The sequence below is a fragment of the Luxibacter massiliensis genome, from assembly GCF_900604355.1.
Classification (GTDB): Bacteria; Bacillota; Clostridia; order Lachnospirales; family Lachnospiraceae; genus Luxibacter; species Luxibacter massiliensis.
Genome location: NZ_UWOE01000001.1, coordinates 1,495,518 through 1,553,188, shown reverse-complemented (window position 1 = coordinate 1,553,188; position 57,671 = coordinate 1,495,518). Strand labels below are relative to the sequence as shown.

Sequence of the window (57,671 nt, the reverse complement as noted above, 5' to 3'; positions counted from 1 at the left end):
TCAAATACTCACACACCTTCTGTATGCCCAGGGTGAAATCTGCATGGACAATTTTTTCTGAATCATACTCACTGTAATACCGGCTTGAATTGCTCATAATGACCATAGGCACCTTCTCATGCCTGCGGGCAAAATCTATGGATTGCTCCATATCATGAAAATAGCACAAAATAACTCCACTGAAATAATGAATAGGAAGGGACTCAAACAATGCATCCATGTTGCCGTTTACGTCATTGATAGAATACAGAACCACTGTATAATTATATTTCATCGCTTCCTTCCGAATCGTATTAAACAGCGCTGCATGGAACGGGTTACTTATCTCCTGTGCTATGACCGCAATTGTCTTTGAGTCCTGTACCCTTAAATTCCTGGCAAAGAGATTCGGTTTATAATTTAATTTCTGAATGGCATCCTCCACTGCCCTCCGCTTGTCTTCACGCAAAAGCTGGGGGGTATTCAAGTATTTAGAAACCGTCCCCACTGAAACCCCAGCCAGCTTTGCAACATCTTTGATAACTGCCACAAGTATTCCCCTTCCTATCAGCACACGGCCTTGGCCGCTAATGTCCATGTATCTCTCGGTATGGAACCCTTCCCCGCAAGTACTCATATCCTTTCCAGAAAAAGGTAGCTTGTGCCATTATAACAGAAATCTATCATTTTTTCAGCAGAGGCAGAGCTTTTTTTGCCTTTATTAAGGCCTCAGCATGATTTTCATTGCCTGAGGTTCTTTTATGGATGCCTCAAAAGCCTCCTGCCATTTCTCTAAGGGGAAGGAATGTGAAATCAGTCCCTCTGTCCGAACCAACCCTTTCTGGATACCTCCAATGACCGACTCAAATGTAAGGGCTGACAAATGGGAACCTCTGATACTGAGCTCTTTCCCATCACCTATCATATTCCAGTCCGCCTTTACCTCATCTGCAAATACTCCCATCTGTACGTATCTCCCATGATTTTTCAGGGAATCCAGTCCCTGGCCCACACTTGCCGGACTGCCTGAAGCTTCTATATAAACATCACATCCATACCCTCCAGTCAGTCTCTTTATCTCCTCGGGCACATTACACCCGGCAGGATCCAGCACATAATCAGCACCATATTTTTTTCCCATCTCAAGGCGGTGCTTTTTCACATCAATTCCAATCACCATTTTGGGCATATACAGACCAGCCAGGTTTACCATGGAAGTTCCGATGGCGCCCAGGCCTGCAATAACGACCACATCTTCATGCCTGATCCCTGCCTGTTCTACTGCATGCATTCCACAGGCAATAGGTTCAATAAGCACGGCCTCCTCTGTAGTAAAAGTAGGGGGAACCTTATGTATAATACTATTTTTGTGGAGCTTGATATACTCCGCAAACCCACCTTGTATATGCTGCTTAAACCCATACACAGCCGACTGGGCGCACATCCAGTATTTCCCCTGCCGGCAGAACCCGCATTCACCGCAGGGGACAATCTGCTCTGCCACAACCCTGTCCCCCGCTGTAAATGCTGCCATCTCTTCCCCTGCCTTAACAACTTCCCCGCAAAATTCATGTCCCCCAATGACAGGAGGTTCAATATAGCGGTTTTCAATATGAGTCCCCCATATACGGATGCCTCCATGGTAGGATTTCACATCTCCGGCACAGATGCCGCACCCCTCCACCTTGACTAGCAGTTCATCCGGCCCAATTGATGGGATGTCTACCTCCTCAAGCCTGTTGTCATAGGGCGCATAGGATACCAGGGCCTTCATTTTTTTATCCATCATTGCAGTCCTCCCTTATTCTTTGCATGTTCATATGCAAGGTATGTATTCTGGACTTTGAACATGCCTCCATCAATGCCGATAATTTCCCCTGTCACATACCCACCCTCTGCAGAAGTCAGAAAGCCTACAAGCGCTGCCACGTCCTCCCCCGTCCCAAAACGGTTCAGGCACAGAGCCCTGACCTGCTCTGCCCCCCGCGCCTGAATCATTGTATCTGTCATATCCGTATGGATAATTCCCGGGGCATAAGCATTTACAGTAATATTATAGGGGCCCAGCTCCGCCGCACTGATTTTAGTCAGCATATCCACACCTGCCTTACTGGCAGCGTATGCCACAAGTCCACAGTCTGCAAAATGCCCTGAGATGGAGGAGGCATTGGCTATTCTTCCATAGTGGCTTTTTTTCATATACTCGGCAGTATATTTCAGCATATAAAATTGGCTTTTAAAATTCGTGCCAATGACTTTGTCCAAATATGCCGCGTCCATTTCATCGATAAACTTGAAGTCAAATATACCGGCGTTATTAACGAGGATATCAATCCTCCCAAAATGTCCGCCTATCTTGGCCACAGCCTGCCTTACTTCCTCCTCCTCTGAGACATCTGCTTTATAAATCTGGCTCTCCGGGACGAATCCCTGCAGTTTTTCAAGTGTCTCCTGGGCGCACTTCTCATGGGAGCGGTATATTGCACAAACAATGTTCCCCCTTCTGGCAAGCTCAATACTGATTGCCTGTCCCATCCCCCGGGTTCCCCCTGTCACGATCGCCACTTTTCTTTGTTCCATAATTATCCTCTCCTTTTCTGCTGTTTTAACAGTCAGTCCTCAAAATATGGTATGACTGCAAAAGACTGGGCCGCACCATCAATCCAATTGAACCTGGCATACTCTACCACCACATTTTTACTGCTCTCTAATATCGCCGAATAGCATGTGGCTACAGGTATTTTCATATTCCACGCCTCCAAATTATCCATACGTATTTGTCTCGCCTGCATCGGTTTTACCTGAATCCCCTCTATTCTGCCGGTGTTTTCCCTACTGTCAAAGACCAGCGTAAGTCCTACCTCTGCCGTTTCCTCCCCAGTATTAAAAATAGTAATACTCTCATGGGAGGGAGTAGGCCTATTTCCCGGTTCTTTCATATATAAATCTGGGATACACCATTTTTTATGCCCCATACCTTTTCCCATCTGCCTCACCTTCCGTCTTACTTACTTTCTTCACCATGCCTGAATGTCTATACTCTCTGGCCCTTCTTTCTGCGGAGTACATCTACTATCACTGCCAGTACGATAATACCTCCTTTTACCATCCTCTGTGCTCCCTGCGGGACATTTAAGAGATTTAACCCATTGGCAACAATCCCTATAATCAGCGTCCCTATGATTGTTCCCGTCAGTGTCCCTTCTCCTCCATTCATGGATGTGCCGCCGATGACAACTGCTGCAATGGCATCTAACTCTGCCCCGTCGGCATTGGTAGGAACAGCCGAATCCAGCCTGGAGGTAAGGACAATGGCAGCCACCCCGCAGCAGAAAGCACTGATTACATAGGCAGTACATTCCACTCTTTTTACATGGATCCCCGAAAGTACCGCACAGTTTTTATTGCCCCCGATGGCGTATATATACCGCCCATACTTTGTATATTTCAGGACATATGCGGCAACCGCAAACATAATAACCATAATAAATATGGTGAATATCGGAACTCCCCCATACCTCCCTGTAATAGCCAGAAATTCTTTAGGAAATGTATAGATAGGCTGTCCTTCTGTGACCGTATAAGCCGCCCCTCTGGCTATGGACATCATTCCCAAGGTGGCAATAAAAGGCGGCAGGTCAAATCCAGTGATCAGAAGGCCTGTCACGAATCCAATCAGGCAGGCGAATAGAAGTCCTAAAACCAGGCTTAGAAATACAGGGAACTCCCAGTTTTTCATCATCAACCCCATCATCAGTCCTGTCACAGCAATAATGGAACCCACAGAAAGATCAATTCCCCCTAACAGGATAATAAATGTCATGCCTATGGCGATTAGAAAATTTGTAGATATCTGTTGTGACACATTCAGCAGATTGGCTGCAGTCAGGAAACTGCTGCTGGACAATGTTAATACAATACACAGGGCCATCAGGGCCACCAGTATCCCAATGTAACTTGTCCCTTTTCTTTCTTTTGCTTTAATCTTCATGGTATTTTCCCCTTTCTTCCGCTCCAATGGCCAATGTCATCACTGACTCCTGGCTGGCCTCTTCTCTTCCAAGGGTTCCACTCAACCGACCCCTGGCCATCACCATGACACGGTCACAGATCCCAAGCAGCTCTGGTATTTCAGATGTAATAACCAAAACCGCCTTCCCCTCTTTTGCAAGGGCATTAATCAGGTTGTATACTTCTATTTTCGCCCCCACGTCGATTCCTCTGGTAGGTTCATCCAGTATTAGAACCTTGCAGTCGGAAAGCAGCCATTTGGCCAGTACTACCTTCTGCTGATTACCCCCTGAAAGATTCTCCGCCCTCTGCCAGAGGGAGGGGGTTTTTATGTTCAATTTATTGATATACTTTTTTACCGTCTCTCTTTCTTTCCCCAGGTTCAGATGTAACCCTCTCCTAAACTTATCCAGCGCTGCCAACGTCACATTTTCCCCTACTCCCAGCTTCAGTACCAGGCCCTCTTCTTTTCTGTCCTCCGTCACATAGCCAATCCCTGCCCTGATAGCCTCTTTTGGGTTTCTGATGATACATTCTTTCTGTCCAATATAAATCTTGCCGTCTGTTCTTGCATCTAAGCCAAATATGGCGCGTACCATTTCCGTCCTGCCTGCTCCTACCAGTCCTCCCACACATAATACCTCTCCCTCTTTGATAGAAAAACTGATATTCTGTACACGAGAACCTGCACATAAATTTTCCACCCTGAACAATTCTTCTCCGATTTTCTTTTGAATTCTAGGATATTTATCCTTCAGCTCCCTCCCCACCATAAGGCGTATAATTTCATCCATTGTTGTCTGTGCAACATCCAGCTCCTGGATCGTGCAGCCATCCCGCATCACCGTGGCCCGGTCGCAGATTGCCATGACTTCCTCCAGCCTGTGGGATATATAAATAATTGCCACCCCGCCTGCCTTTAATTTTTCTACTGTCCGAAAAAGTTTCCTGGTCTCCCGCTCTGTGAGGGGCGCTGTAGGCTCATCCATAATAATAATTTTTGCATGCATAGAAAGAGCCTTAGCCACCTCCACCATTTGCTGCTGTGCAATCCCCAAATCCCGTATAAAATCGGTGCTCCTGATGTCCACCCCTAGCTCTTTTAGAAGTGCGTCTGCCTCTCTATAGACCTTTTTCCAGTCTATTTTTATAGGGTTATCCATATGATAACGTCCTAAAAAAATATTTTCTGCCACAGTTAAAGTAGGTATCAGGTTAAGTTCCTGGTAAATAATACTGATCCCCAAATTTTCCGCTGCCTTTGGGTTCCCCAGTTCTGTCCTGTTTGAAAAGATCTCTATATCCCCCTCATCTTTCACGTAGGCACCTGCCAGTATTTTCATTAATGTTGATTTTCCAGCCCCATTTTCGCCCAGCAGAGCGTGTACTTCCCCCTGTTTTACACGGAGGCTGACATGGTCGAGTGCCAATACTCCTGGGAAACGTTTTGTTATGCCTGACATCTGTAAAATATACTCTTCTGCCATTTGCTTCCTCCTGACATATTTGGAAGGGACTGCCTCCAAATATGATTTCCCTTTCGGGCAGTCCCTCAAGGTTTGTCTGACTTTCCCTTAGTCCGCTTCTGATGGGAACTGATCCGCATTATCCTCCCAGATAATTTCTGTGTCTACATTCTCAATTTTCTCTACTGTCCCCCCATTGAAAATCTTATCCAATGCCTCCACACATGTCACGCCTGTTCCAGGCCCTCCGATGGATACTGTGGAAACCAGCTCGCCTGCCTGGATGCTTGCAACTGCATTTGGATTGCCGTCAAAACTTACAACTTTTGCATCTGATCCTGCTTCTTTTACAGCCTGCACCGCTCCCAATCCCATCTCATCACACAGCGCGAATATTACGTCAAGATCTGGGTTTGCCTGGATCATATTAGCAGCTGCATTCATACCTTTCTCTCTTTCCCAGTCTCCGGCCTGGCTTGCAACTACCTGGATTCCAGGATATTTTTCTTCTGCCTTATCTACAAATCCCCCCATTCTTTCCGTGGTATGGTCAGAAGGAAGTCCTTCTACAATTGCAACCTGTAAATCTTCCCCAAATTGTTCAGCCACAAAGTCACATACCTTCCCTCCTGCCTCATACTGGTCATATCTCACGTAACATGCCACCTCCCCGCCGGCCAGCTCATTCTGGGTATTGAACATGACCACCGGGATCTCGGCCTCGTTGGCTTTTTTTACAGCCGCTACAATGGCGTCACTGTTAATCGCACAGAGGATAATCCCATCTACCTGCTGGGTAATCATGTCCTCCACTATCTGCACCTGTGAGGCGTAATCTGATTCAGACTCTGGAGCCAAAGTCTTCAGCTCATAGCCAAGATCATCACAGGCTTCCTGTGCGCCTGAAATAACAGATTTGTAATATGGTGATATCATAGCCGGAGGAACTAAGGCTAAGGTCTTTTTATTCTCTTTGTCCTCTGCCGCTGTGTTCCCCCCTTCATTTGCGCTGCCGCCAGAACCACAGGCTGAAAGTACCACGGTCATGCAAACCATCAAAACAAACACCACAAATTTCTTCATTTTTCTTCCTCCTTCTCCTGAATACAGAAAAATCAATTCATTATTTTTTCATATTATGCTGATTTCTCTTATTTTTTTATTTTTGAATCGATTCATTTTATACCTAAATAATAGCACCCTTTTTTTAAGTATGCAAGTTGATTTTACTATTTCAACAATAATAACAAACATACTCCAATTTTTTTATATAATATAACTAAAACATTTCAAACATTCAATTTCACTAAACATCTCTGCTCTAGGAGCCTTCTAATCAAACGCCCACATTACACTCTCTCCAAGGCAATCCTGCAAATAAAAAGAACCACAAAAAAACTCTATGCGAAAGATTGCTCAATCACATAGAGTTTTTATGTTCCATTCACTGGCTCGTCCCTATTAGTCAACAGAGATAATTTCTTTTTTGTTGTAAGATCCACATGCCTTGCATACTCTGTGCGGCATCATAAGCTCTCCACATTTGCTGCATTTCACAAGATTTGGAGCACTCATCTTCCAATTTGCCCTTCTCTTATCCCTTCTGGACTTAGAAGATTTATTCTTTGGACAGATAGACATAGGTTACACCTCCTTAAAATTCTTAAACAAATCACGGACAACTGACATTCTTGGGTCAACCCCTGTGTCTTCGCAGTCACAAGTTCCCCTGTTTAGGTTCTGACCACAAACGCTGCAAATGCCCTCACAGCTTTCGCTGCAAAGAACTTTCGTCGGCCACCCTATAGATATCTCGTTAAAGAGCAATTTGTCCACGTCAAGATGGTATCCGTCAATGAAATTTGATTCATCTAACCCTTCTCTCAAATCAGCATCTGAAACATTCAAATCAACATATTTCTCCACATCCAGCAAAAACTCATGTTCTACCTCTTCAAGGCAACGGTCACATGGAATTATAACCTTTACTTTGGTCTCTGCCTGAATCTGCAGTTCCTTATCCTTTATATGTGTAACCACAACATGTACAGGATCACTGCTGATCACTGGAAATCCCCCAATCTTCAGTCTAATCACATCCAATTCAAAGGGAACTGTCTCCTCTACTGCCCTATGCTGCTCTGACAGAACGTCTGATAGGTTAATTAACATCTTCATTACTCCTATTCATACCTAAATTATTATATCATGTAAAATAACTTTGTCAATATGAAAAATACAGAATCTGACAGGAAAATGTGAAAAAGACAAAGGGGACTGTCCCTTTTGCAAAGGGGACTGTCCCCTTTGCCCTCCATTTTCAGAATATTCAGAAAAAGCCGGCAGACCAAACCTGCCAGCTTTCTTTTTTTCAGTAATTATTTTACAAGTGCAACTGTCTCCCTTGCAATTGCAAGTTCTTCATTGGTCGGGATCACGAGTACTGTCACTTTAGAATCAGGGGTGGAGATCACCACTTCTTCCCCTCTCTTAGAATTAGCTTCCTTGTCGATTTCTATTCCAAGGAACTGCAGGTAACTGCAAACTTCTTCGCGGATGTCTTTATCGTTCTCGCCGATTCCAGCGGTAAATACAATATTATCTACGCCGTTCATGGCTGCCGCATAGCTACCTACATATTTTGCCACTCTGTATGCAAATACTTCAAGGGCAACCTGTGCCTGCTTATTGCCTTCTTCCGCTGCTGCGCATAAATCTCTGAAATCGCTGGAAAGTCCATTGGAAAGTCCAAACACTCCTGATTCTTTATTCAGAACTTTCATCAAGCCTTCAATATCAAGATTTTCCTTCTTTGAGATAAACTCCAGAATGGCCGGGTCGATATCCCCTGACCTGGTTCCCATCACTAATCCTTCAAGGGGTGTCAGTCCCATGGATGTATCTACAGATTTCCCGTTCATCACTGCACAGATGCTGGCGCCATTGCCGAGATGGCATACGATGGTCTTGACTGCGTCATATGGCTTCCCTGTAATTTCAGCTGCCCTTTTCGATACAAAGCTGTGGCTTGTGCCGTGGAAGCCATAGCGCCTTACTTTATATTTTTCGTAATAAGCATAGGGCAGTCCGTACATATAAGCCTTTTCAGGCATCGTCTGATGGAAGGCAGTATCGAATACACCTACCATAGGGGTATTTGGCATCAGCTTCTCACATGCGTCCACGCCGATCAGGTTGGCAGGATTATGTAGAGGGGCAAGGTCATTGCATTCTTCCACCGCCTTTTTCACATCATCTGTAATTACAACTGAAGATGCAAATTTCTCTCCTCCGTGTACCATACGGTGGCCCACCGCGCCGATCTCATCTAAACTCTTTACAACACCAGTCTGGGCATCTGTCAGTGCGTCAATCACATACTGGATGGCCTCTGTGTGGGTAGGCATATCCTTTGCCGTCTTCACCTTGTCGCCGCCAGCTGGCTGATAGGTAAGGCTCCCGTCAATTCCGATCCTCTCACAGAGTCCCTTTGCCAGAACTTCCTCTGAGTCAGAATTAATTAACTGAAACTTTAAAGAAGAACTTCCACAGTTGATTACTAATACATTCATCTTATTTTCCTCCTGTATTTACATATAGGAAGCCGTTAAAACACGGCCCCACTCAGATATATTCTCTGTTTATTGTGCCTGTGCCTGCACTGCTGTAATCGCTACCACGCCCTCGATATCTTCTGCGCTGCAGCCACGGGACAAATCATTGACAGGCGCCGCAATCCCCTGTGTCAATGGGCCGTATGCCTCTGCCTTAGCCAAACGCTGAACCAGTTTATAGCCGATATTTCCTGCGTCCAGATCTGGGAAAATTAATACATTAGCATGTCCGGCAACTGGACTGCCCGGTGCTTTGGACTCTCCCACAGAAGGCACAATAGCCGCATCCAGCTGCAATTCCCCGTCAAGTTTCAGGTCAGGCGCCAGTTCCTTTGCAAGCCTCGTGGCTTCTACAACTTTATCAACATCCCCATGCTTTGCACTTCCCTTTGTGGAGTGGGAAAGCATGGCAACAACCGGCTCTTTCCCTGTGAGCACACGGAAGGAGGCGGCTGAAGATACCGCAATATTCGCCAGCTTTTCCGGATCCGGGTTCTGTTCCAACCCAGCATCCCCAAAAATAAATGTGCCGTCAGCTCCCATATCACAATCTGGCACAACCATCACAAAAAATGCGGATACAAGTTTTGTCCCGGGTTTTGTTTTCAGAATCTGGAGGCATGGGCGAAGTGTATCTGCTGTAGAATGGCAGGCCCCTGATACCATGCCGTCAGCATCCCCCATCTTTACCATCATAACGCCGTAGTATAAATAATTCTTCAAAAGCAGTTCTTTTGCCTGTTCTTCTGTCATGCCCTTCTTCTGCCTGAGTTCCACCAGCTTGGCAATATACGCTTCTGTCTTTTCATCTGTTGCCGGGTCTACAATTTGGGCACCTGAAATATCATACCCCGCGCCGTTCTTCTCGATCTCTGCCCTGCTGCCAACAAGTATCAGATTTGCCGTCCCTTCCTTTAAGACTGCTTCTGCAGCCTGATAGGTCCTGGCATCCTCAGTCTCGGGAAGCACGATCGTCTTCTTATCGGCCTTTGCCCTCACCTTAATTTCGTCAATAAATCCCATGATTTAAAGCCACCTTTCCTTTTTTCTCAATTGTTTTTATTATACCCCAAAGAAATTTTGTATACAAGTAGATAACATGTGTATTTTTAAGAACAATCTCTGTTTTTATGCTTTATCTACACCCCTGCCGCAGAATGCTCCTACAGCGCCCCAGGATTTTATTTCTGCCTGGTTTCTGTAAGGATGGCCCCCTGCTGCCCTACAGATGGAAAATGGCTGTCACAATATTAAAGTAAACTAGAATTGTACATGTATCCAGTATTGTAGTAATTAAGGGCGCCGCCATGATTGCCGGATCCAATCCCATCTTTTTTGCTAAAAGAGGCAGGGTACACCCAATGCATTTTGCCATGACTACCACTGCAATCATTGTAATCCCCAGTGCCACTGCCAGTGTCACATTCTGCCCGTACATAATATAAATACGGATCCCATTGACCACTGCCAGCAGACAGCTGACTACAAGGGCAATCCGTATTTCCTTAAAAATCACCCGGAATATATCACGGAATTGAATCTCCCCCACCGCCAGGCCCCGGATAACCAGTGTGGAACTCTGAGAACCACAGTTTCCCCCTGTCCCCATAAGCATAGGGATAAAGGTAATGAGCACGGGCATCACAGCCATGGCCGACTCATAATATCCCAGGATCTCGCCTGTCACAGTGGCCGAAAGCATCAGGAGCATGAGCCACAGTGTACGGTTCCTGGCATGCATAAATACAGAAGTCCCGAAATAAGAGTCCTCATTCGGACTTACGCCGGCCATAATACTGATATCCTCTGTAGTCTCATCCTGGAGCACCAGCATAGCATCGTCAACTGTTACGATCCCCACAAGACAGTTCTCATGGTCAATAATTGGAATCGCCACCAACCCATACTTCTTAATTGTCTTTGCCACATCCTCCTGGTCATCCAGTGTTTTGGCGCAGAGCACATTTTCCTCCATAATCTCTTCGATAAGCCTGGATTCCCCGGCTGTCAGGAGGTCCTTTACATCCACTGCGCCTATAAGCCTCTTTTTCTCCGTAACATAACAAGTGTAAATCGTTTCTCTATTGATTCCCACCTGGCGGATCTTTAAAATTGCATCCGCCACAGTCATCTCCCTGCGCAGGCTGATGTACTCCACATTCATGATACTTCCTGCACTGTCCTCTGGATACTGCAGCAGCACATTAATCTTCTGCCTTGTCTCCTCGTCTGTTGCCAGCAGAAGCCTGTCCACTACATTAGCCGGCATCTCCTCCAGGACATCCACCGTATCATCTACATACATCTCGTCCATGACTTCTTCCAGCTCTGAATCAGTCAAGGCATTAATCAGGTCCTCACGCATATCACTGTTCATATCCGTAAAAACCTCTGCCGCCTCCTCCTTGGCCAGCAGGCGGAAGATTAAAATAGCCTGCCTGGTATCAAAATCCTCCAGCATTTCTACAATATCAACCGGATGTATGGCTTCCAGCTCTTCCTTTAATTCTTTAAATTTTCGCTCCCCGAGCAATTCAAGCACTAATTCCTTTTCCATGCCACACACCCTCCTTTGTCCAAATTTTTACAGCCTATAAGCCTTCTTGCCCTAAAACTCACCTTATTTCTGTTATTCTACACAAATTATCAATAATAATCCAAATATACTGTATAACGCCTTATCATTTTATAGTATAATGGGTAACAAATTGATATACAAGGAGATTCTTATGAAAATTGTCGGTTTAATTGCAGAATATAATCCCTTCCACAACGGACATCAATATCATATAGAAAAAGCAAAGGAAGCCGCCGGGGCGGACACTGCCATTGTCATCATGAGCGGAGACTATGTACAGCGGGGCGCCCCTGCTATCATGCCCAAATATATACGCGCGGAAATGGCCTTAAAATGTGGAGCCGCCGCAGTCTTTGAACTCCCAGTCTGCTATGCCACAGGCAGTGCGGAACTTTTTGCAATGGGCGCCGTCTCTTTTTTGGAGAGCCTTGGCGTGGTAGATTCTATTTGTTTTGGCAGTGAATGTGATGACCTGCCCTCCCTCATGCAGATTGCTGATATCCTCACTGAGGAGCCTGAAGAATACCGCGCCCTCCTGCAGTCTTATTTGAGGTCCGGCATGTCTTTCCCTGCGGCGCGACAGGATGCCCTGCAGGCTTATATGGGCCAGGGGGACTTATCTTTCCTGCTCAACAGTCCTAACAACATCCTGGGCGTAGAATACATAAAGGCCCTCCGGAAGCTTAACAGCTCCATCACTCCCTGTACTGTCAAGCGCAGGGAATCACACTACCATGATACACAGCTTCGCACAAATTACAGTTCCGCCTCCTCCATACGCTCCCTTTTGTCCTATTCCAGTTCTGCGCTGAGTGTAAGCACGGGAGGAGATACCTTTGAGAATACACACTTCTCCGGTATTTTGGGAGAACTGGAGGATCAAGTGCCTGGCTGCTGCCTGGAGCTGCTCAAAGATCACCACCATGTAAATTATCCCATCTATCAGAATGACTTTTCACTTTTGCTAAAATACAAGCTCCTAAACAAATCCGCTGAAAACCTGACACGCTATATGGATGTATCCGAAGACCTGGCCAACCGCATCATAAACCAGCTCAACAATTTCTTTAACTACAAACAATTCTGTGAACTCCTAAAGACAAAGGAGGTCACTCACACCCGCATCAACCGGGCACTTTTGCACATTATGCTGGGAATAAAAAAACAAAATGTAGAAAAATACACTGCTGAAGGCTTTCATTACTATGCCCGGCTGCTTGGATGCCGTAAGGACAGGGAAAAAGTGCTGGGGAAAATCTCCAGGAAATCCTTGCTCCCGCTGCTGACAAATCTCTGGGACACAAAGGGCATTCCCGAGGCCGGACAGAAAATGCTCCTTCATGACATCCTGGCTTCCAACCTTTACACCTCTGTCATAACTGACAAGTACAAGACAGCCTTTGAAAACGAATATAAACGCCCTATTATAAAGGTTTAAGAAGATGCATGGGCGGTGCTCCCCAAGACAAATTTTCTTTGCCATGCCCTGCACAAAAATCCCCGTAACCCCAGGTTGTTTCTGACCTGGGGTTACGGGGATTTTTTGTACCTTTATCTTCTGTTTCTTCACTGCCAGCAGGCCTAGGGCCTGGAGTCTGGGACTGCCTTGCCTGTGCTGACAATTCCCTATTTCATCTCATTGCAGTTGGTAATAATTTCCTGCAATTTCTCATCCATATAATCTACTGCCTGCTCCGTACTCCACCCATTGAGCACCACATTCTGAATCGCATCTCCCATCAGGTTGGAGGACTCAATCTGCCCGGCAGAGTTAGTCAGCCCTGCTTCAAATCCACTTCTCTCCTCATAGGGAATAATATTCTCAAAAATATCTTCCATTTCTGAACTGAACTTCTGCACCATCTCGTCATTCTGGTAAGTATCGCTTTCAAAAGCCTCATTCATTGCCGGCAGCGCATATATAGGCCTGCTGTTGGCCCTCTCTGCCACATTGTCAGTCTCAAAAAGGAATTCCACAAATCTTTTAGACGCCTCTATTTTCTCATCTGTAGATTTTCCAATGGCCATATAATATGCGCCCCCAAAACTTGCATTTTGGTTATATGTGGAAGCATCTGTGCCTGGGAAAGGAAATACAGAGAGATTTTCCAGCATTTCCGGGTTCTGTTCCTCTGCTATGGCAACAACCGCGCCCCACTCGCTTGTCATGGCGATTTCCCCTTTTGCAAGCGCTGTCCTAAAGTCTGTCCATGTCCAGTTGATGGCCCCTTCCGGTGAAGATTCATGGTATATATCCAGCATAGCATTTAATGCCTCCACGGCCTGCTCCTTCTTATCCCCAAATTCATATTCTCCTGTCTCCGGGTTAAAAATATTTACCCCATTACTATATAAGAACTGGGAATACGTCTGCTGTGCCACCATGTTTCTATCCATAGGTATACACATTCCATATATATCTGTCTTGCCGTCCCCGTCTGTATCCTGTGTCAGCTTGGCTGCGGCGGCCTTCAGCTCATCCCAGGTCTTTGGAATCTCGATCCCATTTTCCTCGAACAAGTCTTTCCTGTACCACACGCCCTGATAGAGCGCCCAGTCCGGAACCGCATATACAACGTCATCTTTGGTCACCCAATCCAGATATTTCTCAACAAAGGCTTCCCTGCCGCCTTTAGATTCTATGATATCTGAAACGTCAACCAGCGCGTCTTTGGACTGCATAAAAGCGATATGTCCCTCAATACCATTGAAAATATTCGGCATTGTATCCGAATTCATACCTGCCATCATCCTCTGGTAAACTACGTCATAAGTAAGCGTCTCAACATTAATTTTAATATCTGGATTCTGTTCTTCAAAAGCTGCCACCTGGGCATCCAATGTCTCAATCATCGCCTCCGTTGTGTGCATTGTCCACATTGTCAGTTCTGTCACCTCTTCAGAGGACTTGGAGCCTGCATCCTCCCCCTTAGATGTATCACTTCCTTTTGAGCATCCCGCCATTGTCAATAACATTGCTAAAACCAATACAAAAGAACATAACTTTTTCAAAATAATCCGACCTCCTGTCTGACTTGCATTTTTATTATACCCTGTCCTCACTCAACCACTGCATCCTGGGCAAGCAGGTTCTTTTTTAATTCTTCATAGTTTACGGAAATACATGCCCTCTTATCACGGGACGCCAGTGCGGCGCATACCCCCGCCCCATGGCCCGTGGCCATAGCCGTAGCCGTAATGCGCAGGGACCCCTGTGCCTCATGGGTACAGCAGATACACCGCCCTGCAGCCAGAAGATTATCAAGATTCCTGGCTGCCAGGCTTTCCAGCGGAATCTGGTACCCCCTGTTTACAGTATAATATTCCATAGACTCCCCTCCCGGACTGTGTATATCCATGGGGAAAGCGCCCATAGCCACACTATGTTCTTTTACACCTCCCTCCTCCAGCTCTGCTCTTGTAATACAGTGGTGTCCATCCACACGCCGGCCCTCGCGTATGCCTATCCTTCCTGTTTTCACCAGATAGGAGTCTTTAAATGCCGGGTGTCGCTTTTTCAGCCATTTCCACAGCTCAAATCCCTGTATTACTGTCTTTAGCTGGGCCCTGCTTCTGTCCGCCATATGAAGCGGATTCCCATCTGCCCGGGTAAAATTCAGAATGACTTCCCCTGGCTGGTACCCAGTGATAACATGCATTTCCTGCCTCTTTAAAGAAAGGGCGCCTGTCTTATACCCTTCTTCCAGAAGAGATCCAAATCCCCACAAGTGAAGTGTCTGGCTTTCATTTTCTGCGGTTCGTTTCTTCATATTTTCATAGGCTGTTTCTGAAAAAAAGCTAAATTCCTCTGGATGGCCCACAGCCTCTTCTGCCAACAATGCTGTATCCACCCCTCCTAACTGTACCAGGCTGGTCATAGGCTGCACGGCCCCCTTGGCGTCCCCCATATGAAACCCGGCCCCGGCCATTGCCGCCAGGTCGCCGTCGCCGGTACAGTCAATAAAGACAGCTGCCTCATAGATTCTGCTCTCGTTTCGATCCCCGATTTCCAAGTTTTTAATATGGCCCTCTTCTACGGTACAGTTCTTTAAATATACCTGTAGGAGAATCTCCACGCCTGCCTCCGAGAGCATCTCAAACCCAACACATTTACAAATTTCCGGCGAAAAAGGCGTGATTGTCTTTGCATATCCTGTGGTATCCTCTATATGCCCCAGACTTCCCTGTTCCCGCCTGCACCTGCTGACAAATTCCTCTGCAATACCCTTTACTACCTGGCGCTTTTCATCATGGAATGTCATGATAGCCTCCAAAGGGCCTGAAGTAAGATTTCCTAATATAGAATCTGAATTTTCTGCCAACAGAACCCTGCTCTTCATACGCGCCGCGGCAATGGCGGCGCAGAAGCCAGCGGGCCCTGCCCCTGCCACAATTACATCAAATTTTCTGTTCTCCATCATTCTTTCACTGCTCCCGCCGTCAGGCCTGCGATAAAATATTTCTGTATAGATACAAAGATTACAATTACCGGGATACTGATAAGTACGGATGTGGCCATAATTTCTCCCCATCGGATATCATAATGTGCGATAAATTCCCGGATTCCAATTGGCAGTGTCTTCCGGTTTGTGCTGATTAAGAAAACACTTGAATATAAATACTCATTCCATGACTGGATAAAAGAAAACAACCCGATTGAAAATATAGCCACCCCTGACATGGGAATCGCAATCTTGCGGAACACACCAATTTTACTTAATCCGTCAATCATGCCTGCCTCCTCCAATTCTCTGGGGATAGCTGCAAAGAAGGAGCGCATCATCCATATCCCAAGAGGAATCGTAATCGTAAGGTGGGCCAGTATGATCCCCAGGAAAGTATCTACCAGGTCCAGGTTTGTCAGGATCGTATTCAGCGGCAGCATCAGCAGGATGGGAGGAAAAATATAGGTGCACAGTATAACATGGGATAAAAGATTCCTTCCCCTGAACTTAAACCTTGTCAGGCTGTATGCCCCCAGGGCCGACACAACTACGGTAATGACCATCACGGCTGAGGATACAATCAGGCTGTTTATAAAGTACTGGGGGACATTACTGCTGACAAACACATTCTCATACCAGCCGGTCCAGAACCCCTTGGGGATAAAAGAAGGGTTCTTTACAAACAACGATTCTGCCGGCGTGAAGGATGAGATCACCATCCACAAAAAGGGGACCACAACAATAGCCAGTAAAATCACAATACCGATTGCCTTGCCTATTTTCCCTAACATTTTCATCTGCTATGCATCCCCCTTTCTATTGCTGATTTTGGAGAAAACCAAAATCATAACTACAAGCATGATCCCCATAAGTATAGACATAGCCGACGCCCTCCCGAAATTGAACATGCCTACCGCCTCTGTATAAATCAAGATGGGCAGATGCTGGGTGGACTGTGCAGGGCCCCCGGATGTCATCAGGTAAATCATATCAAATGCATTAAATTCCCATATCATGCGCAAAATTAAAAGGCTGTACGTAATAGGCTTCAGTGACGGGAACGTAATATAGCGGAACTTCTGCCAGTTATTGGCGCCGTCAATCATAGCCGCCTCAAACTGGTCCTGGGAGATGGACTGGATGCCTCCCAGATAATTCACCATACAGAACGGGAAAGATCTCAGTACATTCACCGCTATCACAGTGGCCAGTGCCGTGGCCGGACTGGCAAGGAGGGAGGCTCCCTGCTCAAGCACTCCTATATTGACCAGGAAGCTGGTCAGTATGCCATAGGTATCATTTAACATCCATTGGAACAGCAGAACCAGTGAAATAATAGGGATTACGTAAGGGGTCAGCAGTATGGAGCGGATGACTTTATTCATCCTTGTATCTTTGCTGATTAGCATAGCCGTCAAAAGTCCCAGAAGCATCTGGAATATGACACTTCCTGCTGTCCAGATTACATCGATCTTCAGCGCTTTCAAAAACGCCTCGTCCTGAATCACGCTGATATAATTTTCAAGTCCGATAAAGCTGTTGCTCCCTGTTACATAATTTGTGTCAAAAAAACTCTGTTTTATCGTCTGAAGCACAGGAAATAAAATTAGACAGCCCAGACAAATAAATGTCGGCAATAAAAATAAGTAGCCAAGGAATAAATCGTTATTGAGCAAACGCTTTTTCCCCTTCATCTGCTGACACCTCCTCTATTTTTAAAAACATCTCCTATAGTTTACCGATTTCTTTTAAGATTCCCCTGGTAACTTCCATCTCGGCGTCAGTGGCGGGTGCCAGAGGGCCTCTTGCCGCTCCCAGGCGGATGCCTGTAACAAGCTCAATTGCCGGGCGCATAATGGAGTTGGGAAGGATTCTCCCATTTTGGCCTGTAGATTTGCAGAAACGGTAAATAGGTTCAAATAATTCCTTTGCCTTTTCGTTCTCCCCTTTGTCAAAGGCTTCAAAGATCTCCCTGATCTCGTGGCCGAAAATATGTGCTCCGCCGCTTACTAGTCCCATAGCGCCCTGAACGATTGTAGGAAGCAGCATAATATCATCACCGTTAAAAATCACAAAATCAGGATCCACGTCCTTTGTTGCCAGGAAGAAGTCTGTCACCTGGGTAGGGTTGATTCCCGCCTCATCCTTGATGCCTATAATATTATCAATGACAGCCAGCCTTCTTACTGTGTCAGCCTCTAAATTCACGCCCACAAAAATAGGGATGTTATAGAGGAGGATCTGCATATTTGTATTTTCTGCCACTGTCTTATAATGGTTATATAACCCCTCCTGGGTCGGTTTATTATAATATGGGCACACTACCATGGCCAGCTCGATTCCCAATGATTCTGCTTCTTTTGTCAGGGCGATAGTCTCCTTTGTGGAAGCACATCCGGTTCCGGCAATAATCGGCTTTCTTCCGGCAGATGCCTGGACTGCTGTTTTCATCAGCTCCACCCTCTCATCAAAGGTCAGCAGGGAGGCTTCTCCTGTGGTCCCAGTAACTATCAAGGAATCACAAAGGTCATTCTGTATCAGATACTCGATCAGCTCTTCATACTTGTTATAATCTACCTCTTCATTTTCTTTATACGGTGTAATAAGGGGAAGCAATATTTTTCCATATTTTTCTGTAAATGTCATTTTCTGTCCTCCATGTAATATTGTTTGTTTGTATGATATGTTTGATATTTTGTATGATATATTATTGTATGATGTCTATATTCACTATAAATCCCATATACACTTTTGTCAACACTTTCGTACATACATTATAATTTTTGGCTATTTTGCACAATTTTCCAGTAAACATCCCTCAAGGCACATTCCCCATCAGATCCATGGCAGGAGAAAGAATAGTCCGCTGTACACCCTTCCTCTTCGCGGGAATGTGCATCATCACACAAAGTGATTTTTTGTTGCATAGGGATTCCAGCGGATTTCTATGCAACAAAAAATGCCCGGATAAGATTCTGCTCTTACCCGGGCATATACAAACTATGTCTCCTACCCCATCTTCTCAAATGCCTTTTCAATCCTTCTCTTCTCAGCCTCTTCCAAATGCACAATGGGACTTCTGCACAAACCAGGATCTCTTCCCAGTACCTGCAGTGCGTATTTAAGCCGTATGGGAAACTGATTTCCGGCAATGCTCTGCCAGCAGTCGTACATCTGATCCTGCAGCTCTTTTGCATGTACGCGGTCCCCGGCACAGAAACTGTCCCACATCTCTACGCACAGCTTGGGGAACACCGCCAGGATTGCAGAGATGGCCCCGTCGGCCCCTGAATCATAGCATGTGTACAGCATATCATCTGTAGCTGCATAGACAAGTCCTTTGTCCCCGCATGCCATTCTCATAGCATAGAGGGCAGGAACACTGCCCACACTCTGCTTGATCCCCCTTACATATTCAGTCTCCTCTATCAGCCTTTTAAAAAGGCCTGGACGGATTGTATTCTGCGGGATTACATTATAAATAATGATCGGCAGCTGTACTTCTCTGGACAGTGTGCTGTAAAAGTCAAACATCCCCTCCTCATCGGGCACAAGCACATTATAAGCAGTCGGTGTCACCATCACCGCATCGGCCCCCGCCTCCTTTGCAGCCAGTCCCGCGCGCACTGCATCTCTTGTACAAGTACGCATAACTCCACAGACCACAGGCTGTGAAGAATCTGTGTATTCTCTGGCAATTGAAATCAGGGCCTGTAACTCTTCATCCCTAAGCGTAGGGCCTTCTCCCGTACTGCCTCCCACGCTGATCCCATGGACGCCGGCTCCAATGGTATATTCAATCTCTCTTGCAGCCAGCTTTTCATCAATTGTCCCATCTTCCTTAAAAGGTGTAATAATCGGAGGGATAATCCCTTTCATCTCTTTCATACATTCTCCACCTGACATTCTTTTTTGAATGACATCATACAATCATATCTCATATATTTATATTAACACAGATTTCAGCTATGTCAAGTATTTCTCAATTTTTATTTCTTTCCCACAGCCTTTTCAACTAGATTTTCCATATATATGCTGCGCATTGCTTCCATTTGTCTGAAGCTCTGTGTCAGGCAGGAAGCCATGCAAAATACCCCCGCCCTTTGATACATGCCCGGGAGGCTGGCTGCACCCCCACGCCCAAGACGGGGCCCCTTAAGGCAGGATACCGATTGGAGTATTAATATGCAATATGTATCCTATATTGCCAAACTCTATTTATGGCTGGTTCTTTTTTGCGCTGTGAATCAAACGCATGTCATTTTCGGTAATTTCCAAATGTTTCCTTATCTCCTCCACTGCCAGAGATGCATTTTTTGTCTCAAAGCAGAATAAGATTCTCTTGTGTGGTTCAACTGCATTTTTATATACCGTCTTGTCTGTAAAAGAATCCCCCCGATATACCCGGAAACGTTCTAAAAGCTGTTTATTAATATTGATGAGCAGTGGATTTTTCGTATAAGTAATAATTTTTGTGTGAAAAAGCTCATCCAGCATAATCATCTTTACCATATCCCGCTTTTCGTTGGCCTCCACAAAGGAGGCATGGATCTCCCTCAATTCCTGGATCTCCTGCTCCTGGGCCCTGTCCACGGCCAGCCTCACTGACAATGTCTCGATTGCCATCCTGACTTCCATAAAATCATAAAACTGTACATCCTTCACATCATACCAAGGTTCCCGCTCTGTGCGCGTCTTATGGAAGTCTGCCACAAATGCGCCCTTTCCCAGCCTATTTTCCACATACCCTAATGCCTGCAGGACCCGGAATGCCTCCCGCACACTTGTCCTGCTCACTTTCAGTTCCTCACAGAACTTTGCCTCCGTGGGCAGCTTTGCCCCCACCTCGTAAGTACCTGATTCAATGAGCTCTTTAATATTCTCCACCACTGCATCTGTTATTGACATTCTCTGAATTTCTTTCATCCTCTCAACGCCTCCTAAGCCTGACCACACCCTTTTGTCTAATTGTATGACGTGAGTTCAGAAAAAGCAACCTCTTTTTCGCCCATCTGTACAATACATGAAAAGGTCTTGTGATTTTGGCCCGTAAACTATCAGACGGCGGCCATGCCTGATGCAGCAGCCGCTTAATTGTTCCATCTATATATGCCGGCTGATTCCATGTAAGGATGGACAGTCAAATACCCCGCAGAAAAGCTGCGGGGTATTTGGCCTTAGGGGCAGCCGCCGAATGGACAAAACAGGCATGTCCCCCCGGCTCGCTGCCGGCAGGAATAACTCTTCATGAGCGCGCACTTTGATTCATGAAATCTTCTTCATGCAAGTAACAGCCATGGCCCCGGGCCCAATATGGCAGGCAACACTCAGTGAAAGAGGCCCTTCGATAATCTCATACTGAGGAAACTTTTCCTGAATCTCCTTCTTCCATCCTTCGGCCTCCTCCCGGCTGCAAGTATAGGCCATGCCCAGGACCATCTCCTCTGCATTGCCGGCAAACCTTCCCTTCAGGTCTGCATCGATGGCCTTAAGCATTGTGCGCTTAGCAGCTTTCCACCCACGGACTTTTGCAAAGGCATCCAGTTTTTCCCCCTGTATCTGCAGTACCGGCTTTAGGTTCAGGACTGTCCCAAGGGCAGCGGCGGCAGGCGTGATTCTTCCGCCCTTTTTCAGGTATTTGAGCGTATCCACTGTAATATAAATACTGGATTCTAGTTTCTCTCTCTCCAGCTTCTCTTTAATCTCCCGTGCAGAGCTTCCCCTCTCCCTAAGCGCCAGGGCGTCCCACACAGACTGTACCTGTGTGACAGAAATCCGCTGATTATCCACAACCTCCACACGGCCGTCATACTCTCGTGACAGATTTACTGCCGTCTCACAGCTGCTACTTAAGCCGCTGGACATAGGGATGTGCACAATCTCATCGTATTCTTCCAAAAGTTTATCCCATAAATCCAGTATATCCCCCGGCGAAGGCTGGGATGTGGAAATGTCGGAATCCTCTTTAAGCCTTTTATAAAACTCTTCCTGTGTCAGCGTGATATCCTCAAAAAACAACTCACCGTCAATAAAAAATGGCATGGGAAGTATTTTAACCCCCATCTTTTTTCCCTGTTCCTGGGTAATTCCACTGTTACTGTCTGTTACTACTGCAATCCTTTTCATACAATTATCCCCTGTTTTAATTTTTAAAGCTATGGATCGGCGCAGGGATCCTGCCCTTACGCGCCACAAATTCTTCGCAGCCAAACTCATTCACCGGCATAATCGGCGCATATCCAAGAAGGCCTCCAAATTCCGCTGTGTCCCCCACATCTTTCCCGATCACGGGGATCAGGCGGACGGCTGTGGTCTTCTGGTTCACCATGCCGATGGCCATTTCATCTGCAATGATGCCGGCAATTGTACTGGCAGATGTCTTTCCCGGAATCGCTATCATGTCCAGTCCCACTGAGCAGACACAAGTCATTGCCTCCAGCTTCTCAAAAGTAAGGGCCCCTAAATTCACGGCGTCTATCATCCCCTGATCCTCGCTGACAGGGATAAACGCCCCGCTTAACCCTCCTACATAGGAAGAGGCCATGACTCCGCCCTTTTTAACCTGGTCATTGAGCATAGCCAGCGCCGCCGTGGTTCCCGGCGCCCCCACTCTCTCCAGGCCAATCTCCTCCAGAATTTCCGCCACACTGTCTCCCACGGAAGGCGTGGGGGCCAAAGATAAGTCTACAATGCCAAAGGGGATGCCCATTCTTTTGGATGCCTGCCCGGCCACCAGCTGGCCTACCCGGGTCACTTTAAAAGCCGTCTTTTTGATTGTTTCGCACAGTTCTTCAAATCCCTGGCCCCTGACTTTTTCCAGCGCCTTCTTCACAACACCCGGACCACTGACGCCTACATTAATCACTGCATCTGCCTCTGTCACGCCCAAAAAAGCGCCGGCCATAAAGGGGTTGTCGTCCGGCGCATTGCAGAATATAACTAGCTTGGCGCACCCTAGAGAATCCTTCTCCTGTGTGGCCTCTGCCGTTGCCTTGACAATCTCCCCGCAAAGGCGCACTGCATCCATATTGATTCCTGTTTTGGTGGAACCCACATTCACAGAGCTGCAGATCCGCTCTGTGGCCGCCAGGGCAGATGGGATTGACCGAATCAGGTTCTCGTCGCTCTTTGTCATAGCCTTGGATACCAAGGCTGAATAGCCGCCGATAAAATTGACTCCCACCTCACTCGCCGCCCGGTCTAAGGTCCTGGCAATAGACACAAAATCATCCGGAGTTTTGCAGGCTGCCCCTCCTACAAGGGCAATTGGAGTGACGGAAATCCTCTTATTGACAATAGGAATCCCAAATTCCTTCTCAATATCCTGGCCCGTAGCGACAAGATCCTGCGCTGTCTTTGTCACTTTTTCATAGATCTTACGATTCAGCGCATCCAGGTCGGAATCTATACAGTCTAATAGACTGATTCCCAGTGTGATTGTGCGGACATCTAAATTCTCCTGCTCAATCATTTTATTTGTCTCTGAAACTTCATATATATTAATCATTTCTATGCCCTCGCCTTCGTCCCAATCACTGCCTAAATCCGGTGCATTTTCTTAAAAATCTCGTCTCTCTGGCAGCGGATATCCACCCCAATATCTTCTCCCAGTGCTTCCAGCTCATCGCAGACCAGCTTAAAATCTTTCTCTATTGCAGTCACGTCCACAATCATCATCATATTGAAATACCCCTGGACAATGGTCTGGGAAATATCCAGAATATTGATTTTATTCTCCGCAAGATAGGTGCATACCCGCGCGATAATTCCGACTGCGTCTTTTCCCAGAACTGTAACGATACATTTTTCATTTTCTTTTCCTCCTGCCTGTTTTACACGGTAACAATCTCTGAAACAGTATCTCTCCCAGCCACAAACATATGTAAATCCTCGCCTTTGAACCCGGTATCGCCCAGAGTTACCTCAAGTTTTACTGTCTCATAAGCCAGCCTGGCATAATTATTCTCCTTGCTTAAATGCCCCAGCACAATATGCTTCAAATTATCATGTAGTATATCACAAAGGAGCCTTCCTGACAATTCATTAGAAAGATGTCCTTTATCTCCCATGACCCTCCTCTTTAAAGGGTATGGGTAAGACCCCACCTCCAGCATATGGATGTCATGGTTTGCCTCCAGCAGGACTGCGTCTAAATTTTTCAGCCTGGATACAGTATATTCATCATAGATCCCCAGGTCTGTAGCCACTGCCACTGACTTATCCCCACAATTCATGCGGTAGCCGGAAGGTTCATTGGCGTCGTGGGAAATCCGGAAAGGGTCTACTGTAATATCCCCCAGAGTAAAGCTTTCATCTATATGTATGGGGTGCAGAATCCCCTCGGGCAGCTTTCCCAGAGAAGAGTATCCTTTAATCCCTTCGATAGTCCCAGGGGTGGCATATACAGGCACCCCATATTTTCTGCTGAATACTCCCAGGCCCTGTATGTGGTCGGAATGCTCATGGGTAATCAAAATTCCATCCAGTTCTTCTCCTTTTATTTCCAGTTCCTTTAACCCTGCGTCAATCCTTTTTTTACTGATTCCTGTATCTACAAGCAGATGTGTGTTATCGCTGCCTACATAGATACAATTGCCACTGCTGCCGCTTGCGATGCTGCATAATCTCATAATATCTCTCCTATTTGTTTCTTCGTATATTCAAAAGGCCCGCTATTGTCTATTACAGCCTGGCATACCTTCCTGAAACCCTCATCCGGGGACTGGGATTCTATCATTCGGCTGATCCTCTCATCTGAATATCCCCGGGAGCTTTTCAGTCTCTTTCTCCTGGCATCCTCACTGGCATAAATATACCATATTTCCCCGCAGATGTCCTCATAGCCGGCCTCTGGCAAAAGGGCAGCCTCAATCACATACAGGGGAATATGTTCTTTTTCTTTCTCAATGATATCTCTGCGTACCCATTCTTTTACAAGGGGATGTACAATGGCATTTAAGCGGCCCAGCCTTTGCTGGTCCCCAAAGACAACCTCTGCCAGCTTCTGCCGGTCTAATTCCCCGTCCGGCCTTCTTACTTCTTCTCCGAATTCCTTTACAATTTCATCAAAACAAGGCTGCCCCTTTCTCTGGAGCATAAAGGCCACATGGTCCAGCTGGCAGACAACTGCCCCATATTCCGCCTCAAGGAAATGCAGGACCTTACTTTTGCCTGCCCCCACGCCTCCTGTAATCCCAATCACCTTCATACTGTTTCTTTTCCTCTTATTTTGCCTCGTACCAGTTTTCTCCTGTGTGCATGTCCACAATTAAGGGCACATCCAAATCTGCCGCACTCTCCATCTGACGCTCCAGTATTTCTTTCACTTCCTTTACTTCCTCCTGGACTGCCTCAATGAGAAGTTCATCGTGCACCTGCAGAATCAGGCGGGACTTAAACCCTCTCTCTTTTAACTCTTTGTTCACTCCTATCATGGCGATTTTCATGATATCTGCGGCAGAACCCTGGATAGGCGCATTCATGGCAACCCTCTCCCCAAAATTCCGCTGCATAAAATTACTTGATTTCAGTTCCGGCACAGGGCGCCTTCTTCCAAATAAGGTAACTACATACCCTTCCTGCTTTGCATGGGATACGGTGTCATCCAAAAACCTTTTGATGCCTGGATAGGTCTCAAAATAATTTTCAATATATTGCGCCGCTTCTTTTCGTGTAATACTCAGATCCTGGCTCAGGCCAAAAGAACTAATCCCATATACGATCCCAAAATTTACGGCCTTTGCATTCCTTCTCTGCAGGTCTGTCACTTCTTCAAAAGGCGTGTGGAATACCTGGGAAGCTGTCATACGGTGGATATCCTGCGCCTCCCTGTAAGCCTGTATTAGCTGTTCATCCCCAGAGCAGTGGGCCAGTATACGCAGTTCAATCTGGGAATAATCCGCATCAATAAAGACACACCCTTCCCGGGGAACAAAGACTTTACGTATCAGGCGCCCCAGCTCCATCCTGACCGGAATATTCTGCAGGTTGGGTTCCGTACTGCTGATACGCCCAGTGGCAGTCACAGTCTGGTTGAATTTCCCATGTATTCTCCCATCATCCCCGATATAGGCTGCCAGTCCATCTGCATAGGTGGATTTTAATTTAGAAAGCTGCCTGTACTCCAGTATTTTAGCCACCACCGGATAATCCGGGGCCAGCTTGTCCAGCACGTCGGCGGCGGTGGAATATCCAGTCTTAGTTTTCTTTCCGTTTGGCAGCTTCATATGGTCGAACAAAATTACGCCCAGCTGTTTAGGGGAATTGATATTGAAGGATTCCCCTGCCATATCGTAGATTTCTTTTTCCAGCTCCACAATCCTCTTGCCCAGTTGTTCCCCATAGAACTTCAGGGCCTCCGCTTCCACCTGGATTCCTGCCTGCTCCATATCATACAGCGTAAATATAAGGGGCATTTCAATATCTGTAAAAAGATGGTACATACCCTCTGCCTGCATCCTGCTGCTCAAAGGCGCCACGGCGGCAAATGCGGTATATGCCTCATAGCACGCTTTCTTAGCCTCATCTGCCCTGTCATCCACCATCAGGTTTAAATACTCTCCTGCCACATCCTCATAATGATAATCACTTTTCAGAGGGTTCAATAGATAGGCAGCTATCACCGCATCAAAACAGTGCTCCTTGGGGATGTCCCCCAGAAGGGGCAGATCCCCTTTTATGTCAAACATGGAAAAAGTCCTGCCCTTTCCCGCCGTTTCCGCCAATTTCCCAAATAGATATTCCATATCTGTCTCCATGTCGCAGGGGATAGAATAAATCTTCTCATTCCCAAAGGCAATGGCCACCCTCCCATATCCTGACGGGTGGGCAAAAAGAGGGGGGGTGTTTCCAGGCTCCCTGGAAATGGCTGCCCCTACAACCTCCGCCTTTTGAGCTTCTGCAAAAATCAGATCTGCAGCCTTTCGCCCCTGTGCCTCATGAAAAAAGTCCTCCACCTGGTTGGAGGATGCTTCCACATCAAAACGGCCCAGCATATTTTTGAACTGGAGTTCCTGAAAATAACTATATGCTTCTTTTGTGTACGGGTTTTTGTATACAGCATCCTCAAGACAGAACGTAATATCTGCATTTTGGTTGATGGTTGCAAGTGTCTTGCTCATACATGCCTGCTCCCAATATTCCACCAGATTTTTGCTGGCCCTGGGAGGCTTGATATCTGCTGCGTGGGCATGGGCATTTTCTATAGATCCATATTCAGAAATGATCTTAGTGGCTGTCTTTTCCCCCACTCCGGGCACTCCGGGAATATTGTCTGATGTATCCCCCATAAGAGCCTTGACATCAATAAATTCCCGGGGCGTCACCCCCAATGTTTCCTTTACATCTGCGGCATAATAATCCTCAATCTCGGTCCTTCCCTGCCTTGTCCTTGGGATCCGGACTTTTACATGCTCAGTTGCCAGCTGCAGTGTGTCCCGGTCTCCCGAAATAATTGCCACTTCCAATCCTTTCTCCTCACAGAGCCTGGAAATCGTCCCAAGCAGGTCGTCTGCCTCCAGGCCCGCCTGCTCAATGATTTCGATATCCATGGCCTTAAGGACCTCCTTTATCACAGGCACCTGCTGCCTCAGCTCCTCAGCCATTGGTTTCCTTGTCCCTTTATATTCCGCATACATTTCATGTCTGAAAGTAGGGGCGTGGACATCAAAGGTAACTGTCAGATACTGGGGTTTCTCCTCATCCAATATCTTAAACATTATATTCAGGAATCCATACACAGCATTTGTATGAAGTCCTTTTGCATTGGTCAAATCCGGAACCCCATAAAATGCCCTGTTTAAAATGCTATGGCCGTCTATCAATACTATTTTTTCACTCATTTTCTGTTTCCGGCCCTTCAAACGCAGGCGCACCTGCATTATAAAAGGCGCAAATCAAATGTTTAAAATGATTTGCCTGCTTCCCTTTCTCTATAATTCTTCCAGCTTCACACTCTGCGTGTGCCCGCCGCTTTTTCTACTTTGTAAAATATGCGCTGCACGATCAAACACACCCTAGAGTATACACTAAATTCTTTCTTTTTAAAAGGCCATATTTGTGATATGATAGAAAGCAGCCAGTACATATAAGACTTGGCGCAGCCATCCATGGCCATGCCGCCAAATAAGCTTATAACCTGGGCCAAAAGGAGGACGCGCCATTGGCACTATACTCCGTCAAATGAATGATAAATATTAAAGAAAGGAAAACAGGCAGACCACACCCATTAACCTATATTCTTATTTGCGGGTTACGTAAGGGTTGGGAAGCCGGGATTATGTATGGATGGAATTATTTTTGATGTAGACGGGACTCTCTGGGATTCTACAGACACTGTGGCAAAATCCTGGAACCAGGTAATTGCCGGGAATTCTGATTTAGATATCAGGCTGGACGGCGGCATCCTTAAAAATCTCTTTGGAAAAACAATGGATGAGATTTACAATACCGTTTTTCCTACCCTGCCAAAGGAGGAGCAGGACAGGCTGGGCGCGCTGTGCTTCGCCCATGAAAACAAACTATTGGAGACAGAACCGGGAACAGTCTATGAAGGGACAGAGGACACCCTGCGGGCACTTGCAGGAAAAATGCCTGTCTTTATAGTCAGCAACTGCCAGTGCGGCTATATTGAGGTATTCCTGAAAGTCTCAGGTCTTGGGGATATTGTAAAGGACCATCTCTGTTTCGGGGAAACCCTTGTCTCAAAGGGACAGTCCATCCGTATGCTTATGGAGCGCAACCAGCTTAAGGATGTGGTATATGTAGGCGATACCCAGGGTGACTTTCTGGCCTGCCAGGAAGCCGGTATCCCCTTTATCTTTGCAAAATATGGCTTTGGCGAGGTTCCCCAGGCGAAAGATTCCATTGACCATATCTTTGACCTGCAGGCACGTTTCCTGTAAGAAAAAGTACCAAGCACATTTTCTGCCTGGGGCAGATGCCTTTGGCCACATATCCCCTAACTGCTGCATTCCAGTCCATGGGCAGTGTGGCATAGGTATCTCTTTCCTAAGGAGGCCACTCCCCAGAAGAACCCTGCATTCCCCCGGCCCCTGGAGAATGCAGGATCACTCCAGGATTTTCTTATACTTATATCCTCCCAGGAAGCCTATATGCTATGGGCACTGTCAGCCATATTGACGGCCTCCTTCATAGATCTTACATATTCTTCCAGGTAAGCCTCTGCCTGCTCCCCATATTCTTGTATCAGCCTGACAACTGCGCTGCCTACAATGGCTCCATCTGAGACTGCTGCCATGGCCTTTGCCTGTTCAGGCGTGCTGATTCCAAATCCTACCGCTGTGGGAATATCCGTCACTTCCCTGACAGATGCCACCATAGAGGCAATATCTGTTTCAATACTGCCCCGTATGCCAGTTACCCCCATAGAGGAAACTATATAGAGGAATCCTTCTGCCTCCCTGGCAATCATCTGGATTCTCTGTTTTGATGTGGGCGCCACCATGGATATAATATCCACAGCGTGCCTGCGGGCCTCCTCTGCAAGTTCGCCTTTTTCTTCATAGGGCAGGTCTGGTATTATAATGCCGTCCACCCCCATGGATTCACATCTTGCAAAAAATTTTTCATATCCATATTGGAATACAGGATTTAAATAGGTCAGGAATACAAGAGGTATCTGGCTTTTTTGGCGCACTGCCTGAACAATCTTAAATACGCCCTCTGTTGTAATCCCTGACTGGAGAGCGCGGATATTGGCTTTTTGGATCATGGGCCCTTCTGCAGGAGGATCTGAAAAAGGGATTCCGATTTCAACAAGATCCGCCCCTGCTGTTTCCAGCGCCAATATATACTGGACTGTCTTTTCGGCGCAGGGGTCACCTGCTGTCAGAAATGGAATAAATGCTTTTCCATTCTCAAATGCTTTTTCTATTTTACTCATCGATATTTACCCCCTTGTATTTTGCAATGGCTGCCGCATCCTTGTCCCCACGCCCTGACAGGCAGATGATAATGCTCTCGTCTCTGTCCATGCGGGGTGCGATCTTTCTTGCATGGGCAACTGCATGTGCGCTTTCTATGGCACAGATAATCCCTTCAGTGGCTGCCAGATATTCGAAAGCCTCCACCGCCTCATCATCAGTGACTGGCACATACTCTGCACGCCCGCAGTCCCTGAGAAATGCGTGCTCCGGCCCTACCCCCGGATAATCCAGTCCCGCAGAAATAGAATAGACCGGTGCGATCTGGCCATTTTCATCCTGGCAGAAATAGGATTTCATGCCGTGGAATACGCCTATGGTTCCCTTTGCCATGGTGGCCGCATGCTGTTTCGTATGGATCCCCCTGCCTGCCGCCTCACAGCCTATAAGGCGTACCTGGCTGTCTGGGATAAAATGATAAAACATTCCCATGGCATTACTGCCCCCGCCTATGCAGGCCAGCACTGCTGAAGGGAGTTTTCCCTGTACCTCCAGGATCTGCCTTTTGGCCTCCCGGCTGATCACACTCTGGAAATCCCTCACCATGGTGGGGAATGGATGGGGCCCCATGACAGAACCAAGGACATAGTGTGTGTCCGACACCCGCTTTGTCCATTCCCGCATTGTTTCATTTACAGCATCTTTAAGTGTCTGCGTCCCACTTGTCACTGGATGTACCTTTGCCCCCAGCAGCTCCATCCTGTAAACATTCAGCGCCTGGCGCCTGGTGTCCTCCCTTCCCATAAATACTTCACATTCCATCCCCAGCAATGCAGCCGCCGTGGCAGTGGCTACCCCGTGCTGGCCGGCACCAGTTTCTGCTATGACCCTTGTTTTTCCCATTTTTTTTGCCAACAGCACCTGGCCCAGTACATTATTGATTTTATGGGAGCCTGTATGGTTCAGATCTTCACGTTTGAGATAGATTTTCGCCCCTCCAAGCTGGCGGGTCATTTTCTCGGCATAATACAATAATGACGGCCTGCCCGCATACTCATTATACAGCCTGCTCAGCTCTTTCTGGAAACCGGCTTCATTTTTATAATACTCATACTGTTCCTGTAGATTTATTAATTCATTCATTAAAGTCTCAGAAATATACTGCCCTCCAAATTCACCAAATCTTCCCTTCGGCATTTCTTATCCTCCTTACTACTGCTTCTATTTTATTTCTGTCTTTCCTGCCCTCTGTTTCCACCCCGCTGCTTATATCAACACCAAAGGGCCTTACGTTAAGCACTGCCCCCTCCACATTCTCAGGTGTCAGCCCGCCTGCCAGAAAAAAGGGTTTTACAATTTTTGTAATCCTGCTGTAATCAAACTGCCGGCCTGTGCCCCCGCCCCCACTGTCCAAAAGCAGATAATCCACGCTGCTGCCCTCCCATCGGTAAATCTTCTCCTCAAAATCCTCCTCTGTCATGGAGATAGCTTTTACCACGGGGATATCACAGTAATATTTGAGCCTATTCATAAATTCCACGTCCTCATTCCCATGGAGCTGGATTATATCTATCATTCTGTGCTCTGCGAGATCCAAAATAGTTTCCATCCTCTCATCCACAAATACACCTGCCGCCTTTACAGCTTGATTCAGCCTTTCCTTGAGCAGCGCTGCCTGCTCAGGCCTGATATACCTCCTGCTCTTTTTAGCAAATACAAAGCCTATCCAGTCCGGGCGTACAGCATTTACGGCCTCAATATCTGCCAGACAGCTTAAACCACATATTTTAACCTTCATATATTCTGAATATTCTGAAAATGGATGGCAAAGGGGACAGTCCCTTTTGCAAAAGGGACTGTCCCCTTTATGCCTCCCCTTTCAGTTCCTCCATCATCTTCTTTTTATTTCTACATCTCATCAGTGTCTCCCCTATCAATACCGCATCTGTGCCAATCCTCTGAAGTCTTCCTATATCCTCTGGCAAGGTTATTCCACTTTCTGACACATAGGTCAACGTATGGGGCACCAACTGCCTGAGTTGTTCACTGACTCTGATGTCTGTTTTAAAAGTTTTCAAGTCACGGTTATTTACGCCAATCACGGAGGCGCCGCATGAAAGCGCTCTTTTTACCTCCTCCTCTGTATGTGCCTCTACCAGGGCGGAAAGTCCCAGCTCCCTTGATATTCTCAAGTATTCTGCTATCTGGCTGTCACTTAGGATGGCGCAGATGAGAAGTACTGCTGACGCATTCATACATTTGGCTTCATAGAGCATATATGCATCTACAGTGAAATCTTTCCTTAATACAGGAATATTCACCTTTTCTGCAATTTCCTCCAGGAAATGATCCTGTCCCTGGAAATAAAAAGGCTCTGTCAAGACAGAGATTGCAGCGGCCCCGGCCTCTTCATACTCACAGGCAATTTTCAGGTATAGGAAATCTTCTGCAATCACTCCTTTTGAAGGGGATGCCTTCTTCACTTCACAGATAAAGGCAATGCCCTCTGCTTTCAGTGCTTTTTCAAAAGGAAAGCAGAATTGTCCATTTGTATTCTTTAGTTCTCTTTCAGCAATTTTATATGCTTTTTCCCGAAGTTCAGCTTCCGGCAGTATTTTTTTCTTTGCATCGATTCTTTCCTCTGTTTTTTTTACAATGTTTTCCAGGATCATTCTCTTTTTTCTCCATTTGAATATTGAATAAACTGTTCCAGCTTTTCCATGGCCCTTCCACTGTCAATAACCTCCTGTGCAAGTTTAACCCCCTCTCCCAGAGTGTCTGCTTTTCCGGCTACATACAAAGCAGCGCCTGCATTGAGGATAACCGCCTTACGTTTTGGCCCCTTTTCACTGCCATTTAAAATGGCCCGGGTGATCACGGCATTTTCCTGAGGGGTACCGCCCTCCAATTCTTCCCTCTTGCATGGGGCGAAACCAAATTGCTCCGGGCAGATTTCATAAGAATGAAAATCCCCATTTTTAATCTCGCACACAGTTGTGGGCGCACTCATAGAAATTTCATCCAGCCGGTCCTGCCCATACACAACCATGGCATTTTTGACGCCTAAATTAGCCAGTACCCTGGCCAGAGGCTCTACGAGCGCTTCCTCATAAACTCCCAGCACCTCCATATTCGCCCCTGCCGGATTTGCCAGGGGACCCAATATATTAAAAATAGTCCTGATTCCCAGCTCTTTTCTGACTGGTGCAACGTATTTCATTGCAATATGGTAATTTTGCGCAAACAGAAAACAAATTCCTATTTGTTCCAACAGCCGTGTACTTTGCTCTGGAGTCACATGAATATTGACCCCCAGGCTTTCCAGCACATCTGCAGCGCCGCATCTGCTGGAAGCTGCACGGTTCCCATGCTTTGCCACAGGTACGCCTGCCGCAGCAGCCACCAGGGCCGCAGTGGTAGAAATATTAAAAGTGTTTGCCCCGTCGCCGCCTGTGCCTACAATCTCCAGTGCATCCACATTGTGGAGCAGTTTTACACAGTGGGCGCGCATCCCTGCAGCTGATGCTGTAATTTCTTCTATTGTCTCTCCCTTCAGGCTCATAGCTGTCAGATAAGCGCTCATCTGGACGTCACTGACACGCCCTTCCATAATCTCATCCATAACCCTGTATGCCTCATCAAATGTCAAATCTTTTCTCTCTGACAACTTCAGAATTGCTTCTTTTATCATGGTTTTTACCTTCCTTTCCCTAAAACCAAAACTCTTTTATTTCTAACTTTGTCTGCCGCATTCCAAAAAGTTCTTTAGGATCCTCTCTCCATCAGGAGTCAAAATAGATTCCGGATGAAACTGAATACCAAAAACCGGATATGCAGCATGTTCTGCCGCCATAATCTCTCCCTCCCGGCTCTTTGCAGTTATTCTAAGCTCCTCTGGAAATTCATGTATATCGGCCACAAGGGAATGGTACCTGGCGGCGGAGAACTCTCCGCTCATTCCTTTAAATAACCTGCTCTCCGTACATTGAACCACGGCAGATGCTTTCCCATGCATAAGCTTCTTTCCGTGAACTATCTTCCCCCCAAAGGCCTGGCAGATGGCCTGATGGCCCAGGCATACTCCAAGAACAGGGATCTTTCCTGTGAAATACTGGATAGCTTCTATGCATACTCCTGCATTTTCCGGCCTTCCTGGTCCAGGGGACAAAACTAAATAATCTGGCGCCATGTTACGGATCTGTCTAACTGTCTTTTCATCATTCCTGACGACCTGAAGATTTTCACCACATGCCCCCAGCATCTGGTACAGGTTATAAGTAAAACTGTCATAATTATCTATCAGCAAAATCATGGCTTCATCCCCTCCCCGGCTTTTTTTACAGCGCTCACAACGGCTTCTGCTTTGTGGATACACTCCCTGTATTCTTTCTCAGGCACACTGTCGGCCACAATCCCTGCCCCAGAACAAACATATACCTTCCCATCTTTTGCATAAGCCATTCTTATAGCAATACAGATATCCATGTTTCCTGTAAAATCAATATATCCCAGGGCCCCTCCATAAATCCCCCTCTTATGTCCTTCCAATTCATGAATAATCTCACAGGCACGTATTTTGGGCGCCCCGGAAAGGGTTCCGGCAGGAAGTACCGCATCTACTGCGTCTATAAAATCTTTATCTTCTCTAATGATGCCGCGCACCGTTGAACCTATATGCATAACATGGGAGAATCTTTCCACAGTCTGATATTTTTCTAATTCCACAGTTCCAATTTTACTGATTTTCCCCAAGTCATTTCTCCCCAAATCTACCAACATATTATGCTCTGCCAGCTCTTTCTCATCTTTTAAGAGTTCCTTTTCCACTCTTTCGTCCTCCCCGGGATTTTGGCCTCTCTTCTGAGTCCCTGCTAAGGGGAATGTGTGGAGGACTCCCTTCTCCAGCTTTACAAGGGTTTCTGGGGAGGCCCCTGCAATTTCAATTTCTCTCCCTGAGAAATAGAACATATAGGGGGACGGATTTGTTGCTCTGAGTACCCGGTATACATCCAAAATACTTCCATCTATTTTCGCCTCAAGCCTGTTAGAAAGTACCACCTGAAAAATATCTCCGTCATAAATATACTGTTTTGCCTTCTTCACCATCTCACAATATTCTTGCTTTGTAAATCTTGGACAAAAACTACTTTTCAGGTGCAGCGGTATATGCTCCCCTTTCTCATCAGATTCAATCATATGCTTTAAATCCTCCAGCCTGGCACATACATTTCCATATTCCTGCCTCCAATCAGGCGTTACATGGAGATTGTCAATTAAAATCAATTTCTGCTGCAGATTGTCAAACACAATAACCTGCTCAAAAAGCATCAAATCCACATCCATAAAACAGGCATCATCCAAAGCCTCCAATCCCAGGGATGGTTCCACATATTTTATATAATCATAAGAGAAATACCCTACCAGTCCTCCGGTAAAAGGAGGAAACCCTTCAATCTCAGGCCCCCGGTACTTGCCAATAATATTCCTGATTATATTTCCCGGGCATTCAGTTCTCAATTCCTTCACTTCCCCCTGCTGCCTGATTATCAAATGTCCATCCTTACAACAAACCTCCATTACAGGATCAAAACCCAGGAAACTATACCGCCCCCATCCCTGCGCATCCTTTGCACTTTCAAGCAAATAACAGTAAGAACCCCTCTGCTTTAACTTTTGCAGCACCCCTATGGGAGTATACATATCCGATAATATCTCTGTACCAATCGGGATTGTATGGTACCCTCCCCCTTCTGCCAGCTCCTCAATTTTCTGAAACTCCGGATAAAACATAAAACCTCCTTTTCTGTTTAGGACGTAACCTTTTTCAATTTTGTTACGTCCCAAATTGAACTTAGACCTGTACCTAACACAAAAAAAGTCCTTGACATTACATACTGCATGTAATGTCAAGGACGGATTGAATACTCAATTCGCGGTGCCACCTTGATTCACAGAAACACTCAATGCCCCTGTGCACTTAGCAAGATACTATCATATCTCCGGCGACTGACGTACGCCCATACGTCATGCTATACTCGGCCTTACGGCTTTTCCCTCATGCCCTCAGCGGTCCATTTAACAAACTGCGTTTACCTGAATCTCACCACCTCAGGCTCTCTGGGAATGCACGATATGTTTTTATCTCCGCTTCAACGGTTTAGCTTATTAAATTATGGTTTATTATATACACCCAAAAGGATAATTGTCAACAGTTATTTTTATATTTTACAATTTTTTATAAAGCGACTATAGTCCATACTTCTTTTTATACAAAGGGAAAAAATCCTGCCACGGCGGTATTCCCAGCCTGCGGCGGGTCTCATAAGCCACATAATCCCACTTGGCCACAGTGCAATCCGCCGCGGAGTGCTTTTTTGTTGAACAGGAAATCCTACAGAATTTCCTATATAATAAAAAACTGCCGCACTGTTGTTTCGTCTGTACGGCAGCCTTAAAGCATAAAATGCTTTTCCTGTATCTAATTATAACTGAGGCCCTGCAGAAACCAAGCTCTTTCCAGCCTCATTGCCCTCGTATTTTGCAAAGTTCTTAACAAACCTCTGTGCCAGGTCTTTAGCTTTAGCCTCCCACTCTGCGGCATCTGCATATGTGTTGCGTGGGTCAATGATATTTGTATCCACGCCTGGAAGTTCTGTAGGAACTTCAAAATTAAAATATGGGATGGTCTTTGTGTCAGCCTTCAAAATATCCCCATTTAAAATTGCATCGATAATACCACGTGTGTCCCGGATAGAGATACGTTTGCCTGTTCCATTCCATCCTGTATTTACAAGATATGCCTTTGCACCGCTCTCTTTCATCTTTTTCACAAGTTCTTCTGCATATTTAGTAGGATGCAGCTCTAAGAACGCCTGTCCGAAGCAGGCAGAGAATGTTGGCGTAGGCTCTGTGATTCCTCTCTCTGTCCCGGCAAGTTTTGCAGTAAAGCCGGATAAGAAATAATACTGAGTCTGCTCTGGTGTCAGGATAGATACCGGAGGCAGTACCCCAAAAGCATCTGCAGACAAGAAAATAACGTTCTTAGCTGCCGGCGCAGCAGATACTGGGCGGACAATCTTTTCAATATGGTCAATCGGATAAGAAACACGTGTATTTTCTGTTACACTCTTATCAGTGAAATCTATCTTGCCGTCTGCGTCTAAAGTTACGTTCTCCAAAAGGGCGTCACGCTTGATTGCATTATAGATATCCGGCTCAGATTCTTTGTCAAGATCGATTACCTTAGCATAGCATCCGCCTTCGAAGTTAAACACGCCATTGTCATCCCAGCCATGCTCATCATCACCAATCAGGAGACGCTTCGGATCTGTTGACAGAGTTGTCTTGCCTGTTCCTGAAAGTCCAAAGAAAATTGCTGTGTTTTCTCCATCCATATCTGTGTTTGCAGAACAGTGCATAGAAGCAATGCCCTTTAACGGCAGATAATAATTCATCATGGAGAACATACCCTTCTTCATCTCTCCGCCGTACCAGGTATTGACAATTACCTGCTCGCGGCTTGAAATATTGAACATAACAGCGGTCTCTGAGTTTAATCCCAACTCCTTGTAATTCTCAACTTTTGCTTTAGAAGCATTATAAACAACAAAATCAGGCTCAAAATTCTCCAGTTCTTCAGCAGTAGGCTGAATAAACATATTTGTAACAAAATGTGCCTGCCATGCAACTTCAACAATAAAACGGATAGCCATACGTGTATCCTTGTTTGCACCACAGAATGCATCTACAACAAACAGCCTTTTATCAGAAAGCTCTTTTAAAGCAATATCCTTTACAGTATCCCAGGCTTCCTGTGTTGCTGGATGGTTGTCATTCTTATATTCATCAGAGGTCCACCATACAGTGTCTTTTGAATTCTCATCCATGACAATAAATTTGTCTTTCGGTGAACGGCCTGTATATACACCAGTCATTACATTTACTGCACCAAGCTCACTCTCCTGCCCTTTTTCAAAACCTTCCAATTCTGGTTTTGTCTCTTCTTCAAACAACATCTCGTAAGAAGGATTGTGAACAATTTCTGTTGTACCATTAATGCCATACTTTTTTAAATTGATTTCTGCCATTACACATTTAACCTCTTTCTTTCATTATATTTTAAAAATCTGCGGCATTTCAGCCTCAATTTTTAATTACTGGATATGTATGCCCAAAGGCTTTCCGCAATTCAGGCCCTTACAGGCAGATGGACTCTGGCCTGTCCAAGAAAGCCTAATCCATTCCTTTTGCTGTCATAAAGTGCCAGTAATTGCCTTTATAATAAGTCTCCTGTAACATCCTCTTGATCCAAAAGAGTCATAATACAAGCATGTTAAATTATAAACGTTCTCTATCTTTTTGTCAACTAGGGCCTGTCGAAAATTGCTTTCTCACAAGCCAGCCGCACATTGCTATACAAATTTATTCTTCTCTATCATATACGATTGGATGCTTTTTTTACAGCCATTCTTCTCATAAAACTGCTCCGCGCCTGGCTGCGCCCCAAAATACAGCATAGTCTGTGTATTCTCTTTGGCGAGCTGAAGAAGCCTGCTTCCGACTCCTTGTTTTTGATATGCAGGCAGTACAAGTAATTCTGTAATTGTCCCAAAATAATAGCCGTCAGAAAGAATACGCAGGCAGCCTATAAGCACTTTCTTATCATGGACAGTTATATTGATTGTCTTCTCCAATGCCATCCGGGTTTTCTCTATGTCATAATCCCCTGGCCATATTTGATTGACAAACGCTATAAAAGCTGAAGCATTAAGCTCTGTATCATCCACCTTATATTCCATAGTCTTGTCCCTCCATAAAGTCCTGCCTGAAAATATCTGTGCTTCTGCCGCAGTTTCCAGAATATAGAAAAAGTCACCTCTTCCCCTGTTTAGGCCTTTTACGGCAATGGAAACACAAAAAAGAGCAAAAACGGCGGTACCACTCATGATACCGCCGTCCTTACTTCATCATGCCAGACATTCCAAATCCTTTTCTTGCCTAAGTCAGGATTTAGATGATCATTACCCAATGCGGATGGTGGGACTTGAACCCACACGAGGTCACCCCCGCAAGATTTTGAGTCTTGTGCGTCTGCCATTCCGCCACATCCGCTTGCCCAGCTTGTACAGCACTGTACTATCCAAGCCGAGTTATATCTTATCATATTATAAATGATTTTGCAACAATTTTTTTCCAATCTCAAAACAGTCAAATGTGGCAAAATAATCTGCCGGGGTTTCCGCCCGCCTGATTAACTGTGTACTGCCGTCTTCCTTTAAAAGCACCTCGGCAGACCTGAGTTTCCCATTATAATTATACCCCATAGAAAACCCATGGGCCCCTGTGTCATGAATGATCAGATAGTCCCCCTTTTCTATTTTAGGCAGCATCCTGTCAATAGCAAATTTATCATTGTTCTCACACAATGACCCAGAAACATCGTACTTACAAGTACATGGCTCTTCTTCCTTGCCTGCCACCGTAATATGGTGGTAAGCCCCATACATGGCCGGCCGCATTAAATGAACTGCACATGCGTCTACACCGATATACTCTTTGTAAGTATGTTTCTCATGGATAGCCGTAGTGACCAGACACCCATAAGGTCCCATCATATAGCGTCCCAGCTCCGTATAAATGGCCACATCATCCATTCCCGCCGGTACAAGAACCTCTTCATAAACCCGGCGGACGCCATCGCCTATCACACGGATATCATTTGGATCCTGGTCAGGCCTGTAAGGTATTCCTATGCCCCCTGATAAGTTAATAAATTTAATATGGGCGCCCGTCTCCTTTTTGAGCCGCACAGCTTCCTCAAAAAGCACTTTAGCCAACATAGGGTAATACTCATTTGTCACTGTATTGCTGGCCAGAAAAGCATGGATGCCAAACTGCCTGGCCCCTTTCTCTTTCAATATCCGAAATGCTTCCGTAATCTGCGCCTTTGTCATTCCGTATTTGGAATCCCCTGGGTTATCCATAATATCATTGCTGATCTTAAATAACCCCCCAGGGTTAAAACGGCAGCTGATTGTCTCTGGAATATGCCCGATTGTTTTCTCCAAAAAATCAATGTGTGTAATATCATCCAAATTAATAATGGCTCCCAGCTTATCTGCCAGAATATAATCCTCCGCCGGGGTATCATTTGAAGAAAACATAATGTCCCCGCCTTTCACACCAATCGCGTCTGACAGCATCAGCTCAGTGTATGAAGAACAGTCACAGCCGCAGCCATACTCCTTTAATATATTAATCAGAAACGGATTTGGCGTTGCTTTCACAGCAAAATACTCCTTATATCCCGGATTCCATGAAAAAGCCTCCTTCAAAGCCTTCGCATTTTCACGGATTCCCCGCTCATCATACAGATGAAAAGGAGTGGGGAATTCCTTGACTATATGATCCAGCTGCTCTTTTGTCACAAATGTGCTTTTTTTCATTCTATTTTCTCTCCTCCTTGTATCTCTATCAGTTATATTTCATTGGCAAACCCCTTTTTTATACTGCCACAAATATTCTGCCCTGAGTGCTGACATGTGTCCATACTGCCGCCCCTATATTCACCTGACAGTGCATACCCCGGATCTGCCTTACTTTCTCTTCTGTTCTGTAAATATACATTCATGTCACTAAAATGTCAAGCCTGGTTTACCCAAGCTATATAACATATAGCTATGTATCCATGCGGGCCCTTTACTTTTTTATTTCGTGAAGCCCGGCCTTTTCCAATATGGAGTCCATGAAGAAATGGCTAAAGACAGCAATCACACGCCCCACAAGGACAACTGCCAGAACTGTCCCTATGCCGGCACCTACAATTTTCCCTTGAAACAATATGCCAATGCTGACTGTGATACATATGTTCAGTAAATCAAAGCAGTTCTTTGTAAAACCAACGCTCTTCCCTGAATAATCTGCTATTGCCTGCACGATCCCATCCCCTGGATTCGGGATAACCCGCATTCCCAGAGTCAGCGCCGCGCCAACTCCAGTAAGCAGCAGAGCCAAAAGCAGCAGGAAAAAACTGCCGCAAAGGCCTGTAATAGATGCCCTTGGATCAGCCACCTTAAATTCAGGTATCCACCTATTAAACAGATTCAGCAGCCTTGTAAATACCAGGCTTAAAGGAAGCTGCAGGACATCCATAATAAATATCAGCTTCAGGTTCGTACGGTTTGCATGTGCCAGAACTTCCCCTCCCCTCATTGTATTCCTTTTATTTATCATCACATGGAGAACCATCTGAACGAGGACAAACACCCCATACACGACAAAAGTTACATTTCCAAAATTCAAATTCCAGATTTCAGATATGCTGTAAGGGACAGAAATAATGGCTGACACCCCCAGTCCTGCCTTTGTATTAAGCGTCAGTCCCATCACCAGAGTCAGCATCCCCGCCAGATATGTGCACCCCCGGAATATATATTGCTTTTTCAATCTGTCCCACTTCCTTTTCTCTATTCATGTATTTGTACCGGCCCGCTCTCTACTCCTTTCACGCCTGCCTGCAGCTTAAGACCTATATTTGCTGCAGCGGATGAAAAAGAAACTGCACTGAAATTTTATGGCTCAAATAAAATAATTCAATGCAGCTCTTTTATACTCCAATATTCGTTTTATCAGATTTCTCCCATTCCTATTTCCTGCCGTGGCCTATAACGGCTTTCACTCAAAATCTGAAAAGCCTGCCTTTGGGAGGCATTGTGAACTATTCTATAGTGGTAATCCTCATCATATTGCTGATGCCGCCTCTTTCCGTTTTCAGGCTGGGGGAAGGGATCCCGGCAGTCAGCACAACCACGTCCCCGCTTTCAACATACTGTTTGATCATAGCCAATTCAATAGCGCCGCTGCATATATCCTCCGTAGAACTGGACTCCAAAGACTTCATGGGACGCACCCCCCAGTATATGGACAATCTGCGCAGCGTCCTTTCATTAGGGGTCACGCCAAGAATCTCCTGTCTCGGCTTCAGATTAGACACAACCCGGGCCGTCGCCCCTGTCACAGAAGGGGTAATGATGCATTTCGCATGGAGATTGGCCGCAGCCAGTACAGAGGAGTAGCCGATGGCGCTGGAAACGCCGGCCTTCAGATGGTCTCCCGCTTTGTCCAGAATCAAATCATAATCCAGATGCTGTTCTGTATTCTCGATAATATGCACCATCATCTGCAGGGCCTCCAGAGGGTATTTGCCCTGGGCGGTCTCTCCCGAAAGCATCACCGCGTCTGTGCCGTCGTACACTGCGTTGGCCACATCTGTCACCTCAGCCCTTGTAGGGCGCGGGTTCCGGATCATGGAATCTAACATCTGTGTTGCTGTAATGACTGTCTTAAAGTTATTATTACATTTTTGAATCATCATTTTCTGCAGATAAGGAACCTCCTCGGCAGGGATTTCCACTCCCAGATCCCCCCTGGCCACCATAATCCCGTCTGCTGCCCGGATAATTTCATCAATATTCTGTATACCCTCTACATTCTCAATTTTAGCTATAATGGGAATATAGGGAGCGTTCAATTCTTTTAAATATGCTTTAATTTCCAGTACGCACTCCGCATTCCTCACAAAGGAGGCTGCAATAAAATCAATATCCTGCTCCACCCCAAAGCGTATATCTTCTTTATCTTTATCTGTAATAGCCGGAAGCCTGACCGGGACATTTGGTACATTTACTCCCTTTCTCTCCCCCAATTCTCCTCCGTTGATTACTTTACAGAGTATCTCCCTTTCTGTGCACCCCACAACCTCAAGGCCGATAAGGCCGTCATCAATCAGTATCACTCTGCCTTTGTCCACATCTTCTACCAACCCCGGGTATGTGATTGATACTTTATTGCAGTCCCCTTGTACCTCATCGATTGTCAGAGTAAAAGCAGAACCTGTCGTAAGCTGAACCTTTTTTCCGTCCTTCAAAAGGCCCGTACGTATTTCAGGCCCCTTTGTATCCAGCAGGATAGCGGTATTGGTCCTCTCCTCCTCCCGAAGCTGCTTGAGCATGTCCATCCTCTGCTTGTGCTCCTCGTGATTGCCGTGAGAAAAGTTAAAACGCGCTACATCCATGCCGTTCTTGATTAAAGAGCGCATCAGCTCCCTGTCATTTGTGTTTGGTCCCATTGTGCATACTACTTTTGTCTTCTTCATTTTAAGTCTCCTTTTACTCTCTGCATCTTTCCCTCTGCCTGGACTTGCTCCATGGAAAAGAGTCATTCTCCCCGCCAGGCCGGGACATTGGCTTTTATAGGCTCAATTGTCTGTATTTGTCCCTACTCTACATGTTGGTGGGTAAACAAATGATCCTGGCAGTACTCATAATTCCCTTTGCATTTAGAGCAGAAACGAAATTCCAGGGCAGGGTTGTCTAACTCCGTCCGCCCACAGACTGCACACCGGTGGCGTGCGCCGCCCGGATATGTCATATGGGGCCTGGACTGCCGTTTGAACTGTGCCTTCCTCGCCCTTTCTTTGGGCGTATAAGGCTTCATATTCCTGCTGGAAAAAAAGAACAGGATAAAATTAAAAAGTGACGCCACAATCGCAACTCTTGTCCCCATATTCCCCATAACCAGATAATATAAAATCATGGCCGCATATACCAGTCCCATCCATTTGATTTTAATAGGCAGGACAAAATACAGCAGGATCTCCATGTCCGGGTAGCTTGCCGCAAAAGCCAAAAATATAGACATATTAATATAATATGTGCTGAAATAAATTCCCTGGAAGCCTCCTGCAACAAAATACAGCAGAAAAGCACCTATAACAGTAAAGATAATCCCCGAAAAAATATAGACATTATACCTGAAAGCCCCCCAGCTGCGCTCAAGGGCCGTGCCCAGGGAATAATAAAAGAGCAGCATAATAATGATCGTTATAATATTACCGCTGGGCGGGATCAGCACCCAGGATACCAGACGCCACACCTGGCCCCTAAGTATCAGTCCGGGTTCCAGTGTAATCCACAGAAGCAGGTTCGGCACAAGGTAATAAATGCCGTAGCCGATAATATAAGCGCCTATTAAATACATCGTCAGGTTGGGAACCGCAAACCGCCCAAACCTTCGTTCTAATTTATTCAGCCAGTTCAATATTTTTAATCTCCTTAATTTAAATTCTTTATGAGTAATTGTACAGTTCCACTTTATATTTGTCAAACATATGTTGGCTAATTACTGTGTGTATTTTGTTAAATTTTATAAACTTTGTGGAAATCTTCCACCATTCCGCATAATAATAACAATTGTTTTTTTTATTTCCTTGTCGTATAATGTAAATTGTTGTAAAAACAAGAAATACATTTAATAGGAAGTAACTGACATATAATAGTTTAGAAAATGAGGAACATATTATGAATATGAATTTAAATGAATTACATACTTTGGGAATTGACATTGGTTCTACCACCGTTAAGATTGCTGTCCTGAACCATGACAATGAGGTGCTCTTTTCCGACTATGAGCGGCATTTTGCCAATATACAGGAAACCTTGTCTGACCTTTTGGGAAGGGCCATCTATAAATTAGGGCCCATCCGTGTTTCCCCGGTTATCACTGGCTCCGGCGGACTGACCCTTGCAAAACATCTGGGCGTTCCTTTTGTCCAGGAAGTAATCGCTGTGTCCACCGCCCTTCAGGACTATGCCCCCCAGACAGATGTAGCCATTGAGCTGGGCGGGGAAGACGCCAAAATTATTTATTTTGAAGGCGGCAATGTGGAACAGCGCATGAACGGGGTTTGTGCGGGGGGTACCGGCTCCTTTATTGACCAAATGGCTTCCCTGCTCCAGACGGATGCCTCTGGACTGAATAATTATGCGAAGAATTATAAGGCCCTCTATTCTATTGCCGCAAGATGCGGTGTGTTTGCCAAATCTGACATCCAGCCCCTGATCAATGAAGGCGCTTCCAAGGAGGATCTGGCTGCCTCCATTTTTCAGGCTGTCGTCAACCAGACCATCAGCGGCCTGGCATGTGGTAAGCCGATTCGGGGACATGTGGCATTTTTAGGAGGCCCTCTCCATTTTCTTTCAGAACTGCGTGAATCTTTTGTCCGCACACTGAAACTGGACGACGAACATACAATCGCCCCTAACCATTCCCATTTGTTTGCTGCCATTGGATCCGCCCTGAACTCCAAGAAAGAGGTCAGTGTGGCCCTCCGGGAACTGCAGGAAAGGCTGGCGGGAAAAATCAAGATGGAATTTGAGGTTGACCGTATGGAACCTCTGTTTTCCAGCACTGAAGAATATGAGTCCTTTACACAGCGCCATGCAAAGCATCAGGTGCCTGTAAAGGATCTGTCCTCCTACCATGGAAAAGCCTTCCTTGGAATTGATGCAGGATCTACTACAACCAAAGCGGCCCTTGTAGGAGAGGATGGGACTCTGCTTTATTCCTTCTACCACAATAACGAGGGGGATCCCCTGGGAACTACGATTGGCGCCATCAAAGACATATACAGCCAGCTCCCCTCAGATGTGGAGATTGTCCACTCCTGTTCGACTGGCTACGGCGAGGCCCTCATCAAAGCCGCCCTGATACTGGATGAGGGGGAGGTGGAGACTGTCTCCCACTACTATGCGGCTTCTTTCTTTGAGCCGGATGTGGACTGTATCCTGGATATCGGTGGCCAGGATATGAAATGTATTAAAATTAAAAACCAGACTGTTGACAGCGTGCAGTTAAATGAGGCCTGTTCCTCTGGCTGCGGATCCTTTATTGAAACTTTTGCGAAGTCTCTCAACTACTCCGTGGAAGATTTTGCCCAGGAGGCCTTATATGCCAAAAATCCCATAGACTTGGGCACACGCTGTACGGTGTTTATGAATTCCAAAGTAAAACAGGCGCAGAAAGAAGGGGCTGCCGTGGCCGATATTTCCGCAGGACTTGCCTATTCTGTCATTAAGAACGCCCTGTTTAAAGTAATTAAAGTATCCGACGCCTCGGAACTTGGAAACCACATCGTGGTACAAGGCGGTACCTTTTACAACAATGCCGTACTGCGTAGTTTTGAAAAAATTGCCGGCTGCCAGGCCATCCGCCCGGATATTGCCGGTATTATGGGCGCTTTTGGAGCTGCCCTGATTGCCCGGGAGCGCTATACTGAATGTGAGGGTACAACTATGCTCCCCATAGATGAAATTGAAGCTCTGGAATACTCCACAACTATGACCAAATGCAGAGGCTGTACCAATAACTGCCGCATGACCATCAACCATTTCAGCGGCGGGCGTAAGTTTATTACTGGCAACCGCTGTGAGCGCGGACTCGGCAAAGAAAATGCTGCCAATGTGCTGCCAAACCTTTTTGAGTATAAAAGCCAACGCTATTTTGGCTATACTCCACTGGAGGAAAAAGACGCCAGACGAGGGACTATTGGTATCCCCCGGGTACTCAATATGTATGAGAACTACCCCTTCTGGTTTACATTTTTTACAAAATTGGGATTTTGTGTCGTACTTTCCCCGGCGTCCACACGTAAGATTTACGAATTAGGCATTGAGTCCATCCCCAGTGAGTCTGAGTGTTATCCGGCTAAACTGGCCCACGGGCATGTTGAATGGCTGATCAGCCAGGGAATCAAGCATATTTTTTATCCATCAGTCCCCTACGAGCGGAATGAATTTGAGGCTGCCAACAACCACTACAATTGCCCTATTGTCACCTCCTATCCTGAGAATATTAAAAACAATATGGATTCCATTATACAGGGCCAGGTGGACTTCATGCATCCCTTCCTCTCTTTCCAGAGTGAAGAGACTCTTACCTACCGTCTGACAGATGAACTTTCCGATAAGTTTTCTCTTTCTGGCCAGGAGATTAAAGACGCCGTACATGAGGCATGGATGGAACTTTCCGCCTGCAGGGAAGATATACGGCGAAAGGGAGAGGAAACCATTCAGTTCCTGGACAAAACAGGGAACCGGGGAATCGTGCTTGCCGGACGCCCTTACCATATTGACCCCGAGGTAAACCACGGCCTCCCCGAGTTAATTAATTCCTATAATATTGCAGTGCTTACAGAGGATTCTGTCTCCCACCTCCATCAGGTAGAACGGCCTTTGAATGTCATGGATCAATGGATGTACCATTCCAGGCTTTATGCTGCTGCCAATTATGTCAAGACAAAGGAGAATCTGGATCTGATCCAGCTCAACTCCTTCGGCTGCGGCTTGGACGCCGTGACCACTGACGAAGTAGCAGATATTCTGACTCGTTCAGATAAAATCTATACCTCCCTGAAGATTGACGAGGTCAACAACTTAGGGGCAGCCAGGATCCGTGTCCGCTCACTGCTGGCTGCTATACGTGTCAGGGAACAGCATAAGGCCAAGAGAGAGATCAGGCCTTCCTCCATTGAGAAAGTTCCCTTTACAAAGGAGATGCGCACAACCCACACGATTCTCTGCCCCCAGATGTCCCCTATGCATTTCGAGCTTCTCGAGCCGGCCTTCCAGGCTTCAGGCTACAAGGTAGAGGTACTTCCAAATGATAATAAGCAGGCTGTAGACGTGGGGCTGAAATATGTAAACAACGATGCCTGCTATCCTTCCCTTATGGTGGTAGGGCAAATTATGGAGGCCATTTTATCAGGAAAATATGACACAGATAAGCTGGCCGTGATTATCAGCCAGACTGGCGGAGGCTGCCGCGCCTCCAACTATATAGGTTTCATACGCCGGGCGCTGAAGAAAGCCGGTTATGGGCACATTCCTGTTATCTCTATCAACTTAAGCGGCCTGGAGGGGAACCCTGGCTTTAAAATCACCCCTGCCCTGGCCCTGCGCGGAATCTATGGGGCAATATTGGGCGATATTTTTATGAAGTGTGTGTACCGTATCAGGCCCTATGAGAGGATACCTGGGACAACAGATGCGCTGCATAGGAAATGGGCAGAAATTTGTAAGGAATTTGTATCTTCAGGCTATCCTTCCAGGCGCAGATTCAAAAAATTATGCCAGGATATCATACAGGACTTTGATAATGTTGAAACATTGAATATAAAAAAACCCCGGGTAGGGGTGGTAGGGGAAATCCTAGTCAAGTTCCTCCCTGCCGCCAACAACCACCTAGTAGATTTGCTTGAGAGCGAAGGGGCCGAGGCCGTTGTGCCGGATCTCCTTGATTTTTTGCTCTACTGCTTCTACAATCAGAATTTCAAAGTATCACACTTAGGTTTTAAGAAGTCAAAGGCGGCTCTGGGTAATCTGGGAATCCGGGCGCTGGAATGGTTCCGTTCCCCGGCCTCAAAAGCCTTTGCAAAAAGCAGGCATTTTACTCCGCCGGCACATATAGAGGATTTAGCCAAAATGGCCTCTGAAATTGTATCTATAGGGAACCAGACAGGAGAAGGCTGGTTTTTGACCGGTGAGATGCTGGAACTGATCCACAGCGGGGCGGGCAATATTGTGTGTACGCAGCCATTCGCCTGCCTTCCCAACCATGTAGTGGGGAAAGGGGTAATCAAAGAACTGAGGCGCAGGTACCCTCATTCCAATGTGGTTGCCATCGATTTTGATCCGGGAGCCAGCGAGGTCAACCAGCTCAACCGCATTAAACTGATGCTCTCCACGGCAAACAAAAATCTGGAGGCTGTCAGTGAAGAATCCGTCATGCCAGACAGGCAGGGCGGCCACACAAAGGCTGTAGGAAAAGCCGCAGTCAGCGGTATTTAAAGGCCGACATCTAAAAATCCCAAAAAACGGACTCGAAAGGGACACTTCACACAAAGAAGTGTCCCTTCTGGCGTTTAACCGTATTTTTAATAACGGTTTGCTATGATGCATTTGTAGACAATGCAAAGGTCATGGCAAAAGGACAAGTCACAATCTAAAGATATCCGGGATGTCCTCGGTGTGGCAAGCTTGCTTATTCGTTTTATTCCTGTGTGGCTGCCTCTTTCAGCCGCGAAAAACTCTCAGTGATGATAACGTGTTCCATCCGGCAGGCATCGGCCTCCGCTGTTTCAGGGTCAACACCTACGGCGATAAGCTGCTCTGTACAGAAACCGTGGCGTTCATAGATGGTTTCCAGATAATCCTCCCCGGACACATGAAGTTTCATTAAGCCCTCCTTTTAAGCTGATATTTTCTGTTCAGCGTTCCACATGGCTGCGTATTTCCCGCCTTTTGTGAGCAGTTCCTCATGGGTTCCTGTCTCAACAATCCTGCCATTGCCTGCCACAAGGATTTGATCTGCGTTTTTGACGATGGACAGAGTGTGCGCAATCATTACTACGGTCTTTTTTTCTTTCAGAAGATTGGCAATCGCCTGTTTGACTGCCAGCTCATTCTCAATATCAAGGGACGCTGTTGCTTCATCCAAAAGCAGGATCGGACTGTTCTTCAGAATGGCGCGGGCAATCGAAATACGCTGACGCTCACCGCCAGAAAGCTTCATAGATACCATTACTCCTCAATTCAATACATCTTGTGCATACGTTTTCGATCAATTCAATATCATGTGTAACTATAATTATAGTTTTGCCTTCTTCAGATAGTTTTTTTAACGATTCACACACCCTCTGCATATTTTCGTAATCCAAACCACTGGTCGGTTCGTCAAAAACTATAATATCTTTTTCAGACAGTACAGCAACGGCCACTGCCAGCCTTTGCTTTTGCCCTCCGGATAACGCCTGTGGGTGTGCATCTTTATGGCCATAAAGATTAAATTTCATTAATATATCTGTAACTTTTTCACGGCTTACCTTTGGATTGCCGAGAAAACATTCATTTTCAACGCTATCTGCAAAAAGCTGTCTGTTCACATCCTGCATTACAATATAACTAGCCTTTCTCCGCTGCTTACAATTTTTATCAGCACCATCAAATAAAATAATGCCGCTTTCCTCTTTATGCAATCCGCAAATACAACGGGATAAGGTTGATTTTCCTATTCCATTACCACCAATTAATGCAGTAATTTCTCCTGATTCTAAACGAAAACTTAAATTTGAATTCACTATTTCTTTTCCATATGCCAACGTCAATCCTTTGATTTCCAAAACATGTCTCTTAACACCCATACAGTTCTTTATGATTTTATTTTTAATCACCGGCTCAAATCCGCAGTTTTCTCTTAGCCGCCTCAAACCATGTGATTTACGCCATTCATCATCCATACCAAAAAAAATTTCTGCCCCATATGTTTCAGTTAGTCTTCCATCCTCGATGATAAAAACCCTGTCTACAATATCCTTCAAATAGGAGATCTTATGTTCAGCAATAATAATTGTTTTTCCTGCTGCTTTCATTTTCTTCATTATTTCACCGATCACTTGGGTTGTGGCATGATCCAGATTTGCTGAGGGTTCGTCTAAAACAATGATGCTTGCATTCGTGGCATATGCACATGCAAAGGCTATAATCTGTTTTTCTCCTCCCGACATTCCAAACATCGTTTTTGTCATCAAATGCCCTATCCCCAGATCACTGACTGTCTCTTTCAATCTTTTTTCCACTTCACTCAACGGGATTCCCATGTTTTCCAGCGAAAAAACGATCTCGCTTTCCGGTTCAAGGTTAAAAAACTGGCTTTTGGGATTTTGAAATACACTTGCTACAGTCTCGGATATTTTATAAATAGGAAGATCATCAATATTTTCCATCCCTATATAAACAAAACCTTTTTTTTCTCCTTCATCAAAATTCGGAATAAGACCATTTATTAATTTTGTTATAGTCGTTTTTCCGCATCCACTTTTACCACATAAAAGAATGCCCTCTCCTTCTTTTATGTCTGCCTGAATATCAAAGATCCCATTTTCCAATTCACCATCATAAACATAGCTTACTTTATCTAGTCTAGTTTCAAATCTCTTTACCATATCCTAACCACCTTCAGAACACATGTTGTAGCAGCAGCAATTATGCAGAACCCGGCAATAACATAATCTTCCAGACTAAACTTATGGTAACCCCTGCAGGTTCTTTCTGCCGGATTTTCAATACCTCTCGTAATTGCTGCCGCCGCCAGTTCGTCCGCAGTCTTTGATGCTGATATGAGAAGCGGAACAATATAGCATTCCGCTCCCCGTATAATTTTCATAAAAGGATTTTTTTCACCTGCCGTCACATAACGTAATTTCATAGCATCCTTTATGTATCTCCATTCCTCCACAATAGCTGGAAAATATCTCAATGTTACGGCCAAAGTTACCGTAGCCGATCTGGGCGCTTTCATCTTTGTTAACGTGGCGATCAGTTCGTTTACCTTGGTTGTTCTGATAATCAATAGGAACACCATTGCTAACGGCATCATTTTTCTGAATTGGACAACAGGGATCGAAAGTATGACCTGCGCCATTTCCGGAATAACAGGAAGTACAAAACACTGTGTGGCCAGCATTGCCAAATACACCAGTATTAAATATTTACTCACCATTTTTTTCCCAAAAGATAATTGTATGCCTCCAATGATCACCATACATGCCAATTCCATCCATATGCTGTTTACCACAAACGTACATATACTTACCGTCAGCAATATAACTGTTTTGGTTCGAATATCCAGTTTCATTTTTTACAATATCCCCGCTTTGGCCAGATGTTTTTTAAATATCAGGCGGCTTACAAATACACCAATAACTGCACAAATAATGCTTACGACAATAATAATCCCCCAATTTAAGTAAGTTGCATGAGCTCTCAGATACGCAATGTAAGTTTCGTTCAACCCACTTTTTTTGCCAAAATCCAAATAGGCATCTGTAAATACAAATAGTCTAAATTGTCCTCCCACTGCGTTCCAGCATGCAAAACACACATAAGAAATTAAAAGCCGTTTAAAATTTTTTCTATCATTGCCGAGTATAACTTCCGCAATTATAGCAAACAGTGCAACAAATAATGCCACGATCATTCCCTCTGTTCCTGCCAGCAAAAGAAAGTAGAGAAACGGCACAACGGCAAATAACAGAATTGTCCCTTTTTTGGGTATTTTTGTAGCTATGAACATAAAAGGGATTGCCCCCAATAAAGCTGTGGCCGGTGAATATACCATGTATGTAGCCGGTGTCAGATTCATCATCGCTGCTACTAAATATAGGACCATAAGTATGGCACTAAAAATACCGATATTTATATAATCTCTTGCCTGTAATTTATTATTATCTCTTTTAACATTCATTTTTATTTCCGCCTTTCTGATTGTAATATCACTTCTTTACAGACCACTGTTCAGCCAACTGCTGTTCAGCGACCATTCTCGAATACCAGCCATTCTGTCGTATTAATTGATTGTGAGTACCTGATTCCTTAATTTTGCCTTTTTCAAGCACTATTATATTATCAGCATTTACAATCGTGTTTAGCCTGTGGGCGATTACCAGAACAGTTTTTCCTTTCATCAGTGTATCAAACGCTTTCTGGATTTCCCTTTCATTATCGGCGTCTAAGCTTGATGTTGTTTCGTCCAATAAGACTATGGGGGCATCTTTCAACAAAGCACGTGCAATAGATATTCTTTGCTTCTCTCCTCCTGACAGTGTAGAACCACCTTCTCCTACCATCGTGTCATAACCCTTCTCCAATTTTATTATAAATTCATGGCAATGTGCCGCTTTTGCCGCAGAAGTCACTTCTTCCATAGATGCATTTGGATTACCAACCTTAATATTATTCAAAATTGTATCTTGAAGGAGATAAACATCCTGAAACACCACCGCCATTTCCGAGGTTAACGCATCTGGCGATATGTCCTTTATATTAATTCCGTCAACCGTTATTTTCCCGGATGAGACATCCCAAAAACGCGAAAGCAGACTTACAATTGTGGTCTTCCCAGATCCTGATGGTCCGATCAACGCTGTAGTGGTGCCAGATTCTGCAGTAAATGATACATTGTTTAAAACAGTATCGTTCTTTGTATAGCCAAAAGAAACATTTTTAAATATGATACTGCCTTTTAAATCGTCTATTGTTTCTTTATGGTACGCAAACGGCTTCTGTGCAAGCACATCTTTAATATTCTCAGCAGCCCTATTCAGAGAACGCACTTGTGGAAACAACGAACTAAGCGCCGTCATCATACTTGAAAGTGAAACAGAGATCAAAAGCACTGCTATAAAATACATAGGTTCGATATTGCTCACTTTTAATAAATAAGTACCCAAAATCAATGAAGCAGGTATTAACAATGACGTTACAACTGAAAAACTTAATGAAAGGGGCAAGACAGACAGCTCCATATTGATGGATTGTTTCTTCAGCTCTTTCAGAGCATCATCCAGCCTTTTAAATTTATTGCCTGTGATATTATATAAACGAAATGTTTTAATCCCCGTTATATATTCAACTAACCTGGAAACTACATTTTGATTTGCTGTATGTACCTTCTCTGAATTCTTTGAGGACCGTTTCCCCGAAATGCTGAGCAGCGGTAATGCCAGAATTACGATTGCAGCTATGACCAAACCAAATTTCCAGTCAACACTTATTGCAATAAACAAAGACAGGATCGTAAAAGCGATAATTTTAACTAAATCACATACACAATGTGTCAATATCGTCTCAAAATCATTAATATCCGTTGTAAGAACAGCATTCAGTTTTCCCTGGGTATTCTGATTAAAAAACCCTAAATTCAAGCTTCTTACATGGTTCCCTATGGAAAGCCTTAATTTTTTTGATATGATCGGTCCATCATGCTGTGCCTTTGTGTATGACAATGCCTGGATTACACAACGGACTATAAAGATACATACTAAAGCTGTGGAATACCCCTTCAATTTTACAACTGTAAATTTATTTTCCGATAATTCAAGCAGAATAAGGATCATTACACAGTACATCCCTGAATTTAAGAACGAATCAAGTATGGAGAGGAAAACAGTAGGAATCATGCATTTTGCATCTCTGCCGGCAATTAATCGAATATTACGGATCATTTCAAGCATACTTTTTTCACCCCCATTTCGTTTTGCGTATATGTATCCCACATTTTTTCATATAATCCTTGAATCGCTATCAATTCATCATGTTTGCCGCTTTCCACCATATATCCATCATCAAAAACACAAATTTTATTGGCATAGATAATCGTATGCAGTCTGTGTGCTATCATTATCGTAGTTTTGCCTTTCAAAAGATTTTCAAGAGCCACTTGGATCTTATGCTCATTTTCTATGTCAGTAAAACTCGTAGCTTCGTCAAAAATAATAATAGGAGCATCTTTAAGTATCGCTCTGGCGATACATATCCGCTGTCTCTCACCCCCGGATAGTTTGACTCCTTCACTGCCGATATGTGTCTCATAACCAGCCGGCAATCCCATAATGAAATCGTGTATCTGCGCTGCCTTTGCAGCTTTCATCACCTCTTCTTTACTGCAGCCTGTTTTGCCAACAGCAATATTTTCATACATAGTGTCTTCCAGCATAAATGCATCCTGGAATACAAAAGATACATGATCCATAAGACTATGATTTTTTATTTCCCGGATATCTATATCTCCAATTTTAATACACCCCTTTGTTACGTCCCAAAATCTGGGGATTAACTGTGCGGCAGTACTTTTACCTGCTCCGGATGCGCCTACGAATGCTGTTAAAGTCCCCTGGGGCAGAGTAAGGTTAATATCATGGAGCACTTCCTGCTCTCCATAGGAAAACGAAACATGTTCAAACAGGATTTTATGGTCGCTATCTTGTTTCAGTTTTTTTCCATTATCTTTCATGGATGGGATATCCAGGATTTCTTTGATTCTGTCAACCCCAGAAGATATCTGTGAAAATATCTGTGCAAAGTTCATCAAATTCGAATATGAGGATAAAAAGACAATACTCATTATCACAAAAAATATATAGGAGGATAGTTCTAAATTACCTTTCAGATATAGATAACCTCCCAACGGCAATGTAAAAAACAAACCTGATTCAATAAGCACATTCATAACAGCACTCATAGGGGAAGCCCATTTTGCTACATCCCACCACGCTTTCTCGTATTTTTCAACTGTAACAGCATAATTTTTAAAGGAATCCGCAGTAAGATTGTATGTTTTCATAATTGGCATCCCATTAATAAACTGCATAATTACCGCACTTTGCTGTCCAGCGAGTCCATAAAATGTCTCCATTGGCTTTTTGGATAAATATAACATTAGGAATTGCCCCAAGAAAGTTAATAGGATAGGTATAATAAGCACGAAGGACATCCACATATTTACCGTAAATAAATACATCAGAACAGTTAATGGTACAACAATCGCAACTACAATATCCGGTATCTGATGTGAAAGAAATTTTTCCAACCGTTCCACATCTTCGGTGAGAACCTTTTTTACCTCACCACTGCTATTATCAGTATAGAACCCCAGATTTATTTCCCCCATATGGTTACACAACCGTTTTCTCACTTCATACAGAGTGCTGTATGCACCAACATGAGTTAATGTCATCGAGAGTGTTTGAAAAATAAATCTTAACACAATGGCCACTACCGACCATAATCCATATCCCATAACGATATCCATATTTCCATTTTCCGAAAACAAAAACATCATGGTTCTAAAAACCATTAAATAGGGGATAAAAGAACACAATCCTGAAAAAACGCTGCAAATTATTGCGATTATCAGTGACTTTTTGTGTTTTCCAGCCAGTGCAAATAAATAAGATAGACCTGCCTGCTCGGAATTACTTTGCATCAAATAAACACCTCCTTTAAGTTAGTTTATTCTAACCTTTGTTTTTTAAAAAACTGCCATTACGGCAAGATCAACTGAGACTCTTGTCTCTTTAAATCAAAACAATTATAATAAACTCAAACTCGATTTACAATGTTTTTGAAAAAAAGAGACAATAATGTTCCTTGTGTCTCACAGAAGGTAAAAGATCGTTGGAATCAGCGATACCCATATAGGCAAAAATCCAGGTTTTGTGGACATCTAATCCACAGCAATTATTATTTAGAATTTTAATAGACAATACATAGAACCTCCTGATGATTAATAGTTATAAAACTGACATTGACTGGTCATCCGGCAAAATCGAGTGGACTATGGAAGAGAAAAGAAAAGCGAAAGCCATCTAATACTTTTCATAACACATTGATGCCTTTCGCAGAAAGGCGAAAAATAGAAATGAAAAAAGAATCCAAAATTGAAACCGACTTAATCAATGCACTCGAGACTCTGATGTACGATATTCCTTATGAAGATATATCTATCAAACAAATCATAGTTACAGCAAAAGTTGCCCGGTGCACTTTTTACAGGCATTATAAGAATAAAGAGGCTTTATTAAACCGTTTATGCCAAGTGATCATACACGATTTTTCAACAGAACTATTTGACAAAGGATGGGAGACTTTATACGATACTGCTATTGCCTATTTCTCCTTTTGGAAAGCGCATAAGGATTTCGTCGAAATGCTAAGAAAAAATAAACTATTATATTACTTTCTCGACAATTACGACAATTTGATGTTCAATGTATCAAAAGAAGTTAAATATAATGACAACGAATTAGATGGGTTTTCTTTTTCTCCTAAAATCCGTTATCACTTTTTCTTTGGAATGAATGGATTATGGGGAATTGCAAACAGATGGTTAATGTATGGATGTAAAGAAAGTCCAGAAGAACTTACCCAGTACATAATTGCTTATATTGTTGAATCTTATGAGATTGAACCTGATTGTCAATATTATGAAAAAAACAAAAAATATCCCTATGTCCCATGCTATATAAAAACTGGATATGAAAAGTAACTGCATATTAAATTTCTCAGTTTAAAGAAAAAAGTCAACATTGTTGAATAGCAAAAACTAAAGGATGGTATGATATGAAACATTTAAAAAAAGCAAAACGGCATAGCCACGAATGACTATGCCGTATCATCCCCGCCTCCTCACTTCCTTACGTGAAGGAGACTAAGAGTCCGTTTTTTATTTCCATGATAAACCTGAAAATCAGGCTGTGGGCGTCTTTTCCTTCCTCCAAAGAAATATAACGCCTCCCGCCAATCCAAATATAATTCCTGCGTATGCCCCTCCACAGAGCACATTCATCAGCATCTTACCCGACACCCTGTCTGCCGCCAGCAAGACCGCACATCCTACAAGAACTGTCCCCACTGTCCAAAATATAATGTTAACTGCCAGGAACACTGCGATTGCAGATTCCTCCCTTACAAATTTATGAGTCAATTTCCATAAACCTCTGTACACATTCATCCCTCACAATCATAAAACAAATTTTTCTGTTTGTTTTATTGTAAGGAGCAAAGGTTAATTTTATTCGGCAGATTAGAATAAATTTTTGTTAAAATATTGCTTTATCCCTGCTGATTTGATATCCCATATGCTTGCATCGGAATCTTTGACTATAGACTTCCCAAAATATATTCTGCTGCTTCCCTGGGCGTCTCTACAACCACATCGGCCCCCGCCTTTTTTAATTCTTCCATATTGCCATATCCATAAAGGACTCCCATGGAACGTACCCCGGCCTCCTTTGCACCGATAATATCATAATCCCTGTCTCCCACCATGATAGCCTGTCCTCTGTCTGCCATGTGGCAGGAATCCAGCACATACTCTATTACCTCTGATTTCCTGACTCTCCTGCCGTCCATCAGGCTCCCGCCGATAAAGTCAAAATACCTGGCCAATCCAAAATGCCCCGCAATCTTTTCGGCAAACTCCTGGGGTTTCGAGGTGGCCATGAATATCTTCCTGCCAGCCTT

General features: G+C 44.9%; 49 protein-coding genes, 1 tRNA gene and 2 pseudogenes (2 of these 52 cut by a window edge). 4 read left to right on the top strand and 48 right to left on the bottom strand.

Going from position 1 to position 57,671, the window contains the following annotated elements:
* The 12 genes from EFA47_RS07120 to mgtE form a co-directional block, all read right to left on the bottom strand.
* On the bottom strand, positions 1-529 hold the 5' portion of the coding sequence (locus tag EFA47_RS07120) for a LacI family DNA-binding transcriptional regulator (protein ID WP_164689944.1). 479 nt of this gene lie to the left of the window's left edge; only the first 529 of its 1,008 coding nucleotides appear in the window; its start codon is at positions 527-529; the stop codon falls past the left edge of the window.
* A gap of 171 nt (positions 530-700) precedes the next feature.
* A complete protein-coding gene (locus tag EFA47_RS07115; protein ID WP_122642642.1) occupies positions 701-1,768 on the bottom strand; it encodes an alcohol dehydrogenase catalytic domain-containing protein in 1,068 nt (355 codons plus the stop codon).
* Entirely contained in the window at positions 1,765-2,559 is a 795-nt protein-coding gene (locus EFA47_RS07110; RefSeq protein ID WP_122642641.1) for an SDR family NAD(P)-dependent oxidoreductase, read from the bottom strand. The genes EFA47_RS07115 and EFA47_RS07110 overlap by 4 nt, the downstream gene beginning before the upstream one ends.
* A gap of 32 nt (positions 2,560-2,591) precedes the next feature.
* A complete protein-coding gene (locus tag EFA47_RS07105; RefSeq protein WP_122642640.1) occupies positions 2,592-2,966 on the bottom strand; it encodes a sensory rhodopsin transducer in 375 nt (124 codons plus the stop codon).
* A 47-nt stretch (positions 2,967-3,013) separates the two neighbouring features.
* On the bottom strand, positions 3,014-3,970 hold the full coding sequence (locus tag EFA47_RS07100) for an ABC transporter permease (protein ID WP_122642639.1): 957 nt from the start codon (positions 3,968-3,970) through the stop codon (positions 3,014-3,016).
* Positions 3,960-5,477 (bottom strand): sugar ABC transporter ATP-binding protein, encoded by a 1,518-nt coding sequence (locus tag EFA47_RS07095; protein ID WP_122642638.1) that lies wholly within the window; start codon positions 5,475-5,477, stop codon positions 3,960-3,962. Before EFA47_RS07095 ends, EFA47_RS07100 begins: the two co-directional genes overlap by 11 nt.
* A gap of 87 nt (positions 5,478-5,564) precedes the next feature.
* Positions 5,565-6,539, bottom strand: a complete 975-nt coding sequence (locus tag EFA47_RS07090; RefSeq protein WP_122642637.1) for a sugar ABC transporter substrate-binding protein — start codon at positions 6,537-6,539, stop codon at positions 5,565-5,567.
* A gap of 378 nt (positions 6,540-6,917) precedes the next feature.
* Positions 6,918-7,097: a 50S ribosomal protein L32 gene (gene rpmF, locus EFA47_RS07085; protein WP_122642636.1), complete on the bottom strand. Its 180-nt coding sequence runs from the start codon at positions 7,095-7,097 to the stop codon at positions 6,918-6,920.
* 3 nt (positions 7,098-7,100) lie between these two features.
* Positions 7,101-7,628: a YceD family protein gene (locus EFA47_RS07080; protein WP_122642635.1), complete on the bottom strand. Its 528-nt coding sequence runs from the start codon at positions 7,626-7,628 to the stop codon at positions 7,101-7,103.
* 206 nt (positions 7,629-7,834) lie between these two features.
* On the bottom strand, positions 7,835-9,028 hold the full coding sequence (locus EFA47_RS07075; RefSeq protein ID WP_122642634.1) for an acetate kinase: 1,194 nt from the start codon (positions 9,026-9,028) through the stop codon (positions 7,835-7,837).
* Between the two features lie 69 nt (positions 9,029-9,097).
* Positions 9,098-10,093: a phosphate acetyltransferase gene (pta, locus tag EFA47_RS07070; protein ID WP_122642633.1), complete on the bottom strand. Its 996-nt coding sequence runs from the start codon at positions 10,091-10,093 to the stop codon at positions 9,098-9,100.
* A gap of 199 nt (positions 10,094-10,292) precedes the next feature.
* Positions 10,293-11,627 carry a magnesium transporter gene (mgtE, locus tag EFA47_RS07065; protein WP_122642632.1) on the bottom strand — a complete coding sequence of 445 codons (1,335 nt, stop codon included), beginning with the start codon at positions 11,625-11,627 and terminating at the stop codon, positions 10,293-10,295.
* A 172-nt stretch (positions 11,628-11,799) separates the two neighbouring features.
* Here mgtE and EFA47_RS07060 point away from each other — a divergent pair, with 172 nt between their 5' ends.
* The gene (locus EFA47_RS07060) at positions 11,800-13,086 is read left to right on the top strand and encodes a nucleotidyltransferase (RefSeq protein WP_122642631.1); all 1,287 of its coding nucleotides are present in this window, start codon (positions 11,800-11,802) and stop codon (positions 13,084-13,086) included.
* Between the two features lie 188 nt (positions 13,087-13,274).
* Here EFA47_RS07060 and EFA47_RS07050 read toward each other — a convergent pair whose 3' ends face one another.
* From EFA47_RS07050 to polA, 13 genes are all read right to left on the bottom strand, one after another.
* On the bottom strand, positions 13,275-14,660 hold the full coding sequence (locus EFA47_RS07050) for an ABC transporter substrate-binding protein (RefSeq protein ID WP_164689943.1): 1,386 nt from the start codon (positions 14,658-14,660) through the stop codon (positions 13,275-13,277).
* 47 nt (positions 14,661-14,707) lie between these two features.
* Positions 14,708-16,069, bottom strand: a complete 1,362-nt coding sequence (locus tag EFA47_RS07045; protein WP_164689942.1) for an FAD-dependent oxidoreductase — start codon at positions 16,067-16,069, stop codon at positions 14,708-14,710.
* Positions 16,066-16,890 carry a carbohydrate ABC transporter permease gene (locus EFA47_RS07040; protein ID WP_122644442.1) on the bottom strand — a complete coding sequence of 275 codons (825 nt, stop codon included), beginning with the start codon at positions 16,888-16,890 and terminating at the stop codon, positions 16,066-16,068. Before EFA47_RS07040 ends, EFA47_RS07045 begins: the two co-directional genes overlap by 4 nt.
* Positions 16,891-16,893: 3 nt before the next feature.
* Positions 16,894-17,787 carry a carbohydrate ABC transporter permease gene (locus EFA47_RS07035; RefSeq protein WP_122642627.1) on the bottom strand — a complete coding sequence of 298 codons (894 nt, stop codon included), beginning with the start codon at positions 17,785-17,787 and terminating at the stop codon, positions 16,894-16,896.
* A 34-nt stretch (positions 17,788-17,821) separates the two neighbouring features.
* The gene (dapA, locus tag EFA47_RS07030) at positions 17,822-18,739 is read right to left on the bottom strand and encodes a 4-hydroxy-tetrahydrodipicolinate synthase (RefSeq protein ID WP_122642626.1); all 918 of its coding nucleotides are present in this window, start codon (positions 18,737-18,739) and stop codon (positions 17,822-17,824) included.
* Positions 18,740-19,102: 363 nt separating this feature from the next.
* Entirely contained in the window at positions 19,103-19,981 is an 879-nt protein-coding gene (locus EFA47_RS07025; protein ID WP_122642625.1) for a dihydrodipicolinate synthase family protein, read from the bottom strand.
* 330 nt (positions 19,982-20,311) lie between these two features.
* The gene (locus EFA47_RS07020) at positions 20,312-21,019 is read right to left on the bottom strand and encodes a FadR/GntR family transcriptional regulator (RefSeq protein ID WP_122642624.1); all 708 of its coding nucleotides are present in this window, start codon (positions 21,017-21,019) and stop codon (positions 20,312-20,314) included.
* Positions 21,020-21,358: 339 nt separating this feature from the next.
* Entirely contained in the window at positions 21,359-22,219 is an 861-nt protein-coding gene (locus EFA47_RS07015; RefSeq protein ID WP_122642623.1) for a DegV family protein, read from the bottom strand.
* A gap of 16 nt (positions 22,220-22,235) precedes the next feature.
* Positions 22,236-23,600 carry a PFL family protein gene (locus EFA47_RS07010; protein ID WP_122642622.1) on the bottom strand — a complete coding sequence of 455 codons (1,365 nt, stop codon included), beginning with the start codon at positions 23,598-23,600 and terminating at the stop codon, positions 22,236-22,238.
* Positions 23,601-23,632: 32 nt separating this feature from the next.
* On the bottom strand, positions 23,633-23,893 hold the full coding sequence (locus EFA47_RS07005) for an ACT domain-containing protein (RefSeq protein WP_122642621.1): 261 nt from the start codon (positions 23,891-23,893) through the stop codon (positions 23,633-23,635).
* A gap of 32 nt (positions 23,894-23,925) precedes the next feature.
* Positions 23,926-24,723 (bottom strand): MBL fold metallo-hydrolase, encoded by a 798-nt coding sequence (locus EFA47_RS07000; RefSeq protein WP_122642620.1) that lies wholly within the window; start codon positions 24,721-24,723, stop codon positions 23,926-23,928.
* Positions 24,720-25,301: a dephospho-CoA kinase gene (coaE, locus tag EFA47_RS06995; protein WP_122642619.1), complete on the bottom strand. Its 582-nt coding sequence runs from the start codon at positions 25,299-25,301 to the stop codon at positions 24,720-24,722. The genes EFA47_RS07000 and coaE overlap by 4 nt, the downstream gene beginning before the upstream one ends.
* Positions 25,302-25,317: 16 nt before the next feature.
* Positions 25,318-27,933, bottom strand: a complete 2,616-nt coding sequence (polA, locus tag EFA47_RS06990; RefSeq protein ID WP_122644441.1) for a DNA polymerase I — start codon at positions 27,931-27,933, stop codon at positions 25,318-25,320.
* Positions 27,934-28,374: 441 nt separating this feature from the next.
* Here polA and EFA47_RS06985 point away from each other — a divergent pair, with 441 nt between their 5' ends.
* Entirely contained in the window at positions 28,375-28,995 is a 621-nt protein-coding gene (locus EFA47_RS06985) for an HAD family hydrolase (protein ID WP_122642618.1), read from the top strand.
* A 206-nt stretch (positions 28,996-29,201) separates the two neighbouring features.
* On the opposite strand, the gene trpA is transcribed toward EFA47_RS06985, so the two are convergent.
* The 14 genes from trpA to EFA47_RS06915 form a co-directional block, all read right to left on the bottom strand.
* Positions 29,202-29,996 (bottom strand): tryptophan synthase subunit alpha, encoded by a 795-nt coding sequence (gene trpA / locus EFA47_RS06980; protein WP_122642617.1) that lies wholly within the window; start codon positions 29,994-29,996, stop codon positions 29,202-29,204.
* Positions 29,989-31,173, bottom strand: a complete 1,185-nt coding sequence (gene trpB, locus EFA47_RS06975) for a tryptophan synthase subunit beta (protein WP_122642616.1) — start codon at positions 31,171-31,173, stop codon at positions 29,989-29,991. The genes trpA and trpB overlap by 8 nt, the downstream gene beginning before the upstream one ends.
* Positions 31,151-31,774 (bottom strand): phosphoribosylanthranilate isomerase, encoded by a 624-nt coding sequence (locus EFA47_RS06970; RefSeq protein WP_122642615.1) that lies wholly within the window; start codon positions 31,772-31,774, stop codon positions 31,151-31,153. Before EFA47_RS06970 ends, trpB begins: the two co-directional genes overlap by 23 nt.
* Before the next feature lie 67 nt (positions 31,775-31,841).
* Positions 31,842-32,648: an indole-3-glycerol phosphate synthase TrpC gene (trpC, locus tag EFA47_RS06965; protein WP_122642614.1), complete on the bottom strand. Its 807-nt coding sequence runs from the start codon at positions 32,646-32,648 to the stop codon at positions 31,842-31,844.
* Positions 32,645-33,667 (bottom strand): anthranilate phosphoribosyltransferase, encoded by a 1,023-nt coding sequence (trpD, locus tag EFA47_RS06960; protein ID WP_122642613.1) that lies wholly within the window; start codon positions 33,665-33,667, stop codon positions 32,645-32,647. Before trpD ends, trpC begins: the two co-directional genes overlap by 4 nt.
* A 42-nt stretch (positions 33,668-33,709) precedes the next feature.
* The gene (locus tag EFA47_RS06955; RefSeq protein ID WP_122642612.1) at positions 33,710-34,288 is read right to left on the bottom strand and encodes an anthranilate synthase component II; all 579 of its coding nucleotides are present in this window, start codon (positions 34,286-34,288) and stop codon (positions 33,710-33,712) included.
* Entirely contained in the window at positions 34,285-35,766 is a 1,482-nt protein-coding gene (trpE, locus tag EFA47_RS06950; protein WP_122642611.1) for an anthranilate synthase component I, read from the bottom strand. The genes EFA47_RS06955 and trpE overlap by 4 nt, the downstream gene beginning before the upstream one ends.
* 692 nt (positions 35,767-36,458) lie before the next feature.
* The gene (gene pckA / locus EFA47_RS06945; RefSeq protein ID WP_122642610.1) at positions 36,459-38,063 is read right to left on the bottom strand and encodes a phosphoenolpyruvate carboxykinase (ATP); all 1,605 of its coding nucleotides are present in this window, start codon (positions 38,061-38,063) and stop codon (positions 36,459-36,461) included.
* Positions 38,064-38,387: 324 nt separating this feature from the next.
* Positions 38,388-38,774, bottom strand: a complete 387-nt coding sequence (locus tag EFA47_RS06940) for a GNAT family N-acetyltransferase (protein ID WP_122644440.1) — start codon at positions 38,772-38,774, stop codon at positions 38,388-38,390.
* Positions 38,775-39,004: 230 nt separating this feature from the next.
* Positions 39,005-39,087, bottom strand: a tRNA-Leu gene (locus EFA47_RS06935).
* A 53-nt stretch (positions 39,088-39,140) separates the two neighbouring features.
* Positions 39,141-40,421: a diaminopimelate decarboxylase gene (locus tag EFA47_RS06930; protein ID WP_122642609.1), complete on the bottom strand. Its 1,281-nt coding sequence runs from the start codon at positions 40,419-40,421 to the stop codon at positions 39,141-39,143.
* Between the two features lie 253 nt (positions 40,422-40,674).
* Positions 40,675-41,421: a DUF6198 family protein gene (locus EFA47_RS06925; RefSeq protein ID WP_122642608.1), complete on the bottom strand. Its 747-nt coding sequence runs from the start codon at positions 41,419-41,421 to the stop codon at positions 40,675-40,677.
* Between the two features lie 271 nt (positions 41,422-41,692).
* Positions 41,693-43,129 carry a pyruvate kinase gene (gene pyk / locus EFA47_RS06920; RefSeq protein WP_122644439.1) on the bottom strand — a complete coding sequence of 479 codons (1,437 nt, stop codon included), beginning with the start codon at positions 43,127-43,129 and terminating at the stop codon, positions 41,693-41,695.
* A gap of 122 nt (positions 43,130-43,251) precedes the next feature.
* Entirely contained in the window at positions 43,252-44,073 is an 822-nt protein-coding gene (locus EFA47_RS06915; RefSeq protein WP_122642607.1) for a rhomboid family intramembrane serine protease, read from the bottom strand.
* 266 nt (positions 44,074-44,339) lie between these two features.
* Here EFA47_RS06915 and EFA47_RS06910 point away from each other — a divergent pair, with 266 nt between their 5' ends.
* On the top strand, positions 44,340-48,659 hold the full coding sequence (locus EFA47_RS06910; protein ID WP_122644438.1) for an acyl-CoA dehydratase activase-related protein: 4,320 nt from the start codon (positions 44,340-44,342) through the stop codon (positions 48,657-48,659).
* A gap of 202 nt (positions 48,660-48,861) precedes the next feature.
* Here the strand turns inward: EFA47_RS06910 and EFA47_RS06905 are convergent.
* From EFA47_RS06905 to EFA47_RS06875, 7 genes and pseudogenes are all read right to left on the bottom strand, one after another.
* Positions 48,862-49,029 (bottom strand): annotated as a pseudogene (locus tag EFA47_RS06905) (iron dependent repressor, metal binding and dimerization domain protein); the annotation flags it as partial.
* A 30-nt stretch (positions 49,030-49,059) separates the two neighbouring features.
* A pseudogene (locus tag EFA47_RS06900) lies at positions 49,060-49,377 on the bottom strand (ATP-binding cassette domain-containing protein); the annotation flags it as partial.
* Complete coding sequence (locus EFA47_RS06895; RefSeq protein WP_122642605.1) at positions 49,364-50,812, bottom strand: ABC transporter ATP-binding protein; 1,449 nt, start codon at positions 50,810-50,812, stop codon at positions 49,364-49,366. The pseudogene EFA47_RS06900 and the gene EFA47_RS06895, both read right to left, overlap by 14 nt.
* Positions 50,806-51,504 carry an energy-coupling factor transporter transmembrane component T gene (locus EFA47_RS06890; RefSeq protein WP_122642604.1) on the bottom strand — a complete coding sequence of 233 codons (699 nt, stop codon included), beginning with the start codon at positions 51,502-51,504 and terminating at the stop codon, positions 50,806-50,808. The genes EFA47_RS06895 and EFA47_RS06890 overlap by 7 nt, the downstream gene beginning before the upstream one ends.
* A 3-nt stretch (positions 51,505-51,507) precedes the next feature.
* The gene (locus EFA47_RS06885; protein WP_122642603.1) at positions 51,508-52,113 is read right to left on the bottom strand and encodes an MptD family putative ECF transporter S component; all 606 of its coding nucleotides are present in this window, start codon (positions 52,111-52,113) and stop codon (positions 51,508-51,510) included.
* A gap of 28 nt (positions 52,114-52,141) precedes the next feature.
* Complete coding sequence (locus tag EFA47_RS06880; RefSeq protein ID WP_122642602.1) at positions 52,142-53,881, bottom strand: ABC transporter ATP-binding protein; 1,740 nt, start codon at positions 53,879-53,881, stop codon at positions 52,142-52,144.
* Positions 53,869-55,632, bottom strand: coding sequence for an ABC transporter ATP-binding protein (locus EFA47_RS06875; protein WP_122642601.1), 1,764 nt, complete (start codon positions 55,630-55,632; stop codon positions 53,869-53,871). The genes EFA47_RS06880 and EFA47_RS06875 overlap by 13 nt, the downstream gene beginning before the upstream one ends.
* A gap of 435 nt (positions 55,633-56,067) precedes the next feature.
* On the opposite strand from EFA47_RS06875, the gene EFA47_RS06870 reads away from it, so the two are divergent.
* Positions 56,068-56,694 (top strand): TetR/AcrR family transcriptional regulator, encoded by a 627-nt coding sequence (locus EFA47_RS06870; RefSeq protein ID WP_164689941.1) that lies wholly within the window; start codon positions 56,068-56,070, stop codon positions 56,692-56,694.
* A gap of 201 nt (positions 56,695-56,895) precedes the next feature.
* Here the strand turns inward: EFA47_RS06870 and EFA47_RS06865 are convergent, their stop codons facing one another.
* Both EFA47_RS06865 and EFA47_RS06860 read right to left on the bottom strand, forming a co-directional pair.
* Positions 56,896-57,153, bottom strand: a complete 258-nt coding sequence (locus tag EFA47_RS06865; protein WP_122642599.1) for a hypothetical protein — start codon at positions 57,151-57,153, stop codon at positions 56,896-56,898.
* 155 nt (positions 57,154-57,308) lie between these two features.
* On the bottom strand, positions 57,309-57,671 hold the 3' portion of the coding sequence (locus EFA47_RS06860) for an HAD family hydrolase (RefSeq protein WP_122642598.1). It continues 294 nt past the right edge of the window; only the last 363 of its 657 coding nucleotides appear in the window; its start codon lies off the right edge, out of view; it ends in the stop codon at positions 57,309-57,311.

What these genes read in the sequence shown, in the direction of transcription:
- EFA47_RS07115 (WP_122642642.1), bottom strand. Translation starts at nt 1,768, where the DNA reads ATGATGGATAAAAAAATGAAGGCCCTGGTATCCTATGCGCCCTATGAC.
- EFA47_RS07110 (WP_122642641.1), bottom strand. Translation starts at nt 2,559, where the DNA reads ATGGAACAAAGAAAAGTGGCGATCGTGACAGGGGGAACCCGGGGGATG.
- EFA47_RS07105 (WP_122642640.1), bottom strand. Translation starts at nt 2,966, where the DNA reads ATGGGAAAAGGTATGGGGCATAAAAAATGGTGTATCCCAGATTTATAT.
- EFA47_RS07100 (WP_122642639.1), bottom strand. Translation starts at nt 3,970, where the DNA reads ATGAAGATTAAAGCAAAAGAAAGAAAAGGGACAAGTTACATTGGGATA.
- EFA47_RS07095 (WP_122642638.1), bottom strand. Translation starts at nt 5,477, where the DNA reads ATGGCAGAAGAGTATATTTTACAGATGTCAGGCATAACAAAACGTTTC.
- EFA47_RS07090 (WP_122642637.1), bottom strand. Translation starts at nt 6,539, where the DNA reads ATGAAGAAATTTGTGGTGTTTGTTTTGATGGTTTGCATGACCGTGGTA.
- rpmF (WP_122642636.1), bottom strand. Translation starts at nt 7,097, where the DNA reads ATGTCTATCTGTCCAAAGAATAAATCTTCTAAGTCCAGAAGGGATAAG.
- EFA47_RS07080 (WP_122642635.1), bottom strand. Translation starts at nt 7,628, where the DNA reads ATGTTAATTAACCTATCAGACGTTCTGTCAGAGCAGCATAGGGCAGTA.
- EFA47_RS07075 (WP_122642634.1), bottom strand. Translation starts at nt 9,028, where the DNA reads ATGAATGTATTAGTAATCAACTGTGGAAGTTCTTCTTTAAAGTTTCAG.
- pta (WP_122642633.1), bottom strand. Translation starts at nt 10,093, where the DNA reads ATGGGATTTATTGACGAAATTAAGGTGAGGGCAAAGGCCGATAAGAAG.
- mgtE (WP_122642632.1), bottom strand. Translation starts at nt 11,627, where the DNA reads ATGGAAAAGGAATTAGTGCTTGAATTGCTCGGGGAGCGAAAATTTAAA.
- EFA47_RS07060 (WP_122642631.1), top strand. Translation starts at nt 11,800, where the DNA reads ATGAAAATTGTCGGTTTAATTGCAGAATATAATCCCTTCCACAACGGA.
- EFA47_RS07045 (WP_164689942.1), bottom strand. Translation starts at nt 16,069, where the DNA reads ATGATGGAGAACAGAAAATTTGATGTAATTGTGGCAGGGGCAGGGCCC.
- EFA47_RS07040 (WP_122644442.1), bottom strand. Translation starts at nt 16,890, where the DNA reads ATGAAAATGTTAGGGAAAATAGGCAAGGCAATCGGTATTGTGATTTTA.
- EFA47_RS07035 (WP_122642627.1), bottom strand. Translation starts at nt 17,787, where the DNA reads ATGAAGGGGAAAAAGCGTTTGCTCAATAACGATTTATTCCTTGGCTAC.
- dapA (WP_122642626.1), bottom strand. Translation starts at nt 18,739, where the DNA reads ATGACATTTACAGAAAAATATGGAAAAATATTGCTTCCCCTTATTACA.
- EFA47_RS07025 (WP_122642625.1), bottom strand. Translation starts at nt 19,981, where the DNA reads ATGAAAGAGATGAAAGGGATTATCCCTCCGATTATTACACCTTTTAAG.
- EFA47_RS07020 (WP_122642624.1), bottom strand. Translation starts at nt 21,019, where the DNA reads ATGAAAGAAATTCAGAGAATGTCAATAACAGATGCAGTGGTGGAGAAT.
- EFA47_RS07015 (WP_122642623.1), bottom strand. Translation starts at nt 22,219, where the DNA reads ATGAAAAGGATTGCAGTAGTAACAGACAGTAACAGTGGAATTACCCAG.
- EFA47_RS07010 (WP_122642622.1), bottom strand. Translation starts at nt 23,600, where the DNA reads ATGATTAATATATATGAAGTTTCAGAGACAAATAAAATGATTGAGCAG.
- EFA47_RS07000 (WP_122642620.1), bottom strand. Translation starts at nt 24,723, where the DNA reads ATGAGATTATGCAGCATCGCAAGCGGCAGCAGTGGCAATTGTATCTAT.
- coaE (WP_122642619.1), bottom strand. Translation starts at nt 25,301, where the DNA reads ATGAAGGTGATTGGGATTACAGGAGGCGTGGGGGCAGGCAAAAGTAAG.
- polA (WP_122644441.1), bottom strand. Translation starts at nt 27,933, where the DNA reads ATGAGTGAAAAAATAGTATTGATAGACGGCCATAGCATTTTAAACAGG.
- EFA47_RS06985 (WP_122642618.1), top strand. Translation starts at nt 28,375, where the DNA reads ATGGATGGAATTATTTTTGATGTAGACGGGACTCTCTGGGATTCTACA.
- trpA (WP_122642617.1), bottom strand. Translation starts at nt 29,996, where the DNA reads ATGAGTAAAATAGAAAAAGCATTTGAGAATGGAAAAGCATTTATTCCA.
- trpB (WP_122642616.1), bottom strand. Translation starts at nt 31,173, where the DNA reads ATGCCGAAGGGAAGATTTGGTGAATTTGGAGGGCAGTATATTTCTGAG.
- EFA47_RS06970 (WP_122642615.1), bottom strand. Translation starts at nt 31,774, where the DNA reads ATGAAGGTTAAAATATGTGGTTTAAGCTGTCTGGCAGATATTGAGGCC.
- trpC (WP_122642614.1), bottom strand. Translation starts at nt 32,648, where the DNA reads ATGATCCTGGAAAACATTGTAAAAAAAACAGAGGAAAGAATCGATGCA.
- trpD (WP_122642613.1), bottom strand. Translation starts at nt 33,667, where the DNA reads ATGATAAAAGAAGCAATTCTGAAGTTGTCAGAGAGAAAAGATTTGACA.
- EFA47_RS06955 (WP_122642612.1), bottom strand. Translation starts at nt 34,288, where the DNA reads ATGATTTTGCTGATAGATAATTATGACAGTTTTACTTATAACCTGTAC.
- trpE (WP_122642611.1), bottom strand. Translation starts at nt 35,766, where the DNA reads ATGTTTTATCCGGAGTTTCAGAAAATTGAGGAGCTGGCAGAAGGGGGA.
- pckA (WP_122642610.1), bottom strand. Translation starts at nt 38,063, where the DNA reads ATGGCAGAAATCAATTTAAAAAAGTATGGCATTAATGGTACAACAGAA.
- EFA47_RS06940 (WP_122644440.1), bottom strand. Translation starts at nt 38,774, where the DNA reads ATGGAATATAAGGTGGATGATACAGAGCTTAATGCTTCAGCTTTTATA.
- EFA47_RS06930 (WP_122642609.1), bottom strand. Translation starts at nt 40,421, where the DNA reads ATGAAAAAAAGCACATTTGTGACAAAAGAGCAGCTGGATCATATAGTC.
- pyk (WP_122644439.1), bottom strand. Translation starts at nt 43,129, where the DNA reads ATGAAGAAGACAAAAGTAGTATGCACAATGGGACCAAACACAAATGAC.
- EFA47_RS06910 (WP_122644438.1), top strand. Translation starts at nt 44,340, where the DNA reads ATGAATTTAAATGAATTACATACTTTGGGAATTGACATTGGTTCTACC.
- EFA47_RS06895 (WP_122642605.1), bottom strand. Translation starts at nt 50,812, where the DNA reads ATGGTAAAGAGATTTGAAACTAGACTAGATAAAGTAAGCTATGTTTAT.
- EFA47_RS06890 (WP_122642604.1), bottom strand. Translation starts at nt 51,504, where the DNA reads ATGAAACTGGATATTCGAACCAAAACAGTTATATTGCTGACGGTAAGT.
- EFA47_RS06885 (WP_122642603.1), bottom strand. Translation starts at nt 52,113, where the DNA reads ATGAATGTTAAAAGAGATAATAATAAATTACAGGCAAGAGATTATATA.
- EFA47_RS06880 (WP_122642602.1), bottom strand. Translation starts at nt 53,881, where the DNA reads ATGCTTGAAATGATCCGTAATATTCGATTAATTGCCGGCAGAGATGCA.
- EFA47_RS06875 (WP_122642601.1), bottom strand. Translation starts at nt 55,632, where the DNA reads ATGCAAAGTAATTCCGAGCAGGCAGGTCTATCTTATTTATTTGCACTG.
- EFA47_RS06870 (WP_164689941.1), top strand. Translation starts at nt 56,068, where the DNA reads ATGAAAAAAGAATCCAAAATTGAAACCGACTTAATCAATGCACTCGAG.